Origin of the sequence: Chryseobacterium indologenes (genome assembly GCF_001295265.1) — a bacterium.
GTDB classification, from domain to species: Bacteria; Bacteroidota; Bacteroidia; order Flavobacteriales; family Weeksellaceae; genus Chryseobacterium; species Chryseobacterium indologenes_A.
In genome coordinates, this window is record NZ_LJOD01000002.1 from 1 (window position 1) to 57,671 (window position 57,671).

Annotated in this window: 56 protein-coding genes and 1 riboswitch (1 of these 57 running past the window's edge); of the genes, 31 read left to right on the plus strand and 25 right to left on the minus strand. The window is 38.2% G+C overall.

The window, feature by feature from the left end:
* Positions 1–157 precede the first annotated feature (157 nt).
* Both AOB46_RS04125 and AOB46_RS04130 read right to left on the minus strand, forming a co-directional pair.
* Positions 158–1,999, minus strand: a complete 1,842-nt coding sequence (locus AOB46_RS04125; RefSeq protein ID WP_062696808.1) for a lysophospholipid acyltransferase family protein — start codon at positions 1,997–1,999, stop codon at positions 158–160.
* A 22-nt stretch (positions 2,000–2,021) separates the two neighbouring features.
* Positions 2,022–3,260 carry an aspartate kinase gene (locus AOB46_RS04130; RefSeq protein WP_062696809.1) on the minus strand — a complete coding sequence of 413 codons (1,239 nt, stop codon included), beginning with the start codon at positions 3,258–3,260 and terminating at the stop codon, positions 2,022–2,024.
* A gap of 325 nt (positions 3,261–3,585) precedes the next feature.
* Between AOB46_RS04130 and fbp the strand changes: the two genes are divergently transcribed.
* Together fbp and menC are read left to right on the plus strand one after the other, a co-directional pair.
* Positions 3,586–4,602: a class 1 fructose-bisphosphatase gene (fbp, locus tag AOB46_RS04135; protein ID WP_062696810.1), complete on the plus strand. Its 1,017-nt coding sequence runs from the start codon at positions 3,586–3,588 to the stop codon at positions 4,600–4,602.
* Positions 4,602–5,606, plus strand: a complete 1,005-nt coding sequence (menC, locus tag AOB46_RS04140; protein WP_062696811.1) for an o-succinylbenzoate synthase — start codon at positions 4,602–4,604, stop codon at positions 5,604–5,606. Before fbp ends, menC begins: the two co-directional genes overlap by 1 nt.
* A 9-nt stretch (positions 5,607–5,615) precedes the next feature.
* On the opposite strand, the gene AOB46_RS23305 is transcribed toward menC, so the two are convergent.
* Positions 5,616–5,783, minus strand: coding sequence for a bacteriocin-like protein (locus tag AOB46_RS23305; RefSeq protein ID WP_157845036.1), 168 nt, complete (start codon positions 5,781–5,783; stop codon positions 5,616–5,618).
* A gap of 565 nt (positions 5,784–6,348) precedes the next feature.
* A complete protein-coding gene (locus AOB46_RS04145) occupies positions 6,349–7,479 on the minus strand; it encodes an alpha/beta hydrolase (protein ID WP_062696812.1) in 1,131 nt (376 codons plus the stop codon).
* A gap of 154 nt (positions 7,480–7,633) precedes the next feature.
* On the opposite strand from AOB46_RS04145, the gene AOB46_RS04150 reads away from it, so the two are divergent.
* Positions 7,634–9,307: a glutamine--tRNA ligase/YqeY domain fusion protein gene (locus AOB46_RS04150; protein WP_062696813.1), complete on the plus strand. Its 1,674-nt coding sequence runs from the start codon at positions 7,634–7,636 to the stop codon at positions 9,305–9,307.
* 195 nt (positions 9,308–9,502) lie between these two features.
* Here the strand turns inward: AOB46_RS04150 and AOB46_RS04155 are convergent, their stop codons facing one another.
* Together AOB46_RS04155 and AOB46_RS04160 are read right to left on the minus strand one after the other, a co-directional pair.
* Positions 9,503–11,443, minus strand: coding sequence for an oleate hydratase (locus tag AOB46_RS04155; protein ID WP_062696814.1), 1,941 nt, complete (start codon positions 11,441–11,443; stop codon positions 9,503–9,505).
* 90 nt (positions 11,444–11,533) lie between these two features.
* Positions 11,534–12,412: a helix-turn-helix domain-containing protein gene (locus AOB46_RS04160; protein WP_062696815.1), complete on the minus strand. Its 879-nt coding sequence runs from the start codon at positions 12,410–12,412 to the stop codon at positions 11,534–11,536.
* A gap of 240 nt (positions 12,413–12,652) precedes the next feature.
* Here AOB46_RS04160 and AOB46_RS04165 point away from each other — a divergent pair, with 240 nt between their 5' ends.
* Entirely contained in the window at positions 12,653–13,888 is a 1,236-nt protein-coding gene (locus AOB46_RS04165; protein ID WP_062696816.1) for an MFS transporter, read from the plus strand.
* Between the two features lie 257 nt (positions 13,889–14,145).
* Here AOB46_RS04165 and AOB46_RS04170 read toward each other — a convergent pair whose 3' ends face one another.
* Complete coding sequence (locus AOB46_RS04170) at positions 14,146–15,111, minus strand: YpdA family putative bacillithiol disulfide reductase (protein ID WP_062696817.1); 966 nt, start codon at positions 15,109–15,111, stop codon at positions 14,146–14,148.
* Between the two features lie 161 nt (positions 15,112–15,272).
* On the opposite strand from AOB46_RS04170, the gene AOB46_RS04175 reads away from it, so the two are divergent.
* A complete protein-coding gene (locus AOB46_RS04175; RefSeq protein ID WP_062696818.1) occupies positions 15,273–15,911 on the plus strand; it encodes a hypothetical protein in 639 nt (212 codons plus the stop codon).
* A 240-nt stretch (positions 15,912–16,151) separates the two neighbouring features.
* Here AOB46_RS04175 and AOB46_RS04185 read toward each other — a convergent pair whose 3' ends face one another.
* From AOB46_RS04185 to AOB46_RS04215, 7 genes are all read right to left on the minus strand, one after another.
* Complete coding sequence (locus tag AOB46_RS04185) at positions 16,152–17,435, minus strand: glycosyl transferase family 1 (protein ID WP_062696820.1); 1,284 nt, start codon at positions 17,433–17,435, stop codon at positions 16,152–16,154.
* A 28-nt stretch (positions 17,436–17,463) separates the two neighbouring features.
* Positions 17,464–20,004 carry a YfhO family protein gene (locus AOB46_RS04190; RefSeq protein WP_062696821.1) on the minus strand — a complete coding sequence of 847 codons (2,541 nt, stop codon included), beginning with the start codon at positions 20,002–20,004 and terminating at the stop codon, positions 17,464–17,466.
* A gap of 31 nt (positions 20,005–20,035) precedes the next feature.
* Positions 20,036–20,266: a hypothetical protein gene (locus AOB46_RS04195; RefSeq protein WP_062696822.1), complete on the minus strand. Its 231-nt coding sequence runs from the start codon at positions 20,264–20,266 to the stop codon at positions 20,036–20,038.
* Positions 20,267–20,397: 131 nt separating this feature from the next.
* Positions 20,398–21,447 carry a DUF6263 family protein gene (locus AOB46_RS04200; RefSeq protein ID WP_062696823.1) on the minus strand — a complete coding sequence of 350 codons (1,050 nt, stop codon included), beginning with the start codon at positions 21,445–21,447 and terminating at the stop codon, positions 20,398–20,400.
* 53 nt (positions 21,448–21,500) lie between these two features.
* Positions 21,501–22,247, minus strand: a complete 747-nt coding sequence (gene rlmB / locus AOB46_RS04205) for a 23S rRNA (guanosine(2251)-2'-O)-methyltransferase RlmB (RefSeq protein ID WP_062696824.1) — start codon at positions 22,245–22,247, stop codon at positions 21,501–21,503.
* Between the two features lie 236 nt (positions 22,248–22,483).
* The gene (locus AOB46_RS04210; RefSeq protein ID WP_062696825.1) at positions 22,484–22,957 is read right to left on the minus strand and encodes a DinB family protein; all 474 of its coding nucleotides are present in this window, start codon (positions 22,955–22,957) and stop codon (positions 22,484–22,486) included.
* A gap of 269 nt (positions 22,958–23,226) precedes the next feature.
* On the minus strand, positions 23,227–24,498 hold the full coding sequence (locus AOB46_RS04215) for a peptide-N-glycosidase F-related protein (RefSeq protein ID WP_062696826.1): 1,272 nt from the start codon (positions 24,496–24,498) through the stop codon (positions 23,227–23,229).
* A 344-nt stretch (positions 24,499–24,842) separates the two neighbouring features.
* On the opposite strand from AOB46_RS04215, the gene AOB46_RS04220 reads away from it, so the two are divergent.
* The 11 genes from AOB46_RS04220 to AOB46_RS04270 all read left to right on the plus strand — a co-directional run bounded on the left by AOB46_RS04220 (position 24,843) and on the right by AOB46_RS04270 (position 35,209).
* Positions 24,843–26,135, plus strand: coding sequence for a hypothetical protein (locus tag AOB46_RS04220; RefSeq protein ID WP_062696827.1), 1,293 nt, complete (start codon positions 24,843–24,845; stop codon positions 26,133–26,135).
* Positions 26,136–26,438: 303 nt separating this feature from the next.
* A complete protein-coding gene (locus AOB46_RS04225; RefSeq protein ID WP_062696828.1) occupies positions 26,439–27,443 on the plus strand; it encodes an AAA family ATPase in 1,005 nt (334 codons plus the stop codon).
* Positions 27,443–27,901, plus strand: a complete 459-nt coding sequence (locus AOB46_RS04230; RefSeq protein WP_062696829.1) for a GNAT family N-acetyltransferase — start codon at positions 27,443–27,445, stop codon at positions 27,899–27,901. The genes AOB46_RS04225 and AOB46_RS04230 overlap by 1 nt, the downstream gene beginning before the upstream one ends.
* A gap of 45 nt (positions 27,902–27,946) precedes the next feature.
* On the plus strand, positions 27,947–28,810 hold the full coding sequence (locus AOB46_RS04235) for a DUF58 domain-containing protein (RefSeq protein WP_062696830.1): 864 nt from the start codon (positions 27,947–27,949) through the stop codon (positions 28,808–28,810).
* A 75-nt stretch (positions 28,811–28,885) separates the two neighbouring features.
* Complete coding sequence (locus AOB46_RS04240) at positions 28,886–29,782, plus strand: BatD family protein (RefSeq protein ID WP_062696831.1); 897 nt, start codon at positions 28,886–28,888, stop codon at positions 29,780–29,782.
* Positions 29,775–30,767, plus strand: coding sequence for a VWA domain-containing protein (locus AOB46_RS04245; protein ID WP_062696832.1), 993 nt, complete (start codon positions 29,775–29,777; stop codon positions 30,765–30,767). Before AOB46_RS04240 ends, AOB46_RS04245 begins: the two co-directional genes overlap by 8 nt.
* Positions 30,767–31,774, plus strand: a complete 1,008-nt coding sequence (locus AOB46_RS04250) for a vWA domain-containing protein (protein ID WP_062696833.1) — start codon at positions 30,767–30,769, stop codon at positions 31,772–31,774. Before AOB46_RS04245 ends, AOB46_RS04250 begins: the two co-directional genes overlap by 1 nt.
* A gap of 99 nt (positions 31,775–31,873) precedes the next feature.
* Positions 31,874–32,623 carry a tetratricopeptide repeat protein gene (locus AOB46_RS04255; protein WP_241489160.1) on the plus strand — a complete coding sequence of 250 codons (750 nt, stop codon included), beginning with the start codon at positions 31,874–31,876 and terminating at the stop codon, positions 32,621–32,623.
* Positions 32,623–34,362, plus strand: coding sequence for a BatD family protein (locus AOB46_RS04260; RefSeq protein ID WP_062696835.1), 1,740 nt, complete (start codon positions 32,623–32,625; stop codon positions 34,360–34,362). The genes AOB46_RS04255 and AOB46_RS04260 overlap by 1 nt, the downstream gene beginning before the upstream one ends.
* A 44-nt stretch (positions 34,363–34,406) precedes the next feature.
* Complete coding sequence (locus tag AOB46_RS04265; protein WP_062696836.1) at positions 34,407–35,009, plus strand: MarC family protein; 603 nt, start codon at positions 34,407–34,409, stop codon at positions 35,007–35,009.
* A 5-nt stretch (positions 35,010–35,014) separates the two neighbouring features.
* Positions 35,015–35,209 (plus strand): hypothetical protein, encoded by a 195-nt coding sequence (locus AOB46_RS04270; protein WP_062696837.1) that lies wholly within the window; start codon positions 35,015–35,017, stop codon positions 35,207–35,209.
* A gap of 500 nt (positions 35,210–35,709) precedes the next feature.
* On the opposite strand, the gene AOB46_RS04275 is transcribed toward AOB46_RS04270, so the two are convergent.
* The 5 genes from AOB46_RS04275 to AOB46_RS04295 form a co-directional block, all read right to left on the minus strand.
* Complete coding sequence (locus AOB46_RS04275; protein WP_062696838.1) at positions 35,710–36,675, minus strand: chorismate-binding protein; 966 nt, start codon at positions 36,673–36,675, stop codon at positions 35,710–35,712.
* A 284-nt stretch (positions 36,676–36,959) separates the two neighbouring features.
* Complete coding sequence (locus AOB46_RS04280; RefSeq protein WP_062696839.1) at positions 36,960–37,397, minus strand: PaaI family thioesterase; 438 nt, start codon at positions 37,395–37,397, stop codon at positions 36,960–36,962.
* Positions 37,398–37,427: 30 nt separating this feature from the next.
* Positions 37,428–38,027: a 1-acyl-sn-glycerol-3-phosphate acyltransferase gene (locus AOB46_RS04285; protein ID WP_062696840.1), complete on the minus strand. Its 600-nt coding sequence runs from the start codon at positions 38,025–38,027 to the stop codon at positions 37,428–37,430.
* 312 nt (positions 38,028–38,339) lie between these two features.
* Positions 38,340–40,058, minus strand: coding sequence for a PspC domain-containing protein (locus AOB46_RS04290; RefSeq protein ID WP_062696841.1), 1,719 nt, complete (start codon positions 40,056–40,058; stop codon positions 38,340–38,342).
* Between the two features lie 11 nt (positions 40,059–40,069).
* Positions 40,070–40,399 (minus strand): PadR family transcriptional regulator, encoded by a 330-nt coding sequence (locus AOB46_RS04295; RefSeq protein ID WP_062696842.1) that lies wholly within the window; start codon positions 40,397–40,399, stop codon positions 40,070–40,072.
* Positions 40,400–40,688: 289 nt separating this feature from the next.
* Between AOB46_RS04295 and AOB46_RS04300 the strand changes: the two genes are divergently transcribed.
* The 3 genes from AOB46_RS04300 (at position 40,689) to AOB46_RS04310 (ending at position 43,040) form a co-directional block, all read left to right on the plus strand.
* Entirely contained in the window at positions 40,689–41,363 is a 675-nt protein-coding gene (locus tag AOB46_RS04300; RefSeq protein WP_131724316.1) for an XAC2610-related protein, read from the plus strand.
* 20 nt (positions 41,364–41,383) lie between these two features.
* Positions 41,384–41,974, plus strand: a complete 591-nt coding sequence (locus AOB46_RS04305) for an HD domain-containing protein (RefSeq protein ID WP_062696844.1) — start codon at positions 41,384–41,386, stop codon at positions 41,972–41,974.
* Between the two features lie 163 nt (positions 41,975–42,137).
* Entirely contained in the window at positions 42,138–43,040 is a 903-nt protein-coding gene (locus AOB46_RS04310; RefSeq protein ID WP_062696845.1) for a T9SS type A sorting domain-containing protein, read from the plus strand.
* A gap of 138 nt (positions 43,041–43,178) precedes the next feature.
* On the opposite strand, the gene AOB46_RS04315 is transcribed toward AOB46_RS04310, so the two are convergent.
* The 4 genes from AOB46_RS04315 to AOB46_RS04335 form a co-directional block, all read right to left on the minus strand.
* Positions 43,179–43,562, minus strand: a complete 384-nt coding sequence (locus AOB46_RS04315) for an acyl-CoA thioesterase (protein WP_062696846.1) — start codon at positions 43,560–43,562, stop codon at positions 43,179–43,181.
* A gap of 112 nt (positions 43,563–43,674) precedes the next feature.
* Positions 43,675–43,855, minus strand: a riboswitch (cobalamin riboswitch).
* 53 nt (positions 43,856–43,908) lie between these two features.
* Positions 43,909–44,709, minus strand: coding sequence for a hypothetical protein (locus tag AOB46_RS04320; RefSeq protein ID WP_241489161.1), 801 nt, complete (start codon positions 44,707–44,709; stop codon positions 43,909–43,911).
* Positions 44,710–44,740: 31 nt separating this feature from the next.
* The gene (locus AOB46_RS04325) at positions 44,741–45,406 is read right to left on the minus strand and encodes an ATP-binding cassette domain-containing protein (protein WP_062696848.1); all 666 of its coding nucleotides are present in this window, start codon (positions 45,404–45,406) and stop codon (positions 44,741–44,743) included.
* A gap of 445 nt (positions 45,407–45,851) precedes the next feature.
* Complete coding sequence (locus tag AOB46_RS04335) at positions 45,852–47,999, minus strand: endonuclease MutS2 (protein ID WP_062696850.1); 2,148 nt, start codon at positions 47,997–47,999, stop codon at positions 45,852–45,854.
* 86 nt (positions 48,000–48,085) lie between these two features.
* Between AOB46_RS04335 and AOB46_RS04340 the strand changes: the two genes are divergently transcribed.
* From AOB46_RS04340 to AOB46_RS04350, 3 genes are all read left to right on the plus strand, one after another.
* Positions 48,086–48,589: a GNAT family N-acetyltransferase gene (locus tag AOB46_RS04340; RefSeq protein WP_062696851.1), complete on the plus strand. Its 504-nt coding sequence runs from the start codon at positions 48,086–48,088 to the stop codon at positions 48,587–48,589.
* An 83-nt stretch (positions 48,590–48,672) separates the two neighbouring features.
* Positions 48,673–49,191, plus strand: coding sequence for a hypothetical protein (locus AOB46_RS04345; RefSeq protein ID WP_062696852.1), 519 nt, complete (start codon positions 48,673–48,675; stop codon positions 49,189–49,191).
* A 75-nt stretch (positions 49,192–49,266) separates the two neighbouring features.
* Positions 49,267–49,908, plus strand: coding sequence for a uracil-DNA glycosylase (locus AOB46_RS04350; RefSeq protein ID WP_062696853.1), 642 nt, complete (start codon positions 49,267–49,269; stop codon positions 49,906–49,908).
* Here AOB46_RS04350 and AOB46_RS04355 read toward each other — a convergent pair.
* Positions 49,895–50,404 (minus strand): hypothetical protein, encoded by a 510-nt coding sequence (locus AOB46_RS04355; RefSeq protein ID WP_062696854.1) that lies wholly within the window; start codon positions 50,402–50,404, stop codon positions 49,895–49,897. The two genes, AOB46_RS04350 and AOB46_RS04355, sit on opposite strands and share 14 nt — an antisense overlap.
* A 16-nt stretch (positions 50,405–50,420) precedes the next feature.
* Positions 50,421–50,912, minus strand: coding sequence for a DUF456 domain-containing protein (locus AOB46_RS04360; protein ID WP_062696855.1), 492 nt, complete (start codon positions 50,910–50,912; stop codon positions 50,421–50,423).
* Between the two features lie 122 nt (positions 50,913–51,034).
* Between AOB46_RS04360 and AOB46_RS04365 the strand changes: the two genes are divergently transcribed.
* The 9 genes from AOB46_RS04365 to AOB46_RS04405 form a co-directional block, all read left to right on the plus strand.
* Positions 51,035–52,303 (plus strand): mechanosensitive ion channel family protein, encoded by a 1,269-nt coding sequence (locus tag AOB46_RS04365; protein ID WP_062696856.1) that lies wholly within the window; start codon positions 51,035–51,037, stop codon positions 52,301–52,303.
* 102 nt (positions 52,304–52,405) lie between these two features.
* Complete coding sequence (locus tag AOB46_RS04370) at positions 52,406–53,125, plus strand: pyridoxine 5'-phosphate synthase (protein ID WP_062696857.1); 720 nt, start codon at positions 52,406–52,408, stop codon at positions 53,123–53,125.
* Positions 53,126–53,267: 142 nt separating this feature from the next.
* A complete protein-coding gene (locus AOB46_RS04375) occupies positions 53,268–54,047 on the plus strand; it encodes an alpha/beta fold hydrolase (protein WP_062696858.1) in 780 nt (259 codons plus the stop codon).
* 115 nt (positions 54,048–54,162) lie between these two features.
* Positions 54,163–54,405 carry a microviridin/marinostatin family tricyclic proteinase inhibitor gene (locus tag AOB46_RS04380; RefSeq protein ID WP_062696859.1) on the plus strand — a complete coding sequence of 81 codons (243 nt, stop codon included), beginning with the start codon at positions 54,163–54,165 and terminating at the stop codon, positions 54,403–54,405.
* Between the two features lie 43 nt (positions 54,406–54,448).
* Entirely contained in the window at positions 54,449–54,679 is a 231-nt protein-coding gene (locus AOB46_RS04385; RefSeq protein ID WP_062696860.1) for a microviridin/marinostatin family tricyclic proteinase inhibitor, read from the plus strand.
* An 18-nt stretch (positions 54,680–54,697) separates the two neighbouring features.
* Positions 54,698–54,928 (plus strand): microviridin/marinostatin family tricyclic proteinase inhibitor, encoded by a 231-nt coding sequence (locus AOB46_RS04390; RefSeq protein WP_062696861.1) that lies wholly within the window; start codon positions 54,698–54,700, stop codon positions 54,926–54,928.
* 77 nt (positions 54,929–55,005) lie between these two features.
* A complete protein-coding gene (locus AOB46_RS04395; protein WP_062696862.1) occupies positions 55,006–55,962 on the plus strand; it encodes an MvdC/MvdD family ATP grasp protein in 957 nt (318 codons plus the stop codon).
* Positions 55,955–56,959: an MvdD family ATP-grasp ribosomal peptide maturase gene (locus AOB46_RS04400; protein ID WP_062696863.1), complete on the plus strand. Its 1,005-nt coding sequence runs from the start codon at positions 55,955–55,957 to the stop codon at positions 56,957–56,959. The genes AOB46_RS04395 and AOB46_RS04400 overlap by 8 nt, the downstream gene beginning before the upstream one ends.
* A 334-nt stretch (positions 56,960–57,293) precedes the next feature.
* A protein-coding gene (locus AOB46_RS04405) for an NAD-dependent epimerase/dehydratase family protein (RefSeq protein WP_062696864.1) crosses the window boundary here: on the plus strand, positions 57,294–57,671 show its beginning. Its footprint extends 636 nt past the window's final position; 378 of the gene's 1,014 nt are visible here — the first part of the coding sequence; its start codon is at positions 57,294–57,296; the stop codon falls past the right edge of the window.

Below are 57,671 nucleotides of genomic sequence, written 5' to 3' on the forward strand. Positions count from 1 at the left end.
GACACATGGATTTTCAATCCATTGCTCTACCAACTGAGCTAAGAAACCATTATATTGTTGTTTGACTTACTTCGTTGTTTTAAAGTGATGCAAAAGTAGGAAGTTTTACCATACAAAGCAAGTATTGATCGTACTTTTTTTGAATAAACCTAAAAACCTACTGATTTTCAGATGAATTATTTTCCTGCTCCTTTCTGATCTGGTCGCTCATCTCTTCCAGTACCGGTTTAATGGTGCTTTCCGGAAGATCACTGATCCTGATATACATCAATCCGTCAATAGCATCATTGAAGTTCGGATCAACGTTGAAAGCAATGACTTTTGCATTCTGTTTAATGTATTTTTTAATCAGAACAGGAAGTCTCAGCTCCGGTTCCAGGTCATCAATGATTTTATCCAGCTTGTTAAGATCAGATTCCATTTCCTCAAAGAAGAGGTTCTTATCCCTGTCCCGAAGCTTTACTTTATATTCATTTCTCGGAGTGATGTATTGAGCTACTGCGGAATCAAAATAATTGGAACGCATAAACTCAATCATCAGGGATTTTGAAAATTCTGAGAATTTATTGGAAATACTTACACCGCCCATTAAAAACTTATGATCAGAATTTCTCAGACATACATGAACAATTCCTCTCCATAAAAGGAAGAGTGGAAGTGGTTTCTGCTGATATTCCTGGCAGATGTAAGCCCGTCCCATTTCAATCACCTTCTTAAAGAAAGGGTGGATGTCCTGCTCAAACTCAAACAGTGAACTGGTATAGAAACCTTTGATACCATATTTTTTCATTACCTCCCTTCCCAAAGCCATTCTGTAAGCTCCGGCAAGTTTTTCCTCACCGCTGTCCCAAAGGAAAAGGTGATGATAATGCTTGTCATACTCATCAAGATCAAATGGCAGGTTACTGCCTTCACCTACTGCACGGAAAGTAAGTTCTCTCTGACGCCCGATTTCTCTCATTACAGAAGGGATTTCCTCGTAGGTCGTAAAGTAGATCTCATAATTTCCGTTGCTGAAAAGCATTTTGTCCGTACCTTTCAGTTTGCTGATATCTTTAAGAATATCCTCTTTCGGGGTTTCGTCAATAATATTCTGAACAATATTTTCTTCCTTCAAAAGGGGGAATTTCACAGATAAGTTCTGAAGATTGATGCTTTGGGCCAATGATTTCCTCTTTTCATAATAAGACTTCATCATATACACCTTACGCTTTAAGAACTCTCCCAATTCCTCAATGGTTTCCATTTCATCCATCGCCTTTACCGTAATAGGACGGCCTATTCTGATTCTGATGGGTTTCTCCCTGTCATTCATCATTTCAGCAGGCAGCATCAGCGTTTGCAAATTAGGATGAAGTTTGGCAACCTGATAAAACATGCGGCTGTTCTTAGCATGGAAATACATAGGAACCACCGGCACTTTAGCCATTCTGATCAGCTTAAGTGCCGTTTTTTCCCAGTCTTTATCTAAAATTTCTCCGTAAGGATTATTCTTATTAGAAACTTCTCCTGCGGGAAAAATTCCTACACAGCCTCCGTTTTGCAGATGCTTGAGTGTTTCACGCATCCCGGAAGAGCTGTTGTATGCTTCTTTTCTGTTTTCGAAAGGATTTACAGCAATTACATACGGCTCCATAGGTCTGATCTTTTCCAACAGGAAATTTCCCATCACCTTAAAATCCGGACGCACCTCTGAAAGGATCTTGCACATTAAAATTCCGTCAATAGCACCCAGCGGATGATTTGAAACCAGAATAAACGGTCCCGTCTTCGGAATTTTTGCGAGGTCTTCCTCAAAAGCCACGTAGCTTAAATTCCGCTCTCTCACAAATGAGTCGAAAAAATCTTTGCCTTCCTTGTCTTTTAGTTTATCGTATAGTCTGTTTACTGCATTTATTTTAGCAACGCTCATCACAGCAGATGCTACCGGATTCTTGAGGAACCCGATTTTACTTAAGCCGGAAGCTTTGATAAGATCGTCTTTCGAAATTAAACTCATATGTGTTTAGTCGCAATTAAAATTATTGTGTTACCATTTGAAGCGTATTTTTAGAGATTTGCTCCAATAATACGGTTTTTTCCTGGTAAAATTTATCAATGTGATCCTTCTTTGCATTTCTTACGGTAAATAAAGATACATTTTTAACTGCTTCGGTTTTAAATATTTTTTGAAGTTCTTCGTTTAATTCATCAATTTGTCCGAATTTATCTTCCAGACATAATGCCAGTGAAATGGCAGAATTCTGCATCAGAGATACTTTGATCTTGTATTTGGACAGATAGCTGAAAATTAAACTCATATGGTCCTCCGCAATAAAAGAGAAGTCTCTTGTGGATATTTTTAGAAGAACCTGATTTTCTTTCAGAATATAGGACTCTTCCTGCTGATTTTGGTCTGATGCCCCCACTTTTGTACCTGCTTTGGTAGGATCCACAAAAGATTTTACGTAAAAAGGGATATTTTTCTGCTGAAGAGGCTGCAGTGTTTTCGGGTGAATGACACTTGCTCCGTAATAAGCCATTTCAATAGCTTCTTCATAAGAAATGTTGGAAAGCAGCGTGACATCACTGAACTTTCTCGGATCTCCGGTCATTACTCCCGGAACATCTTTCCAGATCGTCATTGCTTCAGCGTTCAGGCAATACGCAAAGATGGCAGCAGAATAATCAGAACCCTCTCTACCTAAAGTTACCGTGAAATTATTTTCATCAGAACCAATGAACCCCTGTGTTACATAGCAGATCTCAGGGTTTAAGGTTGAAATGAACTCTTCTGTTCTTGTCCAGTCTACAATCCCTTCTCTGTACGAATTATCAGTTTTGATATAATCTCTGGCATCCAGCCACTGGTTGGTAAACTGGATTTCGTTCAGGTATTCACTTACAATTTTTGTAGAGATCATTTCCCCGCAGCTTACCACCTGGTCATAAACGAAATTGTAATTAGGAGATTTATTTCTTCTTAAAAATGAATCTATATCATCAAAAAACAGGTTAATCTCAGCAAAAACCGCATGGTTTTCAGGAAACAAACCTTCCGCAATCTCAATGTGTTTTCGTTTTATCTTTTCAATTTCAGTTTGATAGTTATCTTTCTTGAAATAAAGTTCTACAACTTTTTCCAATTCATTGGTCGTTTTGCCCATCGCTGAAATTACCAGCAGACATTTGGCAAATCCCTGGCTTTGTAAAACCATAGACACATTTTTCACACTCTCGGCATCTTTTACTGATGCTCCACCAAACTTAAAAATTTTCATTAATTTGTTAAAAATAAAATTGTTAGATTAAAAATTACATGAGTTTTTTACGGACGTCAAAATTATACATTTACAACGAGATATGAAATAGGCGGAGAGGGTGGAGGAATTAAGATTTTATTAAAATTGAGACTTGATGAAGATTATCAGAATTTCATTGATATATTGTCATTGATCAGGGAGCAGTGATGATCCCGGAATTTTAATCATGCCGGCTTTTCAGTAGTGTATTTGTTTGAAAAACAGCAGGTAAGGTCTTTTGTTGGAAAAGCTTTCCTACTATGATAAATTTTACGAAATTTGGGGAAAACATAAAAAGTAAAATATGTCAGATCAATCATTACAGACGTTAGGAGAATTTATTATAGACAAACAGGATGATTTCCAGTATTCTACCGGTGAATTTTCCCGTCTTCTGAGTGCAATAAGATTGGCCTCTAAAATAGTAAACAGGGAAGTAAATAAAGCCGGAATTGTTGATATTACAGGTGCTGCCGGCAACCAGAATATCCAGGGAGAAGAACAGCAGAAACTGGATGTGATTGCCAATGACATTTTTATCACGGCTTTGTCTCAGAGAGAGGTGGTGTGTGGTATTGCCTCTGAGGAAAATGATGATTTTATTGATATTCAGTGTGGTGAGAACGGCCACTTAAGCAAATATGTGGTACTTATTGACCCTCTTGACGGATCTTCTAATATTGATGTGAATGTATCCGTTGGAACTATTTTTTCCATTTACAGAAGAGTGACTGAACCGGGAACCCCTGTTCAGATTGAAGATTTTCTGCAGAAAGGCGTGAATCAGATCGCGGCAGGATATGTGATCTACGGTTCCTCAACGATGATTGTTTATACCACAGGAAACGGAGTGAACGGATTTACTCTGGATCCTTCCTTAGGAACCTATTACCTGTCTCATCCAAACCTTAAGTTTCCTACCAAAGGAAAAATCTATTCCATTAACGAAGGAAATTATATAAAATTTCCTCAGGGGGTAAAAAACTATCTTAAATACTGCCAGATGGAAGAAGGAGACCGTCCGTATACATCAAGATATATTGGTTCCCTGGTTGCAGATTTCCATAGAAATATGCTGAAAGGAGGAATCTATATTTACCCTTCATATTCCCAGGCTCCCAACGGAAAACTAAGACTTCTCTATGAATGCAACCCAATGGCATTCCTTGCAGAGCAGGCCGGTGGAAAAGCTACAGACGGGTTCAGAAGAATTCTGGAAATTGAGCCTACCGAACTTCACCAGAGAATTCCTTTTTTCTGCGGAAGTATTGAAATGGTGGAAAAGGCAGAAGAATTTATGCGGATTGATAGTGTAAAATAATGAAAGCATCTTATTTCAGATATATGCTGCAGTTTAAACGCCCGGGAGGAACATCCCGCGGCGTTTTGCATGAAAAAGAGACTTTTATTCTCGAGATTGAAGAAGAGGGAAAAAAAGGAACAGGAGAATGTGCCATTTTCAGAGGACTTAGCTTTGATGACAGACCTGATTACGAAGAAAAACTACAGTGGCTCTGCGAAAATATCCAACAGGATAAACACTATTTACAGGAAGAATTGGCAGAGTTTCCTTCCATATGGTTCGGATACGAACAGGCTGTCCTGAATCTGAAGCATGGAGATCATCTTTATTTTCCAAGCGAATTTACTGAAGGAAAATCTGCTATTACCATTAATGGACTGATCTGGATGGGGGATATCGGCTATATGGAAGAGCAGATTCAGGATAAGCTGGATAAAGGATTCCACTGTATCAAGTTAAAAATAGGGGTTGACTGGCCATCAGAGTACCAGATTCTGAAACAGCTCAGGGAAAAATTTTCTGCGGATCAGCTTGAACTTCGGGTGGATGCGAACGGTGGATTCAGTAAAGAAGAAGCAATAACTGTTTTACAGCAGTTGGCTGACCTGGGTATTCATTCCATAGAACAACCCGTTAAAGCCGGAAACTGGGAAGAAATGGCTTCATTATGTGCTGTTACTCCAACTCCGATTGCCCTGGATGAAGAACTCATCGGGATTATTGATCCTGAAGAAAAAAGGAAATTGCTGGAGACTATAAAACCACAGTATATCATTCTGAAACCAGCATTGGCTGGCGGCTTTTCAGGATCTGATGAATGGATTTCCCTTGCCGGGAGCATGAACATCGGATGGTGGATTACTTCTGCTTTGGAAAGTAATATCGGTTTAAATGCCATTGCCCAATATACATTCACTAAAAAAAGTCCAATGCCTCAAGGTTTAGGCACTGGATCTTTGTTTGTCAATAATTTTGAGTCCAGTTTAGATCTCAGAAATGAGTTGCTGTGGTTCAAAATATAACGGTGAACATTAACAAAATGGAGGAGGTGCATCCGGACAGGTAGGATTGTTACAGTAATCAGGAGACCATTCTCTGCAACATCTGTTTTTTCCGTCCCATCTGTTGCATCCAATAGGAATAATTCCCCCTTTGATGGTCCTTAATTCTCTTCTGTTGAGTTTTTTTAGATTTTTCATAATGAATATTTTAAATGATTGTAAAGTAAATATCGAAAATATTTTTCACATAATTGAGATTTAATTTACTTAAGTCACTCAAAATAATCTTTGTGTTTAAAAATAAGCAAAGCGGCTTTGTTTATCTTAAAAACACATCATCCTACAGTTTGTTAGGTTTCATGGGCTGACAGCAACGGTTACCCGCAACAGGAGAGGGCAATGATCAGGGAGCTAAGAGTAGAAGTGGATAGCGGGATAAAGCTCTGAAATACCCAATACACAGATCAATCCTACAATTATTCTGCAGGAATTTAAAATTGGATCTGGTATTTAAAAAGGTAAAGTAGTTTTAGGGTCGGATAATCTTTGTTTTATTGATTAATACTTCAGTTAAATTACATCTTTTACGAAAATTGCTTTCTTAATATATCTCAATAAATAAGAAAACTGGGTTTTAATTCTTTTCATGATGATACAATTTGTATTTCTCTGTCTAATGAAAATTTACAATCTCTATGCCAATCACTTAGCGGTTTAAAAATTTAACATATGATTCATTTCATGGTCTTTTTTTAATTAATCGTTAAGAAATAATTGTGAAAATGTTTTCGTTATTTTTTATACGGTCACTGATAAGGTTGCGGTCTATACCATATAAATTCTGAAAAATATCGTTCTGAACCTGTGAACTGGAGAGGTAGCCCCAATGGTTTCCTATATCAAATTTTAAACTGCTCTGCAGATCATCCTTAACAAAAGTGCAGTCAATGACAGAAACAATATCTTTGAATTTCTCGATATCACTCGGCCCGTTTTTTCCCAGCCTCGGGGTAAGGATGTTTTTGGTAAACTGTGATATGCCCAGAATAACATCCTGCCTGTTCAGGTAAATAGAAATCCGGTTAGCGAGCAGCGGCAGTTTATTGAAAGAATCCTCGGAATCTTCAAAAACTTTATAAGAAACATCTGCATTCAGCAGTAAAACCTGATCAATAACCCGGAGGATATTTTCTTTTTTAAGACTGTACAGCATGCTTTGCAGAACCCTGTTCCCCATAGAATGGGTCATCAGATGGATTCTCTGGCTGCACGGAACAAGATCCCGGTTAGAAAAAATATCCTTTAAAAACTGAGTGTAAAAATAAAACAGCCTCATCAGTGAAGTTCCGGAATTAATACTCGCAGCCTTGTCATCAAAATACGTAAGCGGAATAATACTGCTGGAAGCCGGCCAGCTCACGAACAGAATATGTTCAACAGGAGATTTCGGATTATCAATAAACAGTTTTTTAAGATCAAGAATGGCTTTTAGTTCATCATCAAAATCATAAGCGTAGCCATGGATGAATATCAGAACGTCGCTCCTGTCTTTAGTGGAAGACATGTTTTTATACAATTCATAGAACATTCTTTGGGTTCCGCCCAGATTATTTGCGGTAAGTGAAGACTTTTTTATGCCTCTTTCATGTAAGAGAACATCAAGAACTTCCTGATATCCCTGTTTCTCCGGTTCTGAAAATAACCGGTAGTTCAGGATATTCCGGTTGGTATAATCTTTTTTCTTTTTTGCGGAAGCGGCAGGCTCTTTATAACCTTCAAAATCACATTTTGCGATTCTGAAATTTGGGATGGAATATTCATCATTAGAAAAAGAATCTACTCTTTCTCCTTTATGACGGATAATCTTCCGATTGCTTAATATATAAACAGCCATGGTCAGAAAATTTATAAACGGTTTTAGTCTCCATCTAAATTAATGAAAAATACTGAATTAACATCAATTGGGTGTTAAAATTATCATTTCCAAAAAACCTAAATTTTCCGTAACTTTGTAAACCTTTTTTACATAAAAGTAAAAGCTAATTTTAATGGAAGAAGAAAAAAAATCACTCAATTTTATTGAGCAAATTATTGAAGATGATCTGGCAAACGGTCTGAAAAGAGATCAGATCCGTTTCCGTTTTCCCCCTGAACCCAACGGATACCTGCATGTAGGGCACACGAAAGCCATCTGCATCAACTTTGGTCTGGGCGAAAAATACAATGCTCCCGTAAACCTTCGTTTCGACGATACGAACCCTGAAAAAGAAGAACAGGAATTCGTAGATTCTATCAAAAAAGATGTTGAATGGCTGGGTTTTAAATGGGATAAAGAGCTGTATGCATCCGACTACTTCCAGCAGCTTTACGAATGGGCTGTACAAATGATCAGAGACGGAAAGGCTTATGTAGATGAGCAGCCATCTGAAGTGATCACAGAACAGAGAAAGAATCCTACAGAACCGGGAGTGGAATCACCATACAGAAACCGTCCGGTAGAGGAATCTCTTGACCTGTTTGAGAGAATGAAGAACGGTGAATTTGAAGAAGGAACCATGTCTCTTCGTGCAAAAATTGATATGGTTTCTCCGAATATGAATATGCGTGACCCTGTAATGTACAGAATTCTTAAGAGACCTCACCACAGAACCGGTACAACATGGAAAATTTATCCCATGTATGACTGGGCTCATGGTGAATCTGATTATCTGGAGCAGGTTTCTCACTCTCTGTGTTCATTGGAGTTTGAAAATCACAGACCGCTTTATAACTGGTATCTGGATCAGGTGTATGACGAATCTAAAGTAGCACCGAAGCAGAGAGAGTTTGCCAGAATGAACGTTTCTTATATGATCACCTCCAAAAGAAAGCTGCAAAGGCTGGTTGCTGAAGGAGCAGTAACCGGATGGGATGACCCGAGAATGCCTACCATTTCAGGGATGAGAAGAAAAGGATTTACACCCGCTTCCATCAGAAACTTTATTGAAAAAGTAGGCGTTGCCAAAAGAGAAAACCTGATTGAAATTCAGCTTCTTGACTTCTGCGTACGTGAAGACCTTAATAAAGTGGCCAAGCGTGTGATGGCAGTTGTAGATCCGGTAAAACTGGTGATTGAAAACTATCCCGAAGGCAAGGAAGAATGGCTTGAAACTGAAAACAATCCGGAGCAGGAGGGGGCAGGAACAAGAGAAATTCCGTTTTCAAGAGAACTTTATATTGAAAGAGAAGACTTTAAGGAAGAAGCCAACAATAAATTCTTCAGGCTGAAATTAGGTGGGGAAGTACGCCTTAAATCAGCTTATATCATTAAGGCTGAAAGAGTAGAAAAAGATGAGAATGGTGAGATCACAACAATCTATGCAACTTATGATGAGAAGAGTAAATCCGGAAGCGGAACCGAAGAAAGCTTAAGAAAAGTAAAAGGTACACTGCACTGGGTATCTGCAAAACATGCGCTTCCTGTAGACGTAAGAATTTACAATCAACTGTTCACTGTTGAGCAGCCGGATGCTGAGAAAGATGTAGATTTCTTAAACTTCATCAATCCTGAATCTGTAATTACAGTTCAGGGGTTTGCAGAACCGGGATTAAAAGATGTGGCTGTAGGAGAGCCGCTTCAGTTCCAGAGAATCGGGTACTTTACCAAAGATCAGGATTCTACGGAGGATAAGATGGTATTCAACCGTACAGTAACGTTGAAGGATTCTTACAAACCAGAATAATTTTAACGAAAATAATAGAAAAAGCAGGATCTGTTACAGGTCCTGCTTTTTTGATGATGAAGGTTTGAAGCCGTAAGAGGGAAGTGATGAGAGCCATCAATAATAAGCATTACACCGTTTTATTATTTTATGACATTAAAATTTTCTAGTGATAATCAATATCTATCACTAAAAGTAACTTCCGTCTTTCTCCTTTCAGCCTTTTATCCCTTTGATCCACTCCTGGAATTTACCTACCTGTTCCATAAAGAAAGATTCATGTTCTTCTTTTTCTTCAGGGCGGTTAACCAGGATATGCTCAAAATAAGTTCCTTTCAGTATTTTTCTTAAAATACCTTCTCCTAAGAACGGTTTATAATCATTCAGGGCCTGGGTGGCTTTCAGTAAATGACGGATGTCGTACTGAAGGGGATTAATATCAGGAACCTGTTTGTTAAGGTTCAGAAGACTGTATACGGCTATTCTCGCTGTTCTTACAGAGCTTTCCATAGTAAACACCACATCATTGTTGGTTTCTACAAACTGTCCTACAAGGCCTAAATTGGTACAGCCTTCAGGCACCACTCTCGGACGGTCTCCCTGGGCTCTCGGCATGAACATAGAGGTAATATACGGCATGAAAGAAGTACGTACAATAGTATTGTCAATCACATTATCCAATTGATCTGTCATGCCAAGATGATAGCATAATTCTGCGAGGATCTCATTTCCTGTACACTGTGGCATTGTTTTTTTAACATAATTTCCCTGTTTATCCATCAGAAGGGCATAAACCCATACGACCAGGATATCATCAGGCTGTGTAGGGAAGTGAGGCTGTCTGTTGCAGGTAAAACTCATCACCCAGTTTGAATCTGTAATGGTGATAATACCTCCTGTAGCTGTTTTTCCGGAATAAGGATCATTCACACATAATTCCTTTAGTTTTTCAGTAAAAGCTGAAGGACGGCAGGTCAGGGTAGCGGATTCCCAGGCAGATTTTTCAATATGGCTGCAGAACTTTTCCGGTTTTCCGAAGACTTCTGATTTGGCAGCCAGGTTTTTCCATAACTTCCATCCTGCGCTTTGCCCGGTACTGGTGTTGTCGATGGTAATTTCCGGAGCAGTATTGTTATCGCCGTAGAAAGTGCTTTCCGTCATCGATCCTGTCGTTACAATAACATAATCTTCTTTCCCGATGGGAATTTTCACCTCTTTTCCATCCTGTTCCGTAATGATGCCTTCTACGGTTTTTCCTTCCGTATTAATATGGATGTCTAAATCTTTTACCAGTGTGTTAAACTGAATCTGTACCCCTTTTTCAATCAGGAAGTTTTTCAGCGGAGTGACGTAGGTGTCATATTGATTGTATTTGGGGAATACAAGGCATGAGAAGTCTTTCATCCCGTCAATAGCGTGTAGAAACCTGTGCATATATAACTTCAGTTCCAGTAAGCTGTGCCAGTTTTCAAAAGCGAACATAGAGCGCCAAAAGAACCAGAAATTACTGTTAAGGAAGGATTCCGCAAAATAATCTTCGATGGTAAGATCATCAAGCTCTTCTTTTTTCTTAAGCAGAAGCTTAACGATAGCCAGCTGATCTTTTTTTTCAAGTCCGAATTTACTAAAGTCCTTAATTTGTCCCTGATTATGAATCAGTCTGGCTTTGGAATAGTTCGGATCATTATCGTTGATCAGGCGGTATTCATCTAATACGCTGTATGGAGCCGGAAGTTCCAGAGCGGGAATATCCTGAAACATATCCCATAAATTTTCGTAGGTCATGTCCATTTCTCTTCCTCCGCGGATGATGTAGCCGTCTTTTGCATTCCCGGCTCCGTCCAGTGAACCGCCTTCTACATCAAGCTGGTCAAGAAAAATAATATTCTTTCCGGGTACATGGCCGTCACGAATGAAATAATAAGCAGCCGACATTCCCGCAATTCCGCTTCCTACAATATAAATTTTGCTGTTTTCATAAGATTGTAAAGGAATTCCTTTATTACGCTGGTAGTTTCCGATCTGATCTGAAAAAGGCATGGTTTTCTCAGGCGTATTGATCTGAACCTCACGGCTTGAATCCGGTTCGTGATTTACTTTTCCAAATTGCTCAGAAGCATTTAAAACTTTGTCGAATTTTGAATTAATCGTACTCATTTTATATTGTTTTTAATGAACAGTATAAAGGTACCTCTATTCATAAAGCAGGGTATATCCCTAATGTCAGATTTATTGTCCCCAAATTCTTTAAGACTGAAGATTCTCCCTGTTCCGGTATTCAGAAGGAGAAGCTGAAGTCTGTTTCTTGAAAAAACGGCCAAAAGCTGAGGTGGAATTAAACTGGAGTTGAAAAGCGATTTCAGAAATAGTGATGGCCGGATCACCAAGCATAGCATACGCTTCTTTCAGCAGGGCTTCGTCAATAACCTCATGCGGCGTTTTTCCGCTGGCTTTTTTTATGATTTCGATGAGGTATTTCGGAGAAACAAATAACAGATCAGCATAAAATTGTACACTTCTCTGCTGTCTTACATTTTCTCTGATCAGTTTACTGAACCTAAGGTAAATATCTTTCTTCCCTTCTTCTTTTTTAGCCATATTATTATGCTCTTTTTCCATAATTTCAGCTGTTTCCAACAGCAGGTTAAAAATAACGGTACGAACAATTTCCTCTGTAAACTTTCCCTGTCTTCTGGATTTCTTTTTCAGGTAATCCAGAAGGCTCCGGATCTGCTGGGAATTTTTCTCTGTTGTTTTTACCAGGCTGTACGAACCTTCCGGGAAAAGGTTCATTTTCTCAATGATGAAAGGATTGGATATATTTTTGATCAGAAAATTTTTGTCAAAGAACAATAGCTTCATTTTGAAATCAGGGCTGGTTTTCACAAACTTCACAATAGTAGAAGGAGCGGCAACCATAAAGCTGTTAGCAGTTACATGATGTTTCTGGCTGTCAATTTCAACCTTTACATGCCCTTCAGTACAGATACATAAGGCATAATAATCTATACGGAATGGTGTTTCAGGGAAATCGGAAATAGGATTGCCTGATGAAATATAGTAAGATTCACGGCAGTCTATATGGTAAAACAACAGGGTATCATGTAAATTTTCGTAGGTGATCATTGGTGGGATGATTCTGTTACATTTGAATAATTTCTATAACACTTGAGATAGAACCTCATTATTACTGCAATTTACGAAAATTATAAGTTTATTTCAGTTGATTTTGTTGAGAATACACATGTTTTCCAAATCGTAATAGTATATTTTAATATTTTTCATGTATAAAAAAAGTTCCTTTAAGCCGTGGTTTTGCGCTAATTTGGTTAATTTTGCTTTTTCAAATTTTCCACGCACCCTGTCATGAAATTAATAAGTTTATATACAAGTTCTTTCAAAGGGCTTTCGGAAGAGAGCTGGATGCTGGCACTGGTTATGCTTATTAACCGTGCGGGTTCTATGGTTCTTCCTTTTTTAGGTGTCTATATGACGGCCCATCTGAATTTCAGCATTGAAAATTCCGGAATTGTTCTGAGTTTTTTCGGAATAGGATCTGTTTTGGGTTCCTGGCTGGGGGGCATGATTACAGATAAAGTAGGAGAATACAGAGTACAGAGTCTCAGTTTGTTGCTCAGTGTTCCTTTATTCTGTCTGATTCCGCTTTTTAAGACAGAAGTAGGACTTGCAGCAATCATACTGGCTCAGAGCATCGTGAGTGAAATGTTCCGTCCTGCCAACTCGGTGGCTATAACAAAGTATGCCAGACCCGAAAATATAACCAGAGCATTTTCACTGAACAGAATGGCTGTGAATCTCGGGTTTTCCATAGGACCTGCTTTAGGCGGAATCTTATCTGCCATTTCCTATGAGTTTCTGTTCTTCAGCAATGCGCTGGCGGCTTTGCTCGCAGGGTTGTTGTATATTACGTTTTTCAAAAAACGAAATAAGCAGACTGTAAGAGAAATTAAAAAAGTAAAAGAATCTGTCGCCGTTAAAAAAGAAAACTCGCCATACCGGGACAGTAAATTCCTGGTTTACTGTTTTTTCTGTATGCTTTTTTCCATATGTTTCTTCCAGCTGTTCAGTACGCTAACAATATTCTATAAAGATACGGCTCATCTTAGTCAGCAGAATATCGGGTATATTCTCGGGTACAGCGGCATCCTGATCGTTTTACTGGAAATGGGATTTGTACAGATCGCAGAAAAATATTTCAGTCTTGCTTTTACCATGCTAATCGGGACTCTTCTGTGCGGAATTTCATATGCAATGCTGGCTTTTGATTATACTATGATCACATTGGTGGTTTCTATGACGCTTCTGTGTATTGGTGAAATCTGGACGCTTCCTTTTATGTCAACGATAACCGCCATGCGCTCAGGAGAAAATAATAAAGGCGCCTATATGGGATTAAACGGAATATCATTCTCCTTAGCCTTTATATTTACTCCTTATATAGGAACCCTGATTGCCGATAAATTAGGATTCACGGTGCTTTGGATAGGAACCGGAGTTCTTGCGGCAGGTATTGCCATTGCATTTTATTTTATTGTTCCATGGATGCTGAAAGAGAAGAGAAGAAGGGAATTTGCAGACTAGAGAGCTTAAAGTATCAGGAGGGAAACCTGAGATTTATTGTTTTTCTTATACTCCTGTTCTAAAAATTGCAATCCAGATAAAGTCTTTATATTTTAAATAGACGAAGAGGCCTTGTTTATTTTAAAAACGGCCGCCATTATTATTCTTTTTGTCCCTTTTGTGGTTAATAAAAAATGCTCCCCACTCCGGTATAATGCTTAAGAATTAAATTTCCTTAACTGCTGAATTCCGGAACTTCTGATTTGCTTAGAAAAGGTTTATCCGTTATCAATTATATTTTTCACAATCATTTCCGCATGAATTCTTGAGTTCTCTATAAACCAGAGGTGGGTGTCTTTACCACCACAGACTACTCCGGCAAGGTAAAGATTTTTGATATTGGTTTCCATTGTTTCAGGATTATAGAGCGGATTAAGACAATCACCCTGTAATTCGATTCCTGAGTTTCGCAGAAAATCAAAATCCGGGAGATAGCCGGTCATAGCCAATACGAAATCATTTTCAATCTCGTTAACCTGTGCCTTTTGATCTTTAAAAATAACTGTATTTTCAGTAATCTCCACAATTTCCGAATTAAAAAAGGCTTTAATACTTCCTTCGGCAATACGGTTTTCAATGTCAGGTTTTACCCAATATTTTACACTACCGGAAATTTCAGAATGACGGATAATCATGGTAACATCAGCTCCTTTGCGGTATGTTTCCAAAGCAGCATCCACAGCAGAATTGCTGGATCCTACAACGACAACTTTCTGCCGGGCGTAAGGATAAGGCTCTGTATAATAATGCTTCACCTTAGAAAGATCTTCCCCGGGAACATTCATAAGATTCGGAATATCATAAAATCCTGTAGCAATAACTACATTTTTTGCCCGGTAGGAAGTCTTTGACGTCACTACCTCAAATAAGCCATCAGTTTTAGAAACTTTCAGTACCTTTTCATAAAGGCGGATGTTAATCATTCTTTGTCTGGCAATTCCCTGATAGTATTCCAGCGCATCCTGCCTGCCTGGTTTCGGAGCTGTTGAAATGAAAGGAGTTCCGTCAATTTCCAGCTTTTCTGCCGTTGAAAAAAAACGCATATATAAAGGATAGTGATAGAGAGAGTTGACAATGGTGCCTTTTTCTATCACCAGATAATTAAGATTGTTTTTTTGTGCTTCAAGGGCACAGTTCAGCCCGATAGGCCCGCCTCCTATAATAAGAATATCTAGAATTTCCATAGAACAAAGGTACGGGTTTAATGTAAATGTGGATAAGGAGAACAGAGAGAGATAAATATTTAATAGAAGTATAGATCATAGATATAAGGTTTATATTAGGGTGATGTGGTATTTATTCTGGCACTGGTTTTGGTGCTTTCTTTTATTAAAATCAATATCTTATGAAGAAACTGATTATTGCAATACTAGTTATCAGTATGGCTACTGCCTGTAAGAAGAATCCTGAGAAACCTGTTCCGAATATTATCGATACTATGGCTGTGGCACAGGAAAAAAATAAAGAGGTGGTAAAACATAAAACAGATACAACGGCTTTAAAAAAAGTCAATGACGAGGTACTGCAGGCTTTAAAAAAGAAAGACTACAAAGCGTTTGCCTCCTATATTCATCCGGAAAAAGGAATTCGTTTTTCAATGTATGCACTGGTAGAACCTAAAGAAGATAAACAGTTTTCCAAAGCTGATTTTGAGAAATTTCAGCCTACAAAAACCCTGTTTACCTGGGGAACCATGGACGGTTCCGGAGATCCATATAAAGCAACCATTAATGATTATCTTTCTAAATGGGTATTCTCTAAAGATTATACAGCTTCTCAATATTCTGAAAACCAGTTTCAGGTTGGGGGAAATTCATTGAATAATTTAAAAGAAATCTATACCGGTCACGACTTTACCGAAAATTACATCAAAGGAACTGAAAAAAATGGAGAAATGGACTGGAAAACGATCCGTCTGGTATGGGAAGAGTTTCAGGGTAAATATTATCTGGTAGCGGTTGTTAATGACCAGTGGACGATTTAAGTAATAGAATGCAAAATTTTTCTGTGGAAGTTCATGACGGGTTTTCTGAAGCAAAGCTTTTTATTTTGGAAATTACTGTTTTAAGAGAGCAAAGGATAGAGCCAAAGACTGATTCGTTGAAGCGTATGTATAAGCATAAAGCTTCATCAGTGACGAAGCCGCTTAAAATAAAGCGGAATTATTCATAAACTTTGGGTTAACCTTTTTACAGAGGCTTTCAATGCATAACTAAATTGTTGCCTATAGTATTTCAGCCAGTTTTCCGGTAAGGTTTCTTCTGGAAAACTGTTCAATATTCCGGATATTATCTGAAATATTTCCCTGTTTCCATAGCTCAAATTTTTCAAGGATAAAGCTTTTAACGGTTTCAGAATCATGATAGCTGAAATGCTTTCCTGCATTGGTCTCATTCAGGATTCTGGAAACATCTGCGCCCTCCGGACCGAAAGAAATGATTTGTTTTCCGGTTGTCAGGTATTCAAATATTTTTCCCGGAATAATTCCTTTTGAAGATTCGTTCGGGAAATTGGTAATCAGCAGCAATGAAGAGGTTTGCATTTCTTCAACGGCTTTATGGTGAGGCAGATAACCAAGGTTTAAGATGTGGTTTCCTAGTATACCGGCCTCGAGGGTCTGTAGGGTTTTATCATCCACTCTACCTGCAAATTTCAGGGTGAAATTCTGTGCAAATTCCGGATTTTCTTTAACCAATTCAGCCAGTGCTGTCCACAGATTTTCAGGGTTACGCAACTGTTCTAAAACACCAATATAGCTTAAGGTGAATTTTTCACTGCGGGTTCTGTCAGTTTTTTGTGCGTCTGCTTCATCAAATCCATTGGTTATACATACAGAGTTAGCGCCTGCTTTCCGAAAGTTTTCAGCATCTGTATAACTGGTTGCAAGGGTAATGTCTGCAGCTTTAAAAACAGCACTTTCAAGCAGCCTGTGCTTTCTGTCTGAGCTTTTGGTAAGCTTCAGATGTTTATAATATGAAATTTCTGTCCAGGGATCACGAAAATCAGCAATCCATCTGATATCCGGAAGCTTCTTTTTCAGTCCTAAACCAATCAGGTGCATTGAATGAGGTGGTCCCGAAGTAACCACAACTTCTATCTTATTTTCTTTTAAATACTGCTCCAGAAATTTAATGGAAGGCTTTACCCAGAATACTCTTGCATCAGGAATGAAAAAATTTCCCCTCACCCAGATGGAAAACCTGGATTTCCAGCTTTGGTTTTTACCGACATCAAATTGCCCTGCCTTAAATTTTTTGTTGCTTTTGTTCAGCTTTTCAGCCCATTGATAAGGTTCCCATATTTTGGTTTTTACCATCTCAATGTTTTGAGGAACATCTTTCAGCAGACTTTCATCAATCAATGGATAGCTTGGGTTTTCCGGAGTATAAATCACAGGATTCCAGCCGAAATCCGGCAGATATTTGGCAAACTTCAGCCATCTCTGAACACCAGGACCTCCCGCAGGAGGCCAGTAATAGGTGATAATCAGTATTTTCTTTTGTTCCATTTTGAACAATAAACTTAAATGTTGAGGCTTAAGCTGTTTTTACAGCCGGTCCTTCCTGTTTTTTCTTTTTATTCATCCAGAAAATTCCTAACGCGCTCAGTGCGATAAACAATCCAAAGCACAGTAGTGAAAGCCATTTTCCTTTTTCAATCACTTCAGGCTCAAAAATCATTCTGATCTGGTGTTTTCCTGCAGGAACGTGTACTGCACGCAGAAGATAATCAGCTTTGATATAAGGAACTTCTTTTTCATCCACAAAAACTTTCCAGCCATGAGGATAATAAATTTCGGAGAAAACTGCCAGCTGTGGTGTTTTTGATTCAGCTTTAAATTCCAGTTCATTCGGCTGGTATTTTGTAAGGCTGATAAACGCAGTAGAATCTGCCTGAACCTGTTTTCCTTTGAAATAATCTTTATCGGATGAAGCAATAACCGCTGTTTTTTTACTGTCGATAATCCCGATAGATTTGATCTCTTCATCCGGAGTATTCACAAACTTCAGATCGCTTACAAACCATGCATTTCCGTTGGCTTTGGCATTTGGCATTGCCTGAGGTTCTTCAGGTCCGCCTACTACCCAGTATTTGGCATTAAGAAGATTCAGGATATTCGGAACCTTTACTGAATCCATCACCTGGAAGTATTCATTGATCACATCATCATATCTTCTCAGCTTTACGGCATGATACCCGCCAATAGAAGACTTGAAGTAAGAGGTGTTGGTTTCACTGAATGTTCCTAAAATATTATTGAAAATTCTGTAATGCGTTTTATCTTTTTCAGCAATAGTTTCAAGGGTTTTGTTAACATTTACGCTGCTCAGAATTGATCCTAAGTTCGGATTTTGCTGTACTTTTTCAGCCAGCAGATCTGAACTTTCTGTCTGGAACGGGTTTTCAGCAAAAACTTTGTCTACATAGTTTTCATCATTCAGGTAACGTTTGTTTACCGTCCACAGATCAAATAAACTTACCACTCCGATAATAACCAGTGCAATATTCTGGTTAAGCTTCTGCTTCATAGCCATAAAAAGGACTGCTGCTGTAATTCCAACATACATCAGTGCTTTTAAGGTATCTGCTCTGAACAGTTTATACCTTTCTCCGGAAAGATAATCCAGCAGGAAAGGAGGAAAATAGGTTCTTTCACTCTCCGTAGTGAATCCTAGTAGTGATTTTCCGAAGATTAAAAGGATAAGAAGAAGACCTAATGTTCCGCCGCTTACGTAAAGAAGGATCTTCTTTTTATATTCTTCCGTTAATTTTTCATCGGTAAAGAATCTGTACAATCCGATAATGGCAATCAGAGGGAATAACAATTCCACAACTACCAATATAGAAGACGGTGCTCTGAATTTGCTGTAAAAAGGAACGTGATCTATAAAGAAATCAGATAAAGGCATAAAGTTGCTTCCCCAGGCCAGTAAAACGGTAAGTACAGAAGCTCCCAGAATCCAGTATCTGTATTTTTTCCATGCAAAGAAAAACCCTAAAAGAGCAAGGAAGCATACCACCGCGCCCTGATAAGCAGGCCCGGAAGTTCCCGGCTGGTCTCCCCAGTAGGTTACTCCGTTGAATCCTTTGGAAATTCTGTCCATTTCAGCCTGAGAACCCACATTTTCCTGAATAAGCTCCTGAACCCTGTTCATGATTTCTTTTCCTTCAGGTTCCTGACTTCCGCCTCCCATTAGTCTTGGGATGAATAGATTCAGGGTTTCCAGTTTCCCGTAACTCCACATCAGAATACTGGTTTTATCCATTCCTGATTTTCCTGAAGTGTGGCTGTCATTGGTCAGGATTTGTTTTCCACGAACCGTTTCTTTGATATATTCAGAATTGGCCATGATTCTTTGCGAGTTCATTCCGACACCAATGATACATGATGCGGCAATAATCCCGGATGAAATAAGGAAATGCTTCATCTGAGTTTTCTTCTGGACTACCCTTATCAGTTCGGAAAGGAATAAAAATCCTAAGGCAAGGAACAGATAGTAGGTCATCTGAGGGTGGTTTGCTGCAATCTGAAGCCCCATAAACAGGGTAGTGGCAATGAATCCCCAGATATACTGTTTCCTGATATAAACCAGTAAAATACCGGCCAGAAGCGGTGCGAAATACTCAATAGTATTCACTTTACCGTTATGTCCGGCGGCTATAATAATATAAAAATAGGTGGAAAGTCCAAAGAAGGTGGCTCCGAGAAGCGCATACTTCCAGTTTCTGACTGCCACCATTCCCAGAAAGAAGAAGCCTGCGAAAAGCAGAAACAGGTAATTGACCGGTCTCGGCATAAAGTTCAGATACCTGTCGATCTGTTTGATGATGTCACCTTTGAACTGGCTTCCCATCTGATAGGTAGGCATCCCGCCAAACATGGAGTCACTCCAGTAGGTTTCTTTTCCGGTATCAGCTCTGTAGTCCAGAAGTTCTTTTGCTCCTCCTCTGTACTGCACAATATCATGCTGGAAAAGCTGTTTCCCTGAAAAAACAGGAGTGGAGTATAAAAATGCTAAAACTATAAATACAACTAATGAAATTGCAATATAAATTAAGTTTTTATTTTTAGCCATGCTGGTTATTATCTTTTATTTCTTGGAATTTTTACCTTTTGTCATTGTTTTCTTTTACCTCTTCATAGTCCACTGTTTCTGCATCCCAATTGAGGTTCTGCTTAATATTCTTATTTGAGTTGCTGATGTCCTGCTGTCTGTTATTATTTTCGTTGTTATTGAACCTGTAACTGTAAAAGGTTTTAAAGAAAATCCTTTTCAGGATATTCCAGACAAAGAAAAGAATAATCGCAATAAGTACTAACTCAAGAATGTACTTCATAATAAATGTTATTTAAGGTTTTACATTTAAGGCTCAAAGCTGTTGATGAAAATACCTGTTCATAATAGAACAGTACGTCCGGATTGGCAGGCTTTCAACCCCTCAAACATATTTACTTCAGTTATTTTAATTTATTTGGAAGACGGATTTACCATTACAGATGAATTGGAAACGCTGGTCATGGATTGTGACTGCTTACCGTCTGAAATGGTTTCAACCTGTGTAGTCTTTACCGTGATATTCTGATTGGTAATCCATCCTGTACTTTGGTCAAACTTAATTGTTCCGTTCTGGGCAAGTTCGCTGCTCAGACTGTGAGTAATTGGTCCCTGTGTTTTCTTTTCTGTTTTCTTAGGAATTCCTCCGGTAACTGAAATCTCAGCCGTGCCGTTTCCTACACTTTTCAGAACGTAATTTGAAGTCACTTTAATGCTCCCGTTTGCATCTGCATTTTCAGAAGTGGTCCATTTTCCTCCGATCTTGGCTCCTTTTTTAGGAATAATGGTCAGGTTTTTTGTAAACTGGTCTTTCAGTACTTTTTCATTAAATGTTTCTTTAAGACTTGCTACAACACTTGCTTTCTGGTTAGCATCTTTAAGAAGTGTTCCTGCCGCATCAGATACCTTCTTATAAACAGCATCAAAACCTGTGATGGAAAGTACATTCCCTTTATCATCCATCTTCATGTTCAGCTTGTTTCCGGTAAGGGCTTTGTTGATATTCCAGATCATTTTAAGATCATCCTCTTTAGGAATCGGAAGCTTGGTATCTACTACAATGGTTTTCCCCTGAGCAGTTTGTGAGCTTCTTTTAGAAACCAGGTTAAGGGTCATGTCGTATACATTTCCTTTCACATCATTTACGGTGAAGTTCATTTCATCGGTAGATTCACTGGTTGCTGTGATTGATTTTCCCTGAGGATCTGTCATTGTTTTTACATCTCTCTGGTAGGTAGTAAGAGGATATGTTTTTCCTTTTTCCAGTTTGAATGTCTGTGTGAAAACTCCTGCCGAATCTTTGATTGCCGGGTTTTCTGCTACTTTTGCTACGGAATCAGCCGGAACTTCTATAGTAACTGTTTTTCCGGTTTTAGGATCCACTTTAGTAATGGTTGCTGTTTCTTTTTTACAGGAAACAAGAGCTATTGATGATATTAATGCTAGCGCTGCTACGTTTTTCATTTGAATTTTTTTAAATTTTACTACTACTTTTATTTTTCCGCGGAAGGAATATGCTAAATCTGTACCGTTGTCATTTTCTGTCTTACGGCTTCATATAAGATAGCTCCGCAGGCAACAGAAACATTCAGAGACTGCGTTTTCCCTTCAATAGGAAGTTTTATTTTTTCGTCCGAATGATGCAGGACTTCTTTGGAAATTCCGGTTTCCTCATTTCCCATAACCAAAGCACAAGGTTCGGTAAAGTTTACATCATAGATAAGCTTCTGAGCCTTCTCTGTTGCCGCAAATACTGAAATTCCGCTCTGCTGAAGAAAATCTACCGCATGGGCAAGATTGGCTTCCTTGCAGATCTTGATATTGTAAAGGGCTCCTGCCGAAGTTTTAATGGCGTCTGAGTTGATTGGAGCGGCTCCTTTTTCAGGAATAATCACAGCATCTACACCTACACATTCTGCTGTTCTGCAGATGGCTCCAAAGTTTCTTACATCAGTAAGCCTGTCCAGAATCAGTAAAAAAGGAGTTTTCCCCTCTTCAAATAATTGTGGAACAACATCCTCTATCTTATGAAAAGGAACATCTGAAATAAAGGCCACTATACCCTGATGATTTTTTCTGGTAAAACGGTTCAGCTTTTCAACCGGAACATAATTGGGACGGATTTTATTTTTGGCTAAAATGGCTTTCAGCTCAGCATAAATAGGACCCTGAAGTGCATTCTGCACAAAGATCTTGTCAATCGTTTTTCCCGCTTCAATTGCTTCAATCACGGGACGCAGCCCGAAAATAAAATCGTCTTTCATTGAGTTGTTTAAAGTTTCTATGTTTAAGGTATGAAGTTCAAAATTTAAAGTTCAGCATTTTGAACTTTAGGGCTTATACTTTATTCCTTTTAAATCTGTTGTTTTTAAATATTTAATAAATGAGCTGGTTTTTTTGCTTAGTGTTTCTGTTCGCTCAGTTAATGTTCCCGGTTTTTCTTCTGAAATAAAATTTCTGTCAAAACCCCTGAACTTTAAACCTAAAACGTTAAACCAAATTATCTTCCTTTCTCTCCCAAAATAGCTCTTTTCTGCGACATTACGTACCCGTAATGAAGGCATTCATGCATATTGTTGAAGATAATTGCATCCTGAATGCTTTTCAGATCCATCCCGAAGCTTGTCGTATATGGAGTATAATCTGAAAAGAAGTCACTGTCATAATCTTTCATCAGAATTTTTGATGTTTCTGTAAGCAGGAATTCAAGATCTTCTACTTCTGACTTCTGAACATTTAAGTTAGGAAGGGTCCCTTTTTTATAGGTTTCAATCCAGTATTTATCTATTCTGAAGGGATTTCCGCTCAGGTAATAATGCAGTAGCTGCTGGGTGGCAACCGTATGGGCAATATTCCAGTATATATTATTGTTGAAACCGTCAGGAATCAGCAGAAGGTCATCATGAGACGTGTTCTGAAGGATCTCCAAAAGGTTCTTTCTTACTTGTCTGTGGGCTTGAAAATGATAATTCATTTTGCAAAAAATTTTAATCTCCAAAAATAGTTTAATAAACTGGAAATGACAATTTTTTGAGGCAATGATTAAATTAAAACTTCTTAAATCCTGAAAAAATATGTTAATTGCTGTCCGTTTTCGGAATGTATAACTTTAAAAGAGATTGTATTTTTGTTAATCAAAAAAAACTCCCACGAAAGGTATTCGAAGGGAGTTTTATTTTAAATTCAGATGGTTTATAATTTTTACCGGAATCTGACCAGTTGGATTACAGCACTGTAATTCTCCTATTTTTTAATGATTTTGTGCTTGAAAGTTATTCCGTCTTTAAGAACAATATTCAGAAAATAAACACCTGCAGTATATGGGGAGAGATCAATCGTATTTTTTCCATAAACTTCAGATAGCTTTCTTCCATCTATCCCGAAAAGGCTTATTGAAGCTACATCAGTTTTTGATTTTATATTAACGAAATCAGCTGTAGGATTAGGATATATACTTACGTCCACCGTTTTTACATCTTTTACCCCCAGAGAGGCATTGCTTTTCCCCTGCATGTAAACGGATAGGTATACGTCTCCCTGCTGCTGGTTAAACACTGCTGTGGGTATGGTGTGTTTTAACGTGTGGTTTCCTGCGGCTATGGTTGGCATGCTGAATCCTCTGATAGGAACAGAGTTTCCGGGACACCAGTTGTTCCATGAAGTCCATTCTGCAAAGGATTTTGGTGATGCTCCATAGATTCCGTTACCCTGTGTGTTGTATACCCTGAACGGTTCACAGGAAATCCCTCCCGGAGTATAGGTCAGCATTTGTACGTCATCCATGTAAGTGTAGTTTTGTCTTCTCACGTATTCTTCACCGCCGCTGTTAGCTCCATGGGGTGTAGATATTACAAAGAAGCGGGCATTGGTGACAGCATCTGGCAGATTGAAATTAACAATCCTCACCGTTTCACCGGCAACATCAGTGGCGTTATAGTTATTTAATCTGTTATAGGTAAGTAGAGGAGTAACCGTATTGAAGTCTGTAGCCGTTGCTCCGGCATCTGTTGAGAAAAAAGTCAGCGTTCCTGTAAATACATCATTTCTGCCGGTGCATCCTGCAACTTCATTCTGTGCAGCATAAGGAACACCGAAAACATCCAGCTCCATATACAGATCATAATTGCTGCGTAAAGCCGTATCATGGAATATACTGTACATATTGCTTAAGTCATAGGTGTAAGGGACTTCCAGAGGAGAACGGTTTTTGTTCATAAACGGAGTGATATATCTGCCTACTTCAATTCTCTTTACGTTGGTGTCATCTACGGTGTAAGTGGATTGGTTTTTAGGAACCATTGCCAGGAATACAGCTCCGAGACGGTCGTAATTATCACACAGGGCTCCAATAGTTACTCTCATGGCAATTTTTGCTTTAAAAGAGTTGAGTTCCGCATCGGTAAGCTTCCTTGCATATCTGGCATTCGACAGTCTGATCAGCCCCGGCGGAACAGGTTGGGATACCAAGGGGGCATAACCGTCATAGTAAACAGCCTGAGAAATTAAATTGGTCATTGTTGTTTGTGATTGGAAAAGACCCGTAAAAAAAACGCTTAAAAAAAATAGCTTTTTGTACATATCGTTGGTATTTGATACAAATATATTAAAATATGTGTTTAGATGTTTATTTTTGTTGTTTATTTTTTAAAATTAAAACTATTTGTTTGTGAAATGTGTAAAAAATTCATAGGTATTGGTGATTTTTTTTATTGTAAAAATTAAAAATAGTTAATTTAATCAACATTGAGTAGGTTGTTTGTTTAAATTGTTAATCTAAATGCGATAATGATTATATTTATCTGTATAAATTGATTTTTTATTATTAAATTAGCATCGAATCTGTGTTAATTTAATTAATTATGAAAAGAATTTTACTTTTGTCGTTGCTTCTGATCGTTTCAATACTGAAAGCCCAAATCAATCTGAATATTGGAAGTACAAGTGTCGGCACAGCACCGATAAGCAGTTTTTTCTCCTATTCTTATGTTCAGCAGATTTATCTTAAACAGGAGCTCAATGCCAATGCTGCAGGAAACATTACGGGTCTGTCCTTTTATCTGGATCCTTCGGCAATTATCACTGAGTCTTCCAGCTGGACTGTTTATCTTGGACATACCTCAAAAACGACTTTTGCTTCAGGAACAGATTGGATTCCGGCCTCACAGCTTACCCAGGTGTTTACAGGAACGGTAACCAATAATAACGGAAAAGTTGATATTACTTTTACAACACCTTTTCCTTATAATAATACCGATAATTTAGTCATTGCCGCAAAAGAGAATTCTCCGAATATTGATATCAATAATTTTGATGAAGTTTTCCGTGTGTATTCCTATCTTCCGTCTTCCAGCCTTTATTATAAAGGTGACCAGATGGTTGTGGATCCTGCTTCTCCGCCCGGGGGTATAACAGCTGAGTACAAATCGGCAGTTACTATTGCCGGGCTTACTCCGAAAACCACTCCGCCATGTCCTTATATTACGTTCCCGGTAAATAATTCTCAATCCGTTCCCATGTCTCCCAATTTCAAATGGATGGCTGTTGCAGGAGCAGATTCTTATAAAGTTTCTTTAGGAACAACTCCCGGAGGTACCAATGTTATTAATCAACAGGTGGTAACGGCTACGAACTTTACTCCATCTGTTGCATTACAGCAGAATGTTGATTATTATTTGAGAGTTACCTCTGTTTCAGCAGGTGCTGAATCTACCGGCTGTTCAGATATTGTATTTAAAATTCCGCCGCCACCGGTAAATGATGCCTGTTCAGGGGCATTGGTGCCATCTGCTTTTCCTTATACCTACACACAGGCTGATGCAGTGTCTGCTACCAATAATGGAGGGTTTGTGCAAATATGCTCTGACGCAATGAATGACGGGGTGTGGTTTAAATTGGTAGGAGACGGATCTAAGTACACCGTTAGAATTACAATGCCTTCAGGCAGTACTTTTGACCCACAGATGGGTTTCTATAGAGGAAGCTGTAGTAATCTGACCTGTTTAGGGGTCGTTGATAGTGGTGGGGCCGGTGGTTCAGAAGGAGCTACATTTACCTCAACAGCGGGAGTGGACTACTATATCAATATAGGATCTTATGAAGAGACAGTAGATGTACCAGAGGATGTATTTACAATAACAATTACAAAAGTATAAAGAGAAGGATTGATCTTAGCAGATTACGCTGCCTGAATCTGAATTTTTATTCCTGATTATAAATAGCCGGCTTTTTTGAGCTGGCTATTTTGTATATGATTTGTCTGCTATGGTGATATATTTTGTATAGAAAATTGACTTTGCTGTCCGATAAATTTTTGTCTGCAAACTCATAGGGTCTGATAGAGGATACTCTGTCGGGGTTTCCGGAATATTTAACAAACTTTAACTCAAAAATGGCATTGATTGTGTTGATTACTGCAAGTATTTATCAGAAATTTACCAATTATTTTAAATCAAGCTATGTCAGACACATATCAAGCTGAAGACATCCGCCAGCTGACGGAAAAAGTAAAGGAAAAAAATTACTTATTTTCTCTTCTGAGACAGGAAATCAATAAAGTTATCATTGGACAGGAATATATGATAGACCGCCTTCTGGTAGGACTTCTTGGGAACGGGCATGTTCTTTTGGAAGGGGTGCCGGGGCTGGCAAAAACCTTAGCAATTAAAACCCTGGCTGAAGCTGTTCATGGTGAGTTTTCAAGGATACAGTTTACTCCGGATCTTCTGCCTGCAGATGTAGTGGGAACTATGATCTATAATATCAAAGACAATGATTTTTCCATAAAAAAAGGTCCTGTTTTTGCCAATTTTGTCTTGGCGGACGAGATCAACCGTGCTCCGGCAAAAGTACAGTCGGCACTGTTGGAAGTGATGCAGGAAAAGCAGGTGACCATTGGTGATGAAACCATGAAGCTGCCTAAGCCGTTTTTAGTACTGGCAACACAAAACCCTATCGATCAGGAAGGAACCTATCTGCTGCCGGAAGCGCAGAGTGACCGTTTCATGCTGAAATGTAAGATAGATTATCCTGATTTTGAACATGAAAGAACTGTTATGAGAATGGTTTCTACCTCACATCAGCCAGTGGTAAAAGCCGTCATTTCCCTACAGGATATTATTGATGCGAAAGAACTGATCAATCAGATCTATCTGGATGAAAAGATCGAAAAATACATTCTGGATATGGTGTTTGCAACACGTTATCCGGAAAAATACGGGCTTTCAGAACTTAAGAACTATATCGGTTTCGGAGCTTCACCAAGAGCATCAATCAACCTGGCTATCGCATCCAGAACCTATGCATTCCTGAAAGGAAGAGCCTTCGTAATCCCTGAAGATGTCAAAGCGCTTGCGCAGGATGTACTGAGACACAGAATAGGTCTTACTTTCGAGGCAGAAGCAGAAGAAATTACATCTGAAGAGATTATTACCAGAATATTGTCAAAAATTCAGGCACCCTGATGAGTGAGGTTATTATTAGAAAAGCCGTTAAGGAAGATTGTGCCCCGATGCTGGAACTCATCCGGGAACTTGCAGAATATGAAAAAGCACTTCATGAAGTTACTTTGACCCTGGAGGAATTCATGAATGATGGTTTCGGAGAAACTCCTGTCTGGGGAGCTTTCGTAGCAGAGACAGCAGGTGAAATAGTAGGGATTTCCCTCTATTATGATCGTTTTTCCACGTGGAAGGGCAGGAGACTGTATCTTGAAGATCTTGTAGTGACTGAAAGAATGAGAGGAAAACAGATCGGAAAAATGCTATTTGATGCAACATTGGAGCATGGAAAATCCGGCCCGTACAGCGGAATGGTTTTTCAGGTACTGAACTGGAATGAACCGGCCATCAGTTTTTATAAAAAATACAGTCCGAAATTTGACGATGAGTGGCTGAATGTGTCAATTGAATTTAAAAGTTAGGAGAGGCATTTGAAAGTAGAATTTACAACGCACCATTGAATAAATATGGAAATAAAAGATATTGTAAAAAAAGTAAAGCAGATTGAAATCCGTACCAGAAAAAAGACGGAGGCTTCACTTATGGGGCAGTATCACAGCGCTTTTAAAGGTCAGGGAATGACTTTTTCAGAGGTGCGTCCGTATCAGTTTGGGGATGAGATCCGGAGAATCGACTGGAATAAGACCGCACGCTTCCGTGAACCGTTTGTTAAAGTGATGGAAGAAGAAAGAGAGCTCACCATGATGATTCTGGTGGATATTTCTGCTTCAATGGATTACGGAACCAAAGTTCAGCTAAAAAGAGAGTACGTGGCAGAAATTGCCGCAAGTCTCGGCTTTTCTGCTGCCGGAAATAATGATAAAGTAGGACTGATCTTATTTGCGGACAAAGTATATAAAGTAATTCCTCCGCAGAAAGGAAGAAAACATATCCTTTCCATTATCAGTACAATTCTGACCGCTGATTATGTACCGGCAGTGTCAAGAATTGATAAAGCCCTGGAATATATGATGGGAATCTTCAAGAGAAAATCTCTGGTTTTCCTTTTATCTGATTTTGAAGATGAATACGATTCCAAAATGCTGAGAGTGGCTTCCAAAAAACACCAGATGCTGGGAATGAGGATTTACGATGAAAAAGACAATGAAATTCCGGATATTGGATATGCACTTTTGTATGATGCTGAAACCGGAAATAAGGTCTGGGCGAATACTTCCAGCGCAAGATGGAGATATACCTTTGCTGAAGCCCAGAAACAGAAAATTAAAGCGCTGGAAGAGGATTTTGCGAACAGTTCGGCAAGTTTCATGAACATCAATACAGGATCGGACTATTCTAAACTATTGTATAATTATTTTCAGAAAAAATAGCAATATCAAAAAAGATCTTATCTTTTTAAAAGAATATAAAATAAGGCTCCGGCCGGAATTATTATTTATACAGAATTGAAAAAAATATTATTTATATTATCCCTTTTGATCTGTGGAACCGTTTTTTCACAGATACTTTCGTCTAATCTGGAAAAGGAGACCATCGCTTTGGGCGAAATAAACCGCTTTGTTATTAAAATTGATAATCTGAACGGAGAACAGGTGAGCTCGGCAGCTAAAAATGAACTTCTTCCTTTCCATTTTGAAGAAATAAAAGACAGTATCGGACAGAATCAGAATTCCTATGAAAGAAGGATAGAGTTTTCAGTTTATGAAGAAGGAAAATTTAAAATTCCCGAGCTGGAGTTCAATGTGAACGGTAAAATTTTAAAAACCATTCCTTATGAGATTGATGTGATCAATACGGCGCAGAAAGCAGATCAGATTAATGATATCATGAAAAACAAAGAAGTAAAGCTTGATCCCAAAGATTACTGGGAACTTTACAAGTTTTATATTCTGGCAGCTTTAGCGGTTATTGCACTGATTATTGCTGTTATCATGATTCTCAGATGGGGAAGAAAAGCTAAAAGCTCTCCTGTTGTAGCGACCAATCAGACTTTGAAAGAACTGGATTCTTTAAAGAAGAAAAGATATATTGAAGATGGAAATTTCCGTTCATTCTATGTGGAATTAATAGAAATATCCAGAACGTTTATTACCAGACAGTATCACCTGCCGGCGGAAGTTCTTCTTACAGATGATCTTATTCATGTGATGAAAAAGAACAACACCATTTCTCAGGAAAATGAAAAAATAGTGGAGGAGGTATTTTTAAGAGGAGATCTTGTGAAATTTGCCAAGACCTTTCCGGATCAGGCAACGATGGAAAAAGATTTCCGCGATATCAGTGACTTTGTGAAAAGATCTTCAAAAGATCTGGAATTTGAAAACTTGAGAAAGGATGTTTAATTTTGAATTTTACAGTCCGTGGTTTCTGCTGCTTTTTCTGTTGTTCATTCCTCTTTTGATTAAAGATGCAAAGACACAGAAAAAAAAGGGAATAAGGGTTCCTACCGTCCGGAATATGGAAGGCAGCGGAGGAATTCATGGGATACTTTTTCTTCTTAAACTGTCAAAGTACATTATTCTTACCGCGCTGATCATTGCAATGGCAAGACCCAGGACTTTTACGGTTTCCCAGGATCGTGATGATACCAAAGGGGTGGATATTATGCTGTCTATAGATGTTTCCCTGAGCATGCTGGCCAAAGATCTTAATCCGGACCGTATAACAGCATTGAAAGATATTGCCGTTAAGTTTGTTAAAAAACGTCCTAATGACAGGATCGGGGTGGTAGCTTATGCCGCAGAAGCATTTACTAAAGTACCGGTAACTTCAGATCATCAGGTAGTTATTGATGAGATAAAAAATCTTAATTCTACCGGTCTTGAACCGGGAACCGCTATTGGAGAAGGCCTTTCAGTGGCAGTAAGTCACCTTACTAAAAGCAAAGCAAAAAGCAAGATCGTGATTCTGATGACAGACGGGGTAAGCAATATTCAGAATGCAATTCCTCCACAGGTAGCTGCCGAACTTGCCAGGAATAATCATATTAAAGTATATGCCATCGGGATCGGAACAAACGGATATGCACTGATGCCGACTTCTCAGGATATTTTTGGAGATCTGATCTTTACTGAAACAGAAGTAACGATTGACGAAAATACTTTGCGTGAAGTAGCGCAAACTACCGGAGGAAAATATTTCAGGGCTACTTCAAACAGTAGTCTGGAAGAAATATACGATGAGATCAATCAATTGGAAAAATCTGATATCAAGGTCTCCAAACTTTACAATTATGATGAGTATTTCAAAATTTTCCTTTGGATAGCGTTGGGTATGCTGTTTTTTGATGCGCTGTTGAGATGGGTTATATATAAATTTTTAAGCTGATGAGTTGGTCTTTAGGAAATTACTGGTATTTATTACTGCTGTTGCTGCTGCCACTGTTAGCTTCCTTTCTGATCCGTTTTCTGAAATGGAAAAATAAAAGAAAAGAGGTTTTTGCAGACACTAAGTTTCATGACAGTTTATTTGAGAAAAAATCGGTTTTTACAAAGTATTTCCCGGCATTATATCTGTTGGGAACCCTTTTTCTGATATTCTCGATTATTGATCTGCTGAAGGGATCGGAAGAAGTAAAATCCAATCAGAAGCTTAATAATGTTATCTTTATGCTGGATGTTTCCAACTCTATGAATGCAGAAGATATTGATCCAAGCCGTCTGGATGAAGCCAAAAATCTGATGATCAGTACCATGAAAAAAATGAAGACGGATAGAATAGGGATCGTGATCTTTGCAGGAGAAGCCGTCTCTATTATGCCGCTGACAACAGATTATGGTTCTGTAGAAACTTATATCACTGCCGTAGAAACCAATTCGATGAAAATCCAGGGAACTGATTTTCTGAAAGGAATGAAGGCTGCCGCAGAAAAGTTTGTAAATGTAAGCAAAGGATCAAGAAAAGTCGTTCTGCTGAGTGACGGGGAAGATAATGAAGGAAATGATAATGCAGCCATCAGGCTGGCCAATAAAGAAGGAATCAGCATAACCTCTGTAGGAATAGGTACAGATGAAGGTGCTCCGGTTCCTGAATATGTGTATGGGCAGCTTATGGGCTACAAAACAGATATGGATGGTGCAACAGTGATTTCCAAAAGGCAGACTGAAGCCCTTAAAAAAATGGCCGGATCTACAGGAGGAGAGTATATTGACGGGAATAATGTGAACGAAGCACCGGAAAGGATTGTTGATGCATTAAGCAAAAAAACTTCATTTTCAGAAACCCTGGTTCAGTCCCAGAATGCTGTTCATTATTATCAATATTTTCTTGCCGTATCTATTTTCTTTTTCTTTTTAATTTATATATTGAATCCGAAAAAGGATCTGAATGTATAGATTTCTCCGGCTTGTTTATCAGGATTTTAAATAAGCACTTTAACCCAATTTTAACAAATATAGACCTGTTTATTAACATATAAACAAATAATTTTGCAGATGATGAATACTAAAATCTTATTTTTATCGTTAATTATTGCTTTCATGTTCCCAGGCGTTCTGTCCGGGCAGGAAAAATACAGGACTTTAGTATATGAAGGAAACCGGAAATTTGATGGTAAAGATTATGATGGAGCATCTTCCAGATACATGGAAGCGGTAAAGTCAAATGAAAAAGATTTTACAGCCCATTACAATTTAGGAAACGCATTGTATAAGAGTAAAAAGTATGAAGAGGCCAAAGAAGAGTTTGAAAAAGCCAGTAAACTTTCACAGACCCTTCCTGATGCAGCCGCTGCCCTTCATAATCTGGGAAATACTTATATGCAGATGAACCAGCCGGAAAAAGCAGCAGATTATTATAAGCAGTCTCTGAAGCAGGATCCTTATAATGAAGCAACAAGAAAAAATTATGAAATTGCCAAGCTGAAAGAGAAAGAAAAACAGCAGCAGGAGAAAAATAAGAAAAATAATTCAGGAAAAGGCGGAGGCAACGAACCTGATAAAAATAATGATCAGAAGGGAGACCAGAAAGATCTGAAGCAGGATCAGGGAAGCGGACAGCAAAATGAAGGAAAAAGTGATCAGGGAGATACCCCTAAACAAAAACCTAATGAAGAAGGCAAAATACCAAAAGATCTGGAAAATGCCATATTGGATAAAGTAAACGAAAAAGAAAAAGAAACCGCCCGCAGAATATTAAATAAAGATTCTTATTCCATGCCTCAGAGCAATGAGAAAGACTGGTGATGCAGCATAGACTGATCTACATATTATTCATCCTCGTTTCCGTAATTTCTTACGGACAGGTAAACCTGTCTATGGAAACAGATAAAAGTGAGTACGGAGGAAAAGATATTGTAAATCTTACCATTATTCTTGAGATCAATGGAAGTGACATTGACCATCAGACCCGTTTTCAGCTTCCTGACCTTTCAAAATTTACAATGATCGGAAGCGGATCGGTAACCAATACCCTGGTGGATCCGGCTACCAATACCGTTATTACCCAGAAAATATCCAGAATTGCCCTTGAACCGAAGAAAAAAGGCAAGATCAAGATTGGATCTGTATTGGTTACACTTAATAACAAAATCTATAAAACGGAACCGTTTGACATCAATATCAGAGATGTTGTTGATAAAAGATCTCTGGCTGCCAATACATCCGGTGATGTTTATCTGAATATGGAGATCGAAGACCGTGAGGTCTACCAGGATCAGCCTACCGTGGCTGTTTTGAGGGTGTATTCCAGGAATATGGATAACTTAAGGAAGGTGAAAAACATTCGTCTTCCACAACAGGATAATATCAATGTACATCCTGTAAGCTTTGGAAAATCGGAAATTGATCCGTCCGGCTACGGAAATATGGCTTCACAAGTTCTGGCTGTATTTATGATATTCCCCAATGAGGCCGGTTATGTGGAAGTTCCATCAGTGTCAGCTTCAGTGAATTCCTATGCAAAAAAGAACAAAATTGTTTCCAATAAAGTAAAACTTAATGTAAAGAAACTTCCTGAGGGATCACCTGAAGGTTTTAAAAATGCGGTAGGAAATTTTAACGTAAGTGTTTACAATACTTCGAAAGATAAAATTGAGGTGGATAAACCTGTACACGTTGTAGTGAAGGTTTCCGGCGAAGGAAATCTTCCGGATATGGATCTGCCTAAAATTATGACCTCTCCGGATTATGAATTCTTTACCCCCAAAATTACCTCTAAAGTTGTCCCTGGTACTACAGGAATGAAGGGTGAGATTCTGGCAAACTATGTAGTAATTCCTAAAAAGCCGGGAGCAATTTCTGTGAAAACAGAACAGTTTGCATTCTTTGATCCTGAGAGCCGTGAATATATCGAAATGGGACAAAAATCCCTTGCACTTAATGCTTTTTCCCATGAGCAGATATTGGAATCCCGTACTACTGTTGAAAAAGTAAATGAATATACCAATAATCTCCTGGAAACAGTAAATACCCCTGTTTTAAAGACTACCACTCTTAAAGTTAAAGAAAAGCATAAGTTTCATTGGAATATTCTTTTAACTAATATTGCGATTCTTGTAGGATTATTTATTGTTTACCTGTTGTTTAAAACTTGGCAAAAAAAACGGGCCTTAGTTAGAGAAACAACATCTTCAAAACCTCTTGGTTCTGTGGCAGAAACAGAAAAAGAGATTAAAGAAATGCTGAAAACAGACATCAATGATTATTTCAGCTACCTTGAAAACCTTAAAGATAACGGAGAATATTCAAAATTCTTTGATACTCTTGAGGAAATGGATATTGAAGTTAGAAATCAGTATTCACAGGCTGATTCCGGAGATTTCAGAGCATTTTTAGAGAACGAGAAAGGTTCCTCTGTTGCAGAAGAATACAGAAATCTGATGCAGAGAATTGAGATGGAGAAGTATTCCCCATTGAAATCTTCAGAAGGAATAGAGGATCTTTTAAAAGCAGTTGTTAATTTGTATTCTAAGATTAGCAAATAATCAATTTTTTTTCATATTTTTGCGAAATTTTTAATTACAAAGAGATGGAATTATTTAATGATTTTTCTTTTAAAGAGATCGTTACCTGCTTTATGGTTCTTTTTGCCGTAATTGATATTATCGGCTCTGTTCCTATTGTAGTAAGCCTTCAGCAGAAGTTCGGCCAGATTGAGGCCGGAAAGGCATCTATTACAGCCGGAGCAATTATGATCGTTTTTCTGTTTGTTGGAAATAAGATCCTTAAACTTATCGGGGTAGATGTAAACTCGTTTGCCATAGCTGGTGCTTTTGTGATTTTTATCATTGCACTGGAAATGATTCTGGGAATTGAAATCAATAAAACTACAGAAGCCAAGGCTGCTTCCATCGTTCCTATTGCATTTCCATTGGTAGCGGGAGCAGGAACACTAACGACAACCTTATCTCTTAGAGCTGAATTTCATGATATTAATATTATTTTTGGTATCATTCTCAACACAATTTTCGTATATTTGGTGCTGAAATCAGCGAAGTGGCTGGAGAACAAAATGGGAGAGGCAACACTGTCTATTCTTCAGAAAGTTTTCGGAATTATCCTTTTGGCTATTTCAATAAAATTATTTACCGCAAACTTTGCCCAATTGGTGCAGAATTATATTAATTTTTAAGAATCATGCAGAAGTTTTATAAAGTATTTTTAGTAATATTTATCGTTTTCATTGGCATCAATGTTTATGCTATCGACTGGCAGACAGACATTTTATCTGAAGATAACCTGAAATTTGTATTTTCAATAGCGGCGGCGGTAATTGGTCTTATTCTGCTTTTTGTGTTGGATACCTGGAGCAGAATCGGAGTGAAAAAATAATCAAGATCTATATCTGATATACAGCCTCTTCCTTATGGGAGAGGCTTTTTTGTGGATCAGAAGATGAACAGAAGCATTTTTTTCAAAGAAATAAGTTTAGATAAAGACCTTGATTTCAAAAATTTTTGTGAAAAATATGATATTATTTGAGGCTTTTAAGCGCTCCTTAGGTGTATCATAGAATTAATAGATGATCTGAGGGAAGCTCCGTAGGAGCGACCTGATAATTATATTGATTCATATGGTATTCTGATAGAGCTTTAACACGGACAGAATTTGAAAACAATTTTACAGGCCCCTAAGTAACCTCAGTTCGGGAAGGAAAGATCTGATTTAGATGGGTCTGAAGCTGGGAAAAGGAAAGTTATAAAGGACATTAAAAATAAGTGTTGATTTGTTTTTATCTTTTTATGCTAATTTAATTTCACAAGGGTTTTCAATACTTATAACTAAAAGAAGTTCCCGCCTTGTATACTTAAATTCCTTAATCCGGACTCAGGTTAAATAGTTACCAGGTTTTTCAGAATAGCTTCAGATTTCAGCTCTGTTTCTTTCCATTCTTTTTGCGGGTTGCTTTGCGCGGTAATTCCACCACCTACGAATACGTGTACAGAATCCTGATAAAGCCTTGCACATCGTAGATTCACGAAGTACATAATACTTTCTTCCGTTTCAATCCTTATAAATCCGGCATACAGTTCACGCGGAAATTTTTCAAACTTCTGAATGTTTCTTTTGCATACTTCTTTTGGAATCCCACAGACCGCAGGGGTAGGGTGAAGCTCTGTAATGATAAGATCAAGTTCATCCGGTTTTATTAAGGCCTTAAAATCTGTACGGAGATGCTTGATATTCCCCGAAATATGATCATAGGTATCTGAGATTTGAATATTTTCAGAGTAGTTCTCAAGAACATTTCTGATATATGAGGTGACCGGTTTCTGCTCTTCGATTTCTTTTTCTGACCATTCTTCAGAGACAGGAAGCGTTCCGGCAAGGCTCATGGTCTCAAATTCACAGGTTGTTTTATTAAATTTTCCAAGCACTTCAGAGAAGGCGCCCATCCACGCATTTTGTCCGTCATTAAAAATGTACCGGAATGCATTCGGGTAGGAAGTACATAAGCTATTAAAGCTCTTTTTAAGATCAATTCTGCTAAAATCCCTGAAGATTTTCCTTCTTGAATAAACCAGTTTGGGAAGCTGCTCTTCTTTAATAACCTCAATGACATTTTGCAAAGTCTCCAGATATTCATCTTCGGTTTCGGCACGAAAATGACTTTCATCTTTTAACAGACCATCACTGGTTATTACGGCTTGTGAAAACTGGTCTGAAGCTTCCGTAATATTTCCTTTGAAATCAATCTGTCTCAGCCTGTCGAAAGAATAAAAACTTACGGATTCTGTGTCTTGCTGAGGGTTGGTTGAATATAACTTTTCGTCGAAAGGAAATTTGAAATAAATCATGAGCTTTAGAAAGTTTTTAGAAATCACCACCCGGAAACAGAATAGGAAATTCCCAGGTTGATTTTCCTTTCAGCAAAGGTATTATTACTCTTAAAAATCTCAAAATTAAACGAAGTCTTTTTTAACGAAATATTCTTCATCTTATATTCATGATACTCCCAAAATATAAGAAATTTTTTCATAATCCGGTATTGCAGACCTGTACCCGGAGAAATCCTCCCAAACTGAAGAAAATAAAAAAAGACCCAATATTTTGAGTCTTTTATTTTTATATGAATACAAACTTATCTGTGGATAATATTGTTGGTCATGGTTGTATGATTAATGAGTGCTCCTTTTTCATCGCGGATCTCAATTTCCGATACATGCATGGTTTTTCCTTTTCGGATAAATCTTGCCACAGCTGTTACTATTCCGTCTTTTTTACTTCTTAAATGGTTAGAATTGATATTGGTACCTACACCGTAATATTTTTCCCCGTCAATAAAAAGATTAGACAGGCTTGATCCCATGGTTTCTGCCAGTACGCAGCTGGCACCACCGTGTAAAATACCGAATGGCTGATGAACTTTTGGCTGAACAGGCATTGTAGCGGTAAGGGTTTCGTTGTCCAGATCAATATCAATAAATTTTATTTCCAGATTTTTGGCAAGAGTCACCTCTCCGCCCCAGCTGTTTAGAAATGCTAATATCTCTTCTTTCGTTTTATCTTTAGTATACATGTCAATAAGTACTTGCTGATTTGTTAATTTCTAACTTTTAGCTTCATCCTGTCCGCTTCCCATGATATCAGGGTTCCAGTTGGCCGGAATTTTAGGAACAATATCATTTTTAATATAATATTCCTGAATTTCCTTCATAATATCTGCAAAAGGCGCCGTTGCAATTCTCTCATAAGGAATGGTATACCCCAGGTAAATGATTTTCCTCTTAAAATCACCTGCAGCCAGAACAATAGGAACTTTGGCAGCGAGTGCCATATGATAAAACCCTTTTCTCCATTTCGGAACCCAGCTTCGGGTACCTTCAGGAGTAATTACAAGACTGAAGTCTTCTTTTTCAAACTGTTTAGCAACGAAGTTAACCAGATCGTTTTTCTGGCTTCTGTCAATCCCGATTCCGCCTAATCCTTTTACAACACTTCCATACCAGGCTTTGGTGTGAGCATCTTTGATGATGATTTTTATGGGTTTTTCCAAAGACCAATAGGCAAGATTTCCTAATAGATATTCCATATTGTGGGTATGGGGAGCCACTACCAGGATACATCTGTTCAGACTGTTGACATCGCCCTGAAGGACAACTTTCCAGCCCAGGATCTTAAGCATTAATTTACCTATCAGTTTTTTCATAAATCGTTGGATTAAAAACAAAAAAGTATAACCAAAGTGGTTATACTTTACAAATATATTGAAATATTATCGCTCTTAAAACAAACCGCTGATGAAATCTACGATTTTTATTACAATTTCTAGTGCTACTTGTACCATGGTCAGGGTAATTTTTTAAATTGATTTGGTTAATTATTTTAACTACACGAAGTTATAACTTTTTTTTAACATAGCGAACTAAATATTTATGTTTTTTTCTCTTTCTGAGAGAAGAAGAGTGTGAATTTCAAACGGTTGCTTTTCCTTCACACCTTCTGCACTCTCTGAAGTTAATTATTTAGTTTGTATGGAGATTTCATTTTTTCCGTCTTTGATCTTGATGTCTACGTCCTTATTCATTTTTTTGATGCTGGACTTCATAGAATCAATTACCTGGTCAGCCTGAGAGCTTGGAACTTTTTTTCCGTTAATGATAACGCTGTCCTTATCATCAGAGTTGTATTCAATCGTAGAGCCGTTTACAGAGATCTTATTCTTTTCGATTCTGATTTTTCCGTGCTCATCTTTGTCCTGATCGTCATCATTGATGCCGTCTCCGTTCAGATCTCCGTCGAAATCAATTCTGTCATTTTTCACCGGAATCACCACTGCATTCTGAGGAATTACCAGCTCATAATTTACTCTGTAATTTCTGAATCTGTGCTCGTAAGGATATTTAATATAGTTTGGAAGGATTATTTTGTTATCCACTACTTCTACAGGTACCGTCACCTGAACCGGAACGTTATAGCCGCTTCCTTCTTTTTTGATGATCAGGTATGGTGTTTTGATATCCGGTTTTCTCGTTACTTCTACATAGATATAGTCTTCTTCATATACCGTTCTCTTGTCAGAATAAATTTCATCATCATAAGCCTTAAAGCTTTGAGGGATGTTCACCTGCTTCACATCTACATATAAAGTATCTGATGTTGTATTGATGGCAATATTTTCAGTGTCTTCCTTGCTTCCTTTATAGATCAGGTTTTTCTTAGCCATGCTTACTCCGAAATAAGATCCCAGTCCCAGAAGTAAAAGGAATATACCTCCTAATACCCATCCTATATTTCTCAGTTTTGTTTTTGGAGAAAATATTTTGATGCTTAATAAGCTGAAGATGATAGCCGGGATTAAACTTCCTAATACCATAATGGCAACCAGTATTTTATCAAGTCCGTTTTCACCCATATAAAACTCCATCTTATTGGCTCCGGGGAAATCTGCACCCGTTCCGAAAAGCCCGAACACCACGAAAATTCCAATAATGCTGCTTACTGCCAGCAGAACGAAGATTCCTCCTATAAAATACTTCAGTACATTCCAGATTCCGCTCCCGGCATTGTTGATGTAAGGTTTGGTTTCATTGTACATTTCTCCGACCCTCTGAGTAGATTCATTGGCAAACTGAACCAATTTATTAGACTCATTCTTAAGATTGTCGAAGTTCATAGGCTTTCCCTTCATTTTCAGGAAATCTGCTGCTGTTTCAGCTTTTGGAAGTACAATCCAAAGAATTACATAAAGAAGTCCGATCAGAGAAGAAGAGATAGCGGCAGTGAAGATCCCCAGTACGAAAATTCCCAGCCAGATAGCTCTCATTGCGGTAATATCCATTCCTACATAGTGGGCAAGACCTGCACAAACTCCGGCAATCTTTTGTCGTTCAGGATCACGGAATAACTGCTTTTTATCGGTATATTCAGTCCCTGAGTTGTAGCTTTTTCTGGTATTTTTTTCAGAATAGTAAGCTTCTTCCTGTTCTTCAATCTTTTCAGGGCTTCCGATCTGTGCAATTACCTTTTCTACGTCGGTATCGTTAATCACTTCACGTTTTCCAAGAGAATCTCTGAAGATTTCTACCATTCTGATTTCTATGTCATGCATTACCTCATCCGCTTCTGAAGCATCCAGGGAGCTTCTCAGTGCATTCAGGTAATCGCTGAGCTTTATATATGCGTGTTCTTCTATGGTAAAAGAAAAACCTGCGAGTCCTATTGAGAGTGTCTTGTTCATAGCTTTGTTTTTTAATTTTTTTGAGTGATATGGTTTACTGAAGCGGTCAACTCATTCCATGTATTCTGAAGTTCATCCAGGAAAAGCTTTCCTTTTTCGGTGATCTGATAATATTTTCTCGGCGGCCCTCCCGTAGATTCTTCCCATCTGTAGGATAAGAACTCACCATTTTTAAGTCTTGTAAGGAGAGGGTAGAGGGTTCCTTCCACTACATCCAGTTTTCCTTTTTTTAGCTCATCAATAAGATCAGAAACATACATTTCGCGGTGATTGATGAGACTTAAAATACAGAATTCCAGAATTCCTTTTCGCATCTGCGCTTTGGTATTTTCGGTATTCATCTTTAATAAGTTTTGTTAATTAGTTATAGTTCCAGAATAAAAACCTAGCTAGATGAGTTTATTCTGATTTTACATTACAAAGATATGTAATTAAAATGGTATTATGCAATACAAAGTAGTGAAATTTTTCAAATAAATAATTTAATGTATTGATAATCAGATTAATAAATTTTAATTAAAATTTTCAATAAAAATGAATTAGGTTAAAATAGGCCTGAAAAAATGTTAAATCAGGCAAGTATTTGTATTTTTGTACAGGTTTTTTTTAATTCAAATGTTCCTTATCCAGATGACAGATATTTCTTTCATTTATCGTTTACTATTTTCTTTCATGCTGCTGGGACCATTATGTTTCGGGCAGCATCACTTTGAAATAAAGGATGGCTCCCAAAAGTACAATGCTGAAATTATGGCAGAAGAATGTGTGGATGATGGCTGCAGGGGAAAAGGGTCTGTGGTCTTATTTGATAAAAACGGAATTAAAAAGCAGACATTTCTGTCGCCGGACCTAATATTTTATTTTAAGCAGAATTTCAAACCTTCCAAAGGTATCATGACAATTACTCATGAGATGCTACGCGATGAACCTTTATATTTTGGTGATTTCAATTTTGACGGAACAGAAGATATAGCAGTGAGAAACGGCAACGGTGGAAATTACGGAAGCCCCTCCTATGATGTTTATGTTTTTAACTCCACTAAAATGCAATTTGTGCCCAGCAAAGAACTCACAGAACTGGCAAGCGGATATCAAGGAATGTTTGGGGTGGATGAAAAGAGCAAAAGACTGACAACCTTTGCCAAATCCGGACCTGTTTATTATACCTATGAATACGAAGTTGTTCCAGGAAAAGGAATCGTATTGGTATATGAAAAGATTGAGAATCACACTCATGAAATTGTGAAGACGACCATAAAAAAGAAAGTGAATAATAAATGGGTAGTGAAAAAAACTACCGAATAAAATGATAATTATAAAGTAAGATGAAAATACAGAAGGAGATAGATTTTATCCTGGCAGTAGATGCCCTGAAAAATGTACAGAGAAGAAATTATAACGCAGACGATTCCAGAAGGGAAAATACAGCCGAACATTCATGGCAGATCATTATTCTTGCCCAGATTCTGTACCCTTATGCAAAAAACCGTGCAGATATAGACCTGCTGAGGGTTATCAGAATGCTTTCCATTCATGATCTGGTGGAGATTGAAGCGGGAGACACCTTCCTTTTTGATGAACAGGCCATGATAGGGAAATTTGAAAGAGAAAAAATTTCTGCACAGAAGATATTTGGTATTCTGGATGAGCCACTGCGTACGGATTTTTTTAATCTGTGGCTTGAATTTGAAGAAGAGAAAACACCGGATGCCATATTTGCCTGTTCCATAGATCGGATTATGCCCTTTATTTTAAATTCCCATACCTCAGGGAAAAGCTGGACAGAGGCAGGAGTCACAGAAAGACAGATCAGAAATATGCTGGAAACAGCTATTACCAGAGCCTCAGATGAAATGGGAGAGGCTTTTGAGTTTCTGCTAAGCAAGAGCCTTGAAACCGAAAAGGTTTTAAAATAACCGCATATTTTATAAATAAAAACACTGCTCAGAAATTGGGCAGTGTTTTTTTTATTGGTAAAATTGATTTTTCTATTACTGATTAGTGAATTATTAGACTTTTTGTTTATGTATGTGCTTAATATTCGTATATTTAAGTAAAATATTTATAAAACAATTTGTTATGAAGAAAAAATTACTATTTATTGGTTTGTTTGCGGCAAGCCTTTCTTATTCGCAGGTAACAATCGGTTCTGGAACAAGAGTAGATACCAATGTAGGCCTGTCGTCCCCTATATCAATATATTACGCGTACACCTTATCACAACAGCTTTATCTGGCCAGTGAAATCGGAGGTCCGATGACGATTCAGCAGTTAAAGTTCTATACAAAAACTGCTCCTTCTGCATTAACTAATACAGGAGAAATAGATGTGTGGATCGGCCATACTTCTTTAAATGGATTCCAGAATACAATAAGTACCACCGGAGCAGGATGGATTCCTGTAGTACAGCAGCAAAAATCGCTTACAAGCGGCAACGTTTCCATTAACGGAAATGAAATTACGTTGGTTTTAGATACTCCATTCTCCTATAATGGTACTGACAATCTTGTGATTACGGTAGATGAAAACCGCCCGGGAAATGACGGGTCCAGCTATCCTTTCTATCAGACTGCCGATTATACAGAGGACATGACCCTTATCAACAGGAATGATACTACCAATCCGGACCCAGCCAATCCTCCGACAAACTATACCGGGCCATCTTCTACCCTTTCCTCCCAGGTACAGTCTAAAAAATACAAACCTATTCTTACACTCATCGGTCAGAATCTTGGGCTAGCAGAAGTAAAAACAGTTGGTGATGCAGAAGTTTCTCCCAATCCGGCTTCTGATTTTATTACAGTCACAAGCAAACGCCCGGTAAATTCTGTGGAGATATCAGATGCAAACGGAAGAAAAATGGGCAGTTCAGGATTAACAGATAATAAAATAGACGTGAGCAACCTGTCTGCCGGAATCTATTTTCTGAGAATCAATTTTAAAGACGGATTAACCACCACTAAAAAAATAATCAAAAAATAATCGCAGTTATTCCAGGGATGTTGTTTTAAGACAAAGTTTCGGGCGGCCGCAGGCCGCCCGAAACTTTCCAATATTTTTCATCCGTTAACTTTTATATCTGAATCCCCCGAAAGTAGATTAAGGATGAAAAATAGTATTCTACATAATACGGATAGGCTTTTTGAATTCATCGATGGCTACAAAAGTGAAATCACCTACAATAGCTCTTTCCCTTTCATAAGAATACATCTGTTCTGTGTAAATTTCCACATTTACCTTCATGCTGGTCTTTCCCACGTAGGAAACTTTTCCGATCAATTCAACAATGGTACCCGCAGGAATCGGTTTTTTGAAATCAATTTTATCGCTGCTTACCGTTACCACCCTTTTACGGGCAAAGCGGGTTGCAGTAATAAAAGCTACTTCATCCATCAGCTGCATGGCTGTACCTCCGAAAAGAGTGTCATAATGATTCGTAGTATTGGGGAAAACCGCTTTAAAAATCCTGGTTTCGGACGCTTCAATTCTTTCTTCTGTTGTCATATTTCATTATTAATTAAAGCGAGATGAATAAATTAAAACAACAGAACAATAACAGGAACCATAGGAATTCCTGAAATAATTCATCGGATCAATAAACTTCAAATCGCGAAAGTTTTTTGTTTAAAGAAATGGCAGGTCTCCTGACTTGTAACATCTATTATCTCCTTCCCGTACCCTGCACAGTGGATTCTTTGATAAAGACTTCAGTTACTTACAGTTGCGCGACAGTCCGTGATTTCCACACGGTTCCCTTTTAATCTGCGTTAAGCAGAACCAGTTCCTGTGATGAATAAGTACAAAACTTTTTCAGGGGCAAAAATAAGGATAATGCAGAAAAAAATAGCAATTATTCCGGATTATTATAAATGATCTGGCTCATTACCCTTCCTTCCTTGATCGTCCAGAGGGTAGTATATCTGTTTTCACCGGATCCGTTGATCATATAAAGATAGATGTGGTCGTTATCCAGGGAAGTTACCCCGATATTATTGAAATCCATGGTTGGCTGGAACATATTTTTAATAGCTTCACGAACAAAAACAGAACCCCTCCCGGGCTGCTGCACCCTGATTGATTTGATTTCCATTAAACCCTCAGGAAGCTCCCCTTTGATGCCCCATGGTTTTACCTTGTCAATTGTAAGAATTTTTCCGTCAGCATCTTTTTCCTGTTTACGGTAGCTGGCGTTGGACGGATATACATCAATAACCACCTTAGTTCTTTGGGAGGTGGGAATCTTTGGATTACTGTTATCTGTGAAAATTAAGGATTTTCCGTTTTTAGATTTGGAAGGGGTAAATGCGGGAAGCTGGTCTACGAAAGAAATACGTCCTTTGTTTACCATGCCTTCTTTGTCAAGCGTTTCATATCTTACAAAAGGCTTATCATCTTCTTGCTTTTCAGGATATTTAATCCAGATCCATTCCGTTTCTCCCGGTGCAGGCTTTACATAAACAAAAACATCACCTTTACGCATACGGATCTTATCAACAATTTTTCTGTAATCCTCCTTGTGTACACGTACATTGGCATAACCGTCCTCAGCTTTTACAACACCGAAGGGAACTTTACTCTGTCCTTTAACGGATGCTAATAAAGAGAAAATACTGAAAGCGGACAGATACAATGCTTTGTTTACGGAAATCATGATAAATTTTTTTGACCCTCAAATATATAAATTAAAAACTTTTCGGAAGATAATTAAATCGTCTCAGTTCCTCAAAATCTTTAATCTTTCTTAAATAAGTCTGCGAAAGAAGGTAAACATCATCTGCCATCCGGAAGACAGACTCATAATTATGATCCGAAATAATAATGCCTTTATGGGGAGACTGCCCTTTGATAATTCTTTCCATTTCATCACAGAGTTTAGGGGAAATCCCGCTGAACGGCTCATCCAGCAGAATAAAATCCGCATCGGAGTAAAGGATAATAAGGGTTTCTACGATTCTTTTTTCTCCTCCGGACAGATGCCTGGTGGTTTCCTCTAAAAATGGTTTCATCAGATCTAGCTGATTAAGTTTTTCCGTGTTTTCTCTATTACAGAACAGGGGAATTAAATTTCTGATTTTAATATTTTTAGGAAGGAAAGACGTGCGCTGAGGTAAATAGACAATCCTGTTTTTCCGGTCAGAAAGGCTTTTAAGAACAATGTCATCATATCTGATAAACTGGGTATCTCCTTTTACCGTTCCGAAGATGATCTGAAGCAGGGTAGATTTTCCGCCGCCTGAAGGGCCCAGAATCCCTGAGATTTTTCCGGTTTCACAGCTTATAAAAACATCCTGAAGGATTTTCGTGGTACCAAAAGATTTTGTAATACTGTCTGCATGAAGCTTTTTCATATACCGGAGAGGAGTTTTATCATTAAACTTAGCGACAAGGTAAGGATCCAGAGAACCCGTCTTGAAAATCCAAAGTTGGCATAAAAGAAATATTCACCTTTAAGCCTTATATCATAAATGAAAAAATGGAGTAGAGGGAGGATCAGGGAAAAGCCCAGTCCGAAATTTTTTATGTTAGATCCACTTAAAAAACAAACAAGCAGAGAAAATAGCACTGCCGGAATAAGGAGTTTCTGATAAAAGATCCGGAGAACTCTGATATTTTTACCCATTGTTCAAAAATACGGATAAAAAATATCAGCAGACAGCATTAAATATATCTGTTATCTTGAAAAATGTAAAAATCTTTGATTTTTCCTTAATTCACCTTAGAGCTTAATGGTTAAAAAATAAAACAGCACTGATTTTCAGTGCTGTTTTTTATGCTTATAATATCATAACAATATTAAATCCGTTCTAATTCCTCCGCATCAATCGTGGTTTTAAACGTTCCATAGTTCACGATTACTTTATTTCTGGAAATTTTTTCAATAGTTCCCACACTGGTACTTCCGGTAATCCGTACACGCTGCCCTACCTTCATCCAAACCGCACGGTCGCTTTTACGTTTTTCTTCCAGCTTTTCATTGGTTTCTGCAATCTTTTCGATAACCTCTTCCTTTTTAAGCTGCTGCGTAATCTTCCTCTTCACAACCTGTAAACGCTTGGATTCGTCCTTGTCGGCTCCCAGTTTTCTGAATTTCTCCTGTTCCAGCAATTTAACGAAATCTTTCACCACATCTTTCCTGGATTTTCCTTTCGTATAGCTGTCGATAAAAGTTTCAATCTTATTTCCGAACTGAAGCTTGCGGTGTTCCTCTTCGTACAGTTTCTGGAAGCTGAACAATTTCTGCTGAAGCTGTTCGTTCAGCTTCTGAAGGTTGTCTCGTTTATCTTCAACAGATTCTTTTCTTTCAGCAAGGTCAGACTTCAGTTTTTCAACCTCAAACTTTTCCTGTTGTAGCTTTACAATAGTTTTATCAAGGTTAACGATATCATGTTCTACTTTTTTCTTGGCAGCATGAATGATAAACCTTGGAATTCTGTTTTTCTCCGCTACCTCAAAAGTAAAGGAGCTTCCTGCCTGTCCCACTTCCAGCTTATACATAGGTTCCAGTGTTTCCTCATTGAAGAGCATGGCTGCATTCTGGGCATTCGGAAGCTGTTCAATCACCAGCTTGATATTCGTATAGTGTGTGGTAATAATAGCGAAACTCTTCTTATCATAGAAATACTCCATGAAGCTTTCAGCCAGCGCACCACCCAGCTCAGGATCAGAACCGGTTCCGAATTCATCAATAAGCAGCAGGGTTCCTGCATCCGCCTCACGGATGATTCCGGACATCTTCTTCAGTCTTGAAGAATAAGTAGATAAATGGTTTTCAATGGATTGATTATCCCCAATATCCGTCATGATCTTATCAAAGAAAAACATTTCCGATCTCGGATGTACCGGAACCAAAATGCCACTCTGGATCATCAGCTGAAGCAGTCCTACCGTTTTAAGGGTGATGGATTTACCTCCTGCATTCGGTCCTGAAATACAAATAATCCTGTTATGTTCCGTAAGGGAAAGGGTTTGAGGATGAATGGTCTTGTTTTCCTGCTTATTTCTCAGCCATAATAAAGGATGATAAGCATCTTTCAGCCTTAATGTTTTATGGCGGTTGATTTTCGGAAGAATTCCGTTTACCAGCTCTCCAAACTTGGCCTTCGCTCTTGTAAGGTCAAGATCAAAAATATACACCTGATATCTCCAGAGTTGTGGCTGGAATTCTGCCAGTTCTGCAGTAAGCTTTCTAAGGATTTTATCAATTTCCTTTTTCTCTTCCTCTTCGTTTTCACGCAGCTTGAAATAATGTTTTACCACACTGTCAGGCTGGATATACGTAATGGAACCTGTTTTTGAAATACCGAGAACCCTTCCCGGAACTCTTTTCTTGAATCCTGATTTTACTGCCAGTACCCTTTGGTCTTCAATAATACTTTCGCGGATGTCATCCAGAAACTCACTCTGCCCGTAATTGAACAGCGCACGATTAAAATTTTCCTGAATCGCTTTTTTGGCATGCTGGATCTCCGCTCTCAGTTCCTTTAAAATAGGAGAGGCCTCACTTTTAACTTCCCCAAAACGGTTAAAGACCTTATCTACCTTATCAATGATTTCTTTTCTGAACTCCAGGACAGAAACTTCTTCCATTAAAGTAGGGAAGGTTTCAGGCATGGTAGGGAAAAACTTCTGTAGTTTCCCGATCTGTTCCGTGATGGCTTTTATTTTGATGAAAGCACTGTTTTCCAGACGGTAATTCTCGATCAGCATGAGCTTGAGCTCATTTTCAATATCTTCATATTCATCGAACGGAATTGCATTTGAACTTTCAAAACTCGAAAGATATTCCGACGTTTTTTTCAGTGAAAGTTCCGCCTCGTCAATTTCCATCGGACGAAGTTGAAGAATTTTTTCTCTCGTTTTAGGAGAATACGCAAATGGAGAAATTTCCGCGAGCAATTGCGGAAACTCTAATTCGTTTAAATCTTCTTTGTCTATATACACACTGCAAATTTACGGATAATTTGAGAATGAGCAGATTTGATGATTTGAAAATGTTTGTCATGATCAGGATTTATTATTTTTGAAAAATGAAACTGGAAACTGAAAGATTACATTTAAAGGAGATCAACGAAAGCCATGTTGACGATATTCTGAAAATTCGAAGCAACGAAATCACGAATCAGTTTGTTCAGAGAAATTCTCCGAAAAATAATTATGATGCCCTGCAGTTTATTTTAACGGTTAAAGAAAGAACTCAGAACAATCAGACGGCTTATTGGGGAATTTCTTTAAAAGATCAACCGAATCTTATAGGAACAATATGTCTCTGGAACTTTTCTGAAGACAGAACCGTTGCTGAAGTCGGTTACGAATTATTACCCGATTATCACAGGCAGGGAATCATGTCAGAAGCTTTGAAAGCCGTTTTGAAAGCCGCTTTTAGTGAACTGCATTTTCAGGAAATTCTGGCAATGACCAATAAGCATAATGAAAACTCAAAAGGCCTTCTTGTAAAACATGGTTTTACTTTAATGGAAGGCAGAACAGATGAAGGATTTCCTCATAACCTTGTTTTTAGTCTGAAAAATTAAATGCTCCAAGCATTCTATGATTTATCGGAAAATTTGATATTGCCTGTTTTTTAATTTATATTTGAACTTTTATCATACAAACCATGAAAAAGTTTTTAACCGTTATTGCCATTTTAGCAGTCATTTTCTTTATTATTCTGCAGGTTTTTATGTGGTATAATAAAAATAACATCATGAGCAATCAGGCAGTTTTCAAAATTTACCTGGATGTAAAAGATGAAGATATGGATGAATATTTCGGAGTGGAAAAAGGAACTTACAACAAAGATAAACATATGATTGTCTGTGATCTTCCTGTAAATGCTGCAGCTTTCAAGCCGCACAGCCAGATTGTTAACCGTAATATTGGCGAAATCAGCTGTGATGAAAAATATAATCCGGAGATGCATGATAAATATGATCAGACTGAGCTTACCGATGGCGGAAGCATGACGCTGATAATTCTTGATAATAGTTCATCTGTTCCTGCTCAGATGGTTAATGAAAACTTAGGCGGAGCAAGCATTGTCGCAAAAAGACAGGTATATTTCGACTATGGTAAAGGAATGATCAATCATATTGTTTTAGCCAAAGATAAAATATACGATTATTGTAATAAATAATAAACCGAAGTTAAAATTGATAACCACCCATCAATTTTCAAATTAGCCCATTTTCAAATTCACAAATTTCCTCATATGACCTGGACAGAAGTTTTAGCCCCGATAAAAAATACAGAATATTTTAAAACCCTTTGGGAGAAAGTAAAGAAGGAGTATGCTGCGACAAAGGTATTCCCACCGAAAGATCAGATCTTCAGAGCACTGGAAATCACACCTTTTGATGATGTTGAAGTTGTGATTATCGGACAGGATCCTTATCATAATGACTATCAGGCAAATGGGCTGTGCTTCTCCGTTTCCGAGCAGGTGGCTGCACCCCCTTCCCTTAAAAATATTTTTATCGAATTAAAGGATGACCTTGGAGTGGTGAGAACATCCAAAGAGCTGGACGACTGGGGAAAACAGGGAGTTCTTCTTCTGAATGCTACCTTAACAGTTCGGGCCCATACTCCGAACTCTCATAAAGATCTGGGATGGGAAAAGTTCACCGATTTTGTGATCAAAGAGATTTCAGATAAAAAAGAGAACGTGGTTTTTGTACTTTGGGGAGCTTTTGCCCAGAAAAAAGCCGAACTCATTGATCCGGCTAAACATTTTATCCTAAAATCGGCGCACCCGTCACCGTTTTCTGTTCACAGAGGATTTTTCGGAAGCAAACCTTTTTCAAAGATCAATGAATATCTTGTGTCAAAAGGTAAGAAACCTATTTCCTGGTAGGCACTGAAGTTTCATCTGCTTTTTTAATGCTGATCCCGATCCTGTATTTTCCGGAAAGGGCTCTGGCTCCTTCCTGGGATTTAGGATAAGGGGTTACTTCTTCCAGTGTAATAACATATCCGTTAAAGTCTTCAGACTGATGGTAATTTTTACCCGGATGATTTAAAGTGGCAAGATTCAGGACCATAGGCCGGGAAGTGGTCAGCATGGCTTCTACCTGCGCTACGGCAGCTCCGGCCCAGATACAGTTTACGCCCTCAGGACAGCGGCTGTCCTCGGAAATTCCTTTAAAAGTAACATTCATCTGGTACTCGTCCAGAAATTTATTTTCTCCTTCATTCAGGTAAACAATTCCTTTCTGGTTTTTAGGCTGAGAGCCGGAAGGATCAGTCATGGCTGTTGCTGTAGTTTTGGAAGGCGTTCTATCATTCTTTTGGGCATTGCATCCGGCTAAGGCAAGCATTCCCAGGGTTAATATGAGGGCTTTATGGAACATAATCTGTCTTTTAATTTTAAATAATATCGAGCATATCTAATACTACTACCAAAAACATTGCCACACCTACTACAAAACTAAAACCGGTTCCGTAAATAAAACCTACAAAAGCTCCTTTGGTTGACTGTAAAGCCTTTTTCATATCCTTACTGTCATGCAGCAGCTCCCCTATAAAGACCCCTGCAAACATTCCGATCAGGAAGCCTAAAGGAATAGGAATAAATAACCCGACAATTGTTCCTACAACAGAACCTATGCTTCCCCAGCGTGTTCCTCCGTATTTTCTGTTGGTCCTGGCCGGAATTACGTAACTCAGAACCGCAGAAGCAGCTGTAAGAATTCCGAAAGCCCATACATAAATCATGGGAAGATCAGAATCTGTTCCGAATTTATAAATCAGAAGTCCGCAAATACTGAGCAGAAGTCCGGGAAGGATCGGAAGAAAAGTTCCAAGTATGCCCAAAACCAGTAAAATAAGGCATAGAATATTAATCAGGGTCGTATCCATTCTTTAAAATTATAAACGCAAGATAGGAAAAAAGAAGATTTACAGAAGGATTTTAAGAATTTGGGATGAAAATTGATTGTGAATTGTAACATCATCCTTCTTAATTTTATAAATTTGCTGTAATGAAAGACGAAATTCAGGATACCAAAAATTTTTTGCAGGAAATCAGTGACCAGCTTTACATCTATATCAGTCAGGTAACCCCTGCCGGTCTGGATTGGGTGGTTCATATTATTGTGAAACTGGCATTGCTTTGTGCTGTCTTTCTGGTGGTGGATTTCATTTTTAAATTCATCATCAACTTTATTTTCAGATTTTTCCGGAATGATGATAAATATCCGGTAATACGTTCCATTTATCAGTCGAAGATCACAAACTCTGTTGCTCATTTTGCTGCTCTTCTTGTTGTGGGGGCTATACATCCTTCCATATTTCCGGCTACCGCTCTGCCTAAGACGACAACGTTTATCAACAGGTCTGTCAATTTAGGCCTGGTGCTTATTCTGGCGGGAATGCTTTACCGGTCACTTACCGGTTTCAGGAATTACTTCACCATCAAGCAGGATTTCTATAAAATCATGGCGCTGAATGCCATTTCGGAGACCGTAAAAATTTTAGGAATTTTTGTTTTTTCCGTAGTCGGGATCTGTGTAATTTTCGGGATTAAAGGGACCACTATTGTAGGAAGTCTGGGGGCTATTACCGCCGTACTGGTATTGGTTTTCAGAGATACTATCCTGGGGTTTGTAACCGGGATACATGTAGCAACGTCTAAAAATCTGAAAGTAGGAGACTGGGTAAGCATTCCGAAATACAACATCGAAGGAAATATTACAGAAATAAGCCTTCTGACTACAAAGATCACCAATTTTGATAAGACCGTTTCCACGATACCAACCTACGACCTTCTGACCACAGAGATCAAAAATCTGCAGATCATGTCTGAATCCAATACCAGGAGAATCAAGAAATCGATTTACTTTAATATCAATTCTTTTAAATTTTTAACAGAAGAAGATATTGAACGTTTGAAAGAGATTAACCTGATTTCGGATTATATTGAAGAGAAAACCCAGGAAATTAAAAAAGAAAAAGAAAGCCTGAGGCATAATGATAAAACAATCAATGGCAGACAGCTTACCAATATCGGGGTTTTCAGATATTATGCCCAGAAATATATTGAGAACGATCCTGATATTGATAAAAACGGGGCCAAAATGGTCCGTCAGCTAGATATTACACCGCAAGGCCTGCCTCTGGAGGTATATTGTTTTGCCAATGATTCCAAATGGGAACATTTTGAGCAGATCCAGGCTGATATTTTCGATCATCTGCTGGTGGCCTCAAAAGAATTTGATCTGCAGGTCATGCAGGTGAGCGTAAAAGTGTAAAACACAGGATTAACTTCTGAAACAGATAATAATATAAGAGAGTAAAATACAGAATTCAGAATTGTCTGGATCTGAATCTAATCTCCAACTTCTAAAAAAGATATGACAAAACTAAGCGTAAACATCAATAAAATCGCAACATTAAGAAATGCCAGAGGAGGCGATACGCCAAGTGTAACAGAAGCAGCGGTGAAAATCCAGGAATTCGGAGGACAGGGAATTACCATCCATCCAAGACCTGATGAAAGGCATATAACCAGAAAAGATGTCTACGATCTGAAGCCTTTGGTAACCACAGAGTTCAATATTGAAGGAAACCCGCACCGTCATTTTATTGATATGGTGCTTGATGTAAAGCCTGAGCAGGTAACATTGGTTCCTGATGCTGACGATGCCATCACTTCAAATGCGGGCTGGGACACGAAAAAACATCTGGATTTTCTGACAGACATCATTGCAGAATTTAAAAATGCAGGGATCCGTACTTCCATTTTCCTTGATCCAATGCCGGAATTGGTAGAATACGCTGCAAAAACTGGGGCGGACAGAATTGAGCTGTATACGGAAGCGTATGCTAAAAATTACCTTTCCAATAAAGAAAAGGCCGTAAAGCCCTATTATGATACGGCTGTTGTAGCAGCAGATCACGGATTAGGAATCAATGCCGGGCATGATCTTAGTCTTGAGAATTTAAAATATTTTGCAGACAATGTTCCCAATCTGCTTGAAGTGTCAATTGGCCACGCACTCATTTCGGAAGCTTTGTATATGGGACTTGAAAATACAGTTCAGGCTTATCTGAAGAGACTGGCCAAATGGTAAAGACAAATAAGGCAGGATGAATATCTGGCCTTTTCCTTTCTGAATTTTTTCAAAACAATCTGAACAGATACTTAGTAAGCTCTTTTTCGTATGATTGGTTTACTTTCTGATTATTAATTTTTAAAATTTTAATTCCTAAAAAATGGAAATCTTAAACTCAAAAATATTCGGTGAAAATTTAACAGCACCCCCCCTTCTCGTGTTCCACGGGTTGTTTGGAATGCTTGATAACTGGGGGAGCTTCGGGAAAGATCTGGGAGAATATCTTCCGTTACACCTGATTGATCTCAGAAACCACGGGAGAAGCTTTCACTCAGACCAGATGTCCCATGACGACCTTGCGGATGACATTGCCCGATATATGGATCACTACGGAATTCAGAAAGCCAACGTTTTAGGGCATTCATTAGGAGGGAAAGCAGTAATGCAGTTTGCCATAAAATATCCGGAAAGAGTAGAAAAGCTGATTGTGGTTGATATTTCACCGAAAGCATATCCTCCGCACCATCAGGGAATTATTAAAGCTCTTGAAACCGTAGATTTTAATACCGTTGGGTCAAGAAGCGATGTGGAAGCCATTCTTGCCCGGTATATTCCTGAGAAATCAACCATTCAGTTCCTTGCAAAAAACCTGTACTGGGATGACAACAAACAGCTGAACTGGAGATTCAATCTTAAAACACTTTCTGAAAAATATAACGAATTTGTTTCGAATGCTGTAAAATTTGGCGTATTTGAAGGAGATACCTTATTTATTGCAGGGGAAAAATCAAATTATATCCTGCCACAGGATGAGTATGGCATTAAACAGCAGTTTCCAAAAGCTCAACTGGTCACGGTGAAAAATGCGGGACATTGGGTACAGGCAGAAAATCCTGTTGATTTCGCCGTAGTTGTTAAGCGGTTTTTAGGTTTGGATTGAATTGATTCTCTGTTTCTTAGATTTTAGTTAAAATTTTCTTAAAATAAGATAATATTTCCCCAGGTAATGAAATTTTTGTACTTTAGTTTTAGAGAAAAACTAAAAATATTAACTTATGGAAAAGAAAAACTCAAAAAAACCGTTCTTTGCTTCGTTTTTAGAGAAACAAATTCAGGATCCTGAAAAAATTCAGGGAGGTGGTATTACTGATCCTTCAATGGATATTGTAACCTTACCGGCACAAGATCAGATTACATCAGTTAACTTTGACACTGTAACTCTTCCCGTTAAGGACAACGTTGTTACCATGAAACATCCTTCTGACAGTGATGAAGCCGGAGAACTGGATTACCTGTAACCACAAAAACAGAGATCTTTATTACTAACCAAACTAAAATACTATGAAAAAGAACAACTCTAAGAAACCGTTTTTTGCTTCATTTTTAGAAAAGCAGATTCATGATCCGGAAAAAGTACAGGGAGGAGGAACAACTCCTGATACCGATGTGATCACTCACCCTGCTACAGACGGAAGTACATCACCCGTTCTTGATAATATGACAACCCCGAGACAGGACTATATCGAGACCAAGAAGTATCCATCCGACAGTGATGAAGCCGGAAACTTTTAACCCCCAAATTCAATTATTATGAAAAACAAAAATTCAAAAAAGAAGCCGTTTTTTGCATCCTTTCTGGAAAAGCAGATTAGAGACCCTGAAACTGTAAAAGGAGGCGGAACAGAAATTATTACCATCCCTGAAAAAGATGTAATAACAAAACCGTCAGTAGATACAGCCACCTCTCCGAAAGACGACATGGCCCACACGCTGAAATATCCTTCCGACGGAGATGATGACGTGCCTACGCTTCCGCTTTAATAATGAAATAACAACGTTAATACAATCATATCAAAGGAAACTTACCACTAAGTTTCCTTTTTTAATAAAACCGGCACATGATTCTCTGCATCACCCATTCACAGGATTTTTATAATATTGATATCTTTTTTGAATATCTTGCTTCCAGGAATATTCCCTATTTCAGGCTGAATTCAGACAGGATGAACCATCTTCAGAAAATAAATGTAAGCGAAGATTCATTTGAGCTGACTGATGAAAATGGAAATACCATTCATTCCGCTGAGATAAAAGCAGTATGGCATAGAAAAGCCTGGGGGATAAAAGCTCCTGAAGAACTGGATAAAGATTATGAGAAAATATTCCTTAAAGGATATGAAAATATCCGTTACAACCTTATCACTGTTCTTGAAGATGTACCATGGATCAATCCTTACGAAAATGAAAGAAAAATAGATGGAAACAAAATGCTCCAGCTGAAACTTGCAGATAAAAATGGTTTAACTATTCCAAAAACTATTTTTTCCAATGATGAAGAGAAGATACTCTTTTTTTTTAATGCATACTGTGAAGGAAAAGCTGTAGCCAAACTCCATAGTCTGACCACAAAATCCATGAGTGGAGAGAGCCTGATTTCAACAATGATCATTGACGGGACAACGCTTGATCATATCTCAGATATTGCCTATTGTCCCATGATTTTTCAGCCTTATATCGACAAAGAATATGAACTTCGCATCGTATATATCGCCGGTGAGTTTTTTACCGGAAAGATCAATAACAGCGAGCATGCTGACTGGAGAATTGCACATGAAGGCCAGTTCTGGTCAGCTTATGAATTGCCGGTGCACATCAAAGCAGGATTAACTTCCATGATGGAAGAAATGGGGCTTTATATCGGTGCAATCGATATGATCAGAGGAAAAGACGGGGAATATTATTTTCTCGAAGTAAATCCGCAGGGAGAATGGGGAATGCTGCAGAAAGAGCTGAACTTTCCCATAGCAGAAAGAATTGCCGACAACCTTATAAAAAGAATCCATACCCATGAATAAAATTTTAATCATTACCCATACCGCAGATAATTTCTCCATTGAAAAAGTAACAGAATACGTAGAAAAGAACGGTTGTGAGGTCATCCGTTTCGATGTTGACCTTTATCCGCTTCAAAACAAACTCACCACTTCTTTTCAGGATGGTAAGTGGGTAAGTATTCTTGAAACACCGCATGCTAAACACCGGCTGGATGATATTGCCGCCGTCTGGTACAGAAGAGCATACAATATGGGCCATGGCCTTAGAGAAGAAATGGATCCTAAATTTTTTGGAGCAGCGATGGGAGAGATCCGTAACACACTTTTCGGATTCTTGGAATCTATAGATGCTTATTCTCTTGGAAAACCAAGTGTGTACCGAAGGCTGGACAGTAAAGAGGAACAGCTTAAAATTGCTGATAAGATAGGACTTAAAATTCCTGAATCATGCATCACCAATAACCCTGAAGAAGCCAGAAAATTCATTCTGAAACACCAGAATGTAGTTGCTAAAATGCAGACAGGATTTGCCATTTATGAAGATGGAGTAGAATGTGTGGTATTTACCAATGTCGTAAGTGAAGATAAACTTGAAGAACTGGATTCTCTTCTTTACTGCCCGATGCAGTTCCAGAAGAAAATTGAAAAGAAAAAAGAGCTTAGGGTAACCGTTGTAGGCCGCGATGTATATACTTTTGAAATTGATTCCCAGCAGTCTGAAGAAGCTAAAATAGACTGGCGAAAAGACGGAGTGAATCTCATCAAAAAATGGGAAAGAACAGAACTTCCTGCAGATATAGAACAGAAAATTCTGGAGCTTCTGGATGTTTATAATGTTGATTACGGCGCTATTGATATTATTGTTTCTCCGGAAGATGAATATTACTTTATCGAAATTAATGCTGCCGGTGAGTTTTTCTGGCTGGATAACCTCACGGACGGGCATCTTATCTCAAAAAGTATTGCCGATGTGCTTTGTGATAAAGCGCCTAGAAGAAATAATATGGTCCTGGCATAACAAAAGCAGAGTTTTTGTCAGGAAGTGATGTCGTCAGGATTTTTAAGATATAATTCGAAGAGGTCTGCGTGATCCGCCCGATCTGTGAGCAAAAAAATCTCAATCAGCAGAGGCTGCTTTATATTTAATATTTACTAAACGTTATAGGTTTCCAAAGCCTATAACGTTTTTAAGTGAAAAGCTTTTCCGTTCAGGATCCCAAATATTTTATAAATTAAGCAGAATTCTGCTTTAAAAATCGCAAATTTGCAGAAGCAGTTTTTCATGGTATAATGGAGAATTGCTGAATAGAAAATATTGTCATATTTTAGTCAGCAATCAAGTAGAATAATTAATGGTTTTTGTAACGGGTGCAACCGGAATCCTGGGAAGGGTAATCGTTTTGGAGCTTCTTAAAAGAGGCAGAAAAGTACGGGCTTCCAAAAGACCGGGCAGCAATTTAAACGATGTAAGGCATTCTTACAGTTTTTATACGGAAGATCCTGATGGCTTTTTCAATAAGATTGAGTGGGTGGATGTAGATTTTGATGATCAGAGCTCCCTGCAGGATGCGTTGAAAGGGGTAAATGAGGTCTATCATTGTGCCGCAAAAGTAGGATTTGATCCGAAAGACGATAAAGAAATGTACCATACCAATGTAAAAGGTACAGAAAATCTCTTATATGCGTGTGAAGGTTCAGAGGTTAAAAAGTTCCTTCATGTAAGTACAATT

Excerpts from the sequence above, each read along its gene's own strand:
- AOB46_RS04360 (WP_062696855.1), bottom strand. The coding sequence starts at position 50,912 with ATGGATACGACCCTGATTAATATTCTATGCCTTATTTTACTGGTTTTG.
- AOB46_RS04225 (WP_062696828.1), top strand. The coding sequence starts at position 26,439 with ATGTCAGACACATATCAAGCTGAAGACATCCGCCAGCTGACGGAAAAA.
- AOB46_RS04315 (WP_062696846.1), bottom strand. The coding sequence starts at position 43,562 with ATGACAACAGAAGAAAGAATTGAAGCGTCCGAAACCAGGATTTTTAAA.
- menC (WP_062696811.1), top strand. The coding sequence starts at position 4,602 with ATGAAAGCATCTTATTTCAGATATATGCTGCAGTTTAAACGCCCGGGA.
- fbp (WP_062696810.1), top strand. The coding sequence starts at position 3,586 with ATGTCAGATCAATCATTACAGACGTTAGGAGAATTTATTATAGACAAA.
- AOB46_RS04355 (WP_062696854.1), bottom strand. The coding sequence starts at position 50,404 with ATGTTCCATAAAGCCCTCATATTAACCCTGGGAATGCTTGCCTTAGCC.
- AOB46_RS04275 (WP_062696838.1), bottom strand. The coding sequence starts at position 36,675 with ATGATTTATTTCAAATTTCCTTTCGACGAAAAGTTATATTCAACCAAC.
- AOB46_RS04340 (WP_062696851.1), top strand. The coding sequence starts at position 48,086 with ATGAAACTGGAAACTGAAAGATTACATTTAAAGGAGATCAACGAAAGC.
- AOB46_RS04285 (WP_062696840.1), bottom strand. The coding sequence starts at position 38,027 with ATGAAAAAACTGATAGGTAAATTAATGCTTAAGATCCTGGGCTGGAAA.
- AOB46_RS04345 (WP_062696852.1), top strand. The coding sequence starts at position 48,673 with ATGAAAAAGTTTTTAACCGTTATTGCCATTTTAGCAGTCATTTTCTTT.
- AOB46_RS04150 (WP_062696813.1), top strand. The coding sequence starts at position 7,634 with ATGGAAGAAGAAAAAAAATCACTCAATTTTATTGAGCAAATTATTGAA.
- AOB46_RS04165 (WP_062696816.1), top strand. The coding sequence starts at position 12,653 with ATGAAATTAATAAGTTTATATACAAGTTCTTTCAAAGGGCTTTCGGAA.
- AOB46_RS04385 (WP_062696860.1), top strand. The coding sequence starts at position 54,449 with ATGAAAAAGAACAACTCTAAGAAACCGTTTTTTGCTTCATTTTTAGAA.
- AOB46_RS04130 (WP_062696809.1), bottom strand. The coding sequence starts at position 3,260 with ATGAAAATTTTTAAGTTTGGTGGAGCATCAGTAAAAGATGCCGAGAGT.
- AOB46_RS04300 (WP_131724316.1), top strand. The coding sequence starts at position 40,689 with ATGACAGATATTTCTTTCATTTATCGTTTACTATTTTCTTTCATGCTG.
- AOB46_RS04260 (WP_062696835.1), top strand. The coding sequence starts at position 32,623 with ATGCAGCATAGACTGATCTACATATTATTCATCCTCGTTTCCGTAATT.
- AOB46_RS04270 (WP_062696837.1), top strand. The coding sequence starts at position 35,015 with ATGCAGAAGTTTTATAAAGTATTTTTAGTAATATTTATCGTTTTCATT.
- AOB46_RS04210 (WP_062696825.1), bottom strand. The coding sequence starts at position 22,957 with ATGAATTATCATTTTCAAGCCCACAGACAAGTAAGAAAGAACCTTTTG.
- AOB46_RS04320 (WP_241489161.1), bottom strand. The coding sequence starts at position 44,709 with ATGATTTCCGTAAACAAAGCATTGTATCTGTCCGCTTTCAGTATTTTC.
- AOB46_RS04175 (WP_062696818.1), top strand. The coding sequence starts at position 15,273 with ATGAAGAAACTGATTATTGCAATACTAGTTATCAGTATGGCTACTGCC.
- AOB46_RS04265 (WP_062696836.1), top strand. The coding sequence starts at position 34,407 with ATGGAATTATTTAATGATTTTTCTTTTAAAGAGATCGTTACCTGCTTT.
- AOB46_RS04220 (WP_062696827.1), top strand. The coding sequence starts at position 24,843 with ATGAAAAGAATTTTACTTTTGTCGTTGCTTCTGATCGTTTCAATACTG.
- AOB46_RS23305 (WP_157845036.1), bottom strand. The coding sequence starts at position 5,783 with ATGAAAAATCTAAAAAAACTCAACAGAAGAGAATTAAGGACCATCAAA.
- AOB46_RS04235 (WP_062696830.1), top strand. The coding sequence starts at position 27,947 with ATGGAAATAAAAGATATTGTAAAAAAAGTAAAGCAGATTGAAATCCGT.
- AOB46_RS04395 (WP_062696862.1), top strand. The coding sequence starts at position 55,006 with ATGATTCTCTGCATCACCCATTCACAGGATTTTTATAATATTGATATC.
- rlmB (WP_062696824.1), bottom strand. The coding sequence starts at position 22,247 with ATGAAAGACGATTTTATTTTCGGGCTGCGTCCCGTGATTGAAGCAATT.
- AOB46_RS04160 (WP_062696815.1), bottom strand. The coding sequence starts at position 12,412 with ATGATCACCTACGAAAATTTACATGATACCCTGTTGTTTTACCATATA.
- AOB46_RS04380 (WP_062696859.1), top strand. The coding sequence starts at position 54,163 with ATGGAAAAGAAAAACTCAAAAAAACCGTTCTTTGCTTCGTTTTTAGAG.
- AOB46_RS04390 (WP_062696861.1), top strand. The coding sequence starts at position 54,698 with ATGAAAAACAAAAATTCAAAAAAGAAGCCGTTTTTTGCATCCTTTCTG.
- AOB46_RS04170 (WP_062696817.1), bottom strand. The coding sequence starts at position 15,111 with ATGGAAATTCTAGATATTCTTATTATAGGAGGCGGGCCTATCGGGCTG.
- AOB46_RS04305 (WP_062696844.1), top strand. The coding sequence starts at position 41,384 with ATGAAAATACAGAAGGAGATAGATTTTATCCTGGCAGTAGATGCCCTG.
- AOB46_RS04200 (WP_062696823.1), bottom strand. The coding sequence starts at position 21,447 with ATGAAAAACGTAGCAGCGCTAGCATTAATATCATCAATAGCTCTTGTT.
- AOB46_RS04155 (WP_062696814.1), bottom strand. The coding sequence starts at position 11,443 with ATGAGTACGATTAATTCAAAATTCGACAAAGTTTTAAATGCTTCTGAG.
- AOB46_RS04325 (WP_062696848.1), bottom strand. The coding sequence starts at position 45,406 with ATGAAAAAGCTTCATGCAGACAGTATTACAAAATCTTTTGGTACCACG.
- AOB46_RS04190 (WP_062696821.1), bottom strand. The coding sequence starts at position 20,004 with ATGGCTAAAAATAAAAACTTAATTTATATTGCAATTTCATTAGTTGTA.
- AOB46_RS04195 (WP_062696822.1), bottom strand. The coding sequence starts at position 20,266 with ATGAAGTACATTCTTGAGTTAGTACTTATTGCGATTATTCTTTTCTTT.
- AOB46_RS04295 (WP_062696842.1), bottom strand. The coding sequence starts at position 40,399 with ATGAATACCGAAAATACCAAAGCGCAGATGCGAAAAGGAATTCTGGAA.
- AOB46_RS04370 (WP_062696857.1), top strand. The coding sequence starts at position 52,406 with ATGACAAAACTAAGCGTAAACATCAATAAAATCGCAACATTAAGAAAT.
- AOB46_RS04185 (WP_062696820.1), bottom strand. The coding sequence starts at position 17,435 with ATGGAACAAAAGAAAATACTGATTATCACCTATTACTGGCCTCCTGCG.
- AOB46_RS04350 (WP_062696853.1), top strand. The coding sequence starts at position 49,267 with ATGACCTGGACAGAAGTTTTAGCCCCGATAAAAAATACAGAATATTTT.
- AOB46_RS04250 (WP_062696833.1), top strand. The coding sequence starts at position 30,767 with ATGAGTTGGTCTTTAGGAAATTACTGGTATTTATTACTGCTGTTGCTG.
- AOB46_RS04125 (WP_062696808.1), bottom strand. The coding sequence starts at position 1,999 with ATGAGTTTAATTTCGAAAGACGATCTTATCAAAGCTTCCGGCTTAAGT.
- AOB46_RS04145 (WP_062696812.1), bottom strand. The coding sequence starts at position 7,479 with ATGGCTGTTTATATATTAAGCAATCGGAAGATTATCCGTCATAAAGGA.
- AOB46_RS04245 (WP_062696832.1), top strand. The coding sequence starts at position 29,775 with ATGTTTAATTTTGAATTTTACAGTCCGTGGTTTCTGCTGCTTTTTCTG.
- AOB46_RS04215 (WP_062696826.1), bottom strand. The coding sequence starts at position 24,498 with ATGACCAATTTAATTTCTCAGGCTGTTTACTATGACGGTTATGCCCCC.
- AOB46_RS04310 (WP_062696845.1), top strand. The coding sequence starts at position 42,138 with ATGAAGAAAAAATTACTATTTATTGGTTTGTTTGCGGCAAGCCTTTCT.
- AOB46_RS04230 (WP_062696829.1), top strand. The coding sequence starts at position 27,443 with ATGAGTGAGGTTATTATTAGAAAAGCCGTTAAGGAAGATTGTGCCCCG.
- AOB46_RS04290 (WP_062696841.1), bottom strand. The coding sequence starts at position 40,058 with ATGAACAAGACACTCTCAATAGGACTCGCAGGTTTTTCTTTTACCATA.
- AOB46_RS04375 (WP_062696858.1), top strand. The coding sequence starts at position 53,268 with ATGGAAATCTTAAACTCAAAAATATTCGGTGAAAATTTAACAGCACCC.
- AOB46_RS04365 (WP_062696856.1), top strand. The coding sequence starts at position 51,035 with ATGAAAGACGAAATTCAGGATACCAAAAATTTTTTGCAGGAAATCAGT.
- AOB46_RS04280 (WP_062696839.1), bottom strand. The coding sequence starts at position 37,397 with ATGTATACTAAAGATAAAACGAAAGAAGAGATATTAGCATTTCTAAAC.
- AOB46_RS04400 (WP_062696863.1), top strand. The coding sequence starts at position 55,955 with ATGAATAAAATTTTAATCATTACCCATACCGCAGATAATTTCTCCATT.
- AOB46_RS04255 (WP_241489160.1), top strand. The coding sequence starts at position 31,874 with ATGATGAATACTAAAATCTTATTTTTATCGTTAATTATTGCTTTCATG.